Below are 57671 nucleotides of genomic sequence, written 5' to 3'. Positions count from 1 at the left end.
TATTTCGGCCCTTCCTTTTCCAATAAATCCAAACCCTCTTTCGAATAATTAGAATTGACAGACTGTACTTTCGTCGGATCAGAAGCCTGCAACTCCTTCCAACGAATATTTTGAATAAAATATTCACCGTCGTACAATTGATTTTCCATGTAGTCAATACTCTTATCTAGCAACTCTCTATATTCTGTCATATCTTTCTCCAAATGTTCACCCATAGCAACAAATGCTTGTAATGCGCCAGTATAGTAACTATTAATCATACCACTAGGCCCCCAAAATTCAATGTCATAAGTATTATGATGAGGTTCCTCTATAACACCTTTCCTTTTAGGATCCCACGTATTAATGCAATAATCAAGACTATTCTGTACGTATGAATAAATCAACTTCAACCATTCGTCATTACCATATATATGCCAATCACGGTATACTTTCATAATACCACCTAACTGCCCATCAGCTGCTGCATGAAAATTATGTCTGATGGGTCGGATAGGAAGTGCAGAGCGAAATGCTTGGTGCCCATTCTTAGCTTGACTAACAAAAAATTCCGTTTCCCTCAGTGTTCTTTCCATTTTAGGAAACAAATGAGGTATAGCTTGAGCATAATTCCAAACATGTGTACAAGAACCATAGCAAGAGCCATATTCATTACCGCAACCTTCCCAATTCCACATCCGACCATCGTATTGCCGAAAAATCGTAGGTGATTTTAATATAGTAAGATTAGCAGCAACAGCTTCAACAACTTCAGCAGGCAAAGTTGTAGCATAAAATGCATCAGTAAACAGCTCTGTTTTTTCTTTCAACGTATTATAATTTTTCATCCAATAGTCTGCGACTTCCTCTATATTTGCAAATCTACTGCTATACCAGGGACGGTATTTATCGGACAACTGAATGGAAGTATCAATATAGCCTGCGGGCTCTCCTCTTTCATTAACTACAGGTACGATAGGTACATCTACATCATCAATCGGTTCCAATCCCTCACGAACTAATGAGAAAGGAACGTACCATGCCATATATAAACGGATTGTCTTTGACTCTCCCGGTTGCAATCTAAACGGTACATACAAGGAAGCTCCGGGAGCATCCGCCATATTAGCAGGATTTTCTTTAATTACCCCACTGCTCATCTCATTCCAGCACATCGTGAATGAGTCAAAAGACCATCCTCTAAACCAACAATAATTAACCTTAGTTTCCGGTTCATCTGTAAAGATTGCAAAATCAGCCTGATGAAACGGCTGCGTTTCTGTTCCTTTCTGTGATATTATAAAACCATTTTCAATTGGCCTAATAGATGCTCCTCCATTACGAATATCTACAAAGTTCTTTGAATTATAAGAAAATATGGCTTCTACTTCTTTAGCATATTTATTTTTAAACGTATATTCAAAACCAGCAACTGGAAGCCCTGAGTTATTTTCATCTGTAGGAATAAATGGATTCCAAACCTTCATTGTCACGTCCATCTTCAGTTCATCGTCACTCATTCTCAATTTGGCAAAAGGGAATTTTACTTCAAAATCACAATCTTTAAATCGAGGTAATCCCCACGTGCCGCCGTATCCTTTTGTTGACTGTGGTTGGCCAAATTTTTTCCAATCCGGTACTTGTCCTTCCACAACAATACTACCATTATCTACCCCTTTCAAATATAATCCGGCAAACATTGTCGGTTCATTCAACATCTCAGTTTTATGCCTAATATTCATATTAGAAATTGCACCACTACCTTCTACACAAAACATTCCCGTCCCCAATCCCCCAATAGGGAAAGCAATCCTGCTCGTATACTCTCCCGTATATTTTTCATTATAATCACGTACTTCTTCCATACTGGAGCAAGAAGCCCATAAACACAAGCAGATACATAGACCTAAAAAATAAAATCCATTTTTCATATATCATTTTTTTAATGATTTATTCCTTCAACATTCTCTATTTTTTCTCCATTTCTGTTCAATCTCCTCCAATGATAACCCTTTTGTCTCCGGCAAGAATAAATACCCCCATACCAAACCCAACACGGCAATAAATCCATAAAGAAAAAATGCACCTGCCGGATTCTCAGAAGTCGTTTGTCCAACAACAATTTCGGTACCTGGTATAGAAAAAAAATCTATAATCTTAAAGAAAGTAAAGGAGACAATGCAATTAAATATCCATACAGCCAATGAACCTATCGAAGTCCCCAATCCCCGTACTTTCTGCGGAAATATCTCGGAAATGACCAACCATCCCAAAGGTCCAATACTAATTGCAAAAAATGCAACATATCCAAACATAAAAATGACCATTAACCACCTTCCGATTTCGCCCAACTGATTAGCATAAATAAAACAAGCACTAAGGCACAAAACAGAAAAGGCAATTCCTGACAGACCAATAAAATACAACTTTCGTCGTCCGATTCTATCCACTAAATAAAGAGAAATCACTGTAAATACAACATTTACAATTCCAATACCTACAGAAGCCCAAATAGCAGAGAGTGTACTTTCAAATCCTGCCATCAGGAAAATCTTCGGACTATAATAAATAACTGTGTTAATACCTACAAACTGTTGAAAAAACATAATACAAACAGCAATCATTAGAGGAGTTCTCAACCAAGGCTGCATCAAATATCGCCATCCTACCGCACTATTCCTATCTTTCTCTATTTCCACCTCCATTTGTCCAATTAAATCATTTACTGTATTTTCCGGTTCTATTTTCTGCAACACTTTCCTACATTCTTTCAACCGTCCTTTACTCAACAGCCACCGAGGTGTTTCAGGCACAAAACACATACCTACCAGTAATACCAAAGCCGGTACGACACCTGCCCAAAACATCCATCTCCAACAATCCAACTTGTTTTCATCAGCCCAAAAGGTATCTGACATGTATGAAAGTAAAATACCTATTGTAACCATTAACTGAAACATTGAAACCAGACGTCCCCTGGATTTAGCTGGAGCAATTTCTGCTATATACAATGGAACAGTAAATGATGCCACACCTATAGCTATACCAAGAAACAGACGAGAAAAAACCAAGCTCTTCAAATCCGTTGCCAGTCCTGACCATAACGCTCCCACTGCAAATATCACAGCAGAAACCAATATGATTTTTCTTCTTCCAAATATATCAGATAAACGCCCACAACATACAGCCCCCAACATAGCTCCCAACAAACCAGCTGCCGTAATCCATTCAACATCATTATTATCTATTCCCCAATCTGACTGAAGAAATGGAATCGCTCCTGAAATTACCCCAGTATCAAAGCCGAAAAGCAATCCTCCTGTTGCTACAACTGTAGCTATTAAAAATATTATATGTCTGTTTTTCATATTAAACTTATATTTTAGGGTTCAAAACTTATCCAAACTTCCTTTTTCACTGACGGATTCGGAACATATAAGAAAGTATCCGGAGCATCTTCAAAAATTTTATAAATGGATTTACCTTTCCCAATACCTAAATCATGATACTCTCTTGGAGCCTTTCTTACCAGTTCCGAAAAATGATAGTTTGTATTTCTGATCCACTTCAATCCATCACCCTCAAAAACAGGATACCATGCAATACCTTTATGACGACGAATCTCAGCATATTCAAAACCATATTCACGGTCACACCATGCACCAAACACAAGAGATTCATCTGCATTCGTACTAATGGTAGCATGTACCCAATATGGAGGGACCACCACCACATCGCCAGGCTGTGCATAAACAGCATAACACCTCCCCGGTTCATCTGTAGCCGACTCTTGCATGTAAATGACCGCCTCTCCATTCCATATCTCATAAACCTCTGGAGTGGACCATTGACTAAAAGGTGAGACCTTATGAATATGTCCCTGACTGCGAATGGGTTCCATTCCCAAACTTCCTTTGGCATAAGCCACTACTCCAAAAAGCAAATGCTGTTTTTGCAAAAGCGCTTTATGAACAGTCTTACCCACATCCATAGCTATAGAATAGACAATATCCGGTCCTTCACATTTCGGATCCAACAAACTAGACCGGATATCATCCAACCACCGGTTTTCTACTGTCGGGCCAAAAACGTCCTTACCATAAATAAAACCTAACGGATTTTCTGTTATCCCTATATCAATCCCCTTATCAAAATTATCTTTATGCATGATGTCTTACAAAAGCTTTAATTGTTCCACATTCCATTCCTTCAGACTCCCCATAAGGTTTTATTGTATATTCCTTTATGGCAGCAGGAATAATAAAAGTTTCCGCATAATGGACAACAAACGGAGAAAATTGTCCTATAGGACTTTCCACTATCACCGAACGTCCCTCAATCAGATTCAGAACATTAACACCCGACTCATTCTTATGCAAAACTTTGTCCGTGAACCAATGTCTTCTTGTTTCTATAAATTCCCATTCATGAAGTCCCGTCTTTTCTTCACGCCAAGAATCTCCTTCACCAATAACAGAGACCTTGTTTATCAGTTCTTCTTTCACCCAAGACTCCGTTCTATTCCATTGTATCACATTAGCCCCATGAGCTATATTAATCGGACGCGGTCTGCCATCCAGTCCCATCCGTCCCCAATCCCACAACTTAAATGTAAAGATGTATGGGGTTGCACTAATCTCAAGTACCATGCTATTCCTTCCCGAACAATGTACCGTACCAGCCGGAATTAAAAAATGATCATGCTTCTTTGCCGGATAAATACCTACATACTTCTCCACTTCAAATTCACCAGTCCTTTGCGATTTTTCCAATTCATCAAGCATCTCCTCCGGTTTAATATTATCCTTCAAACCCAAATATACAGTTGCCCCCTCCTTAGCATCCAAAATATAGTAGCTCTCATCCTGCGTATAATGCATCCCAAATTTCTGTTGTATATATTCAGTCAAAGGATGAACTTGTAAGCTTAGATTGCCGCCTTCTATCGTATCAAGAAAGTCAAACCGTATTGGAAACTCATCACCAAACCTGCCATACACAGCATCACCCAATAACTGTCGGGGATAAGCAAAAATCAAATCAATTGACGGTATTTCCACTTTCTCATCCCCAAAGGCCAACAACAGACTGTTTTCTTCAGGTACACAGTCAAAACACCAAGCATAATTAGGCATCGTCCGTTCTAAATCGCAAACATCTTTCATCCACTGTCCTCCCCAAGGCCCCGGATCAAAAAAGGGAACTACACGAAACGGACCATTTACCGCTTTCTCCAATCCCTCAAACATCGCTTTGCCTGTAATCATCTTAGGATGATTGCGCCGGTTCGTATCCAAAACATAATCCACCTTTGCCATCAGCATCTTTTTGTGCCTATCGCATATTCTCCAATCTACGAAAAAAGCTCTTTTATACTGCAAGGAGGTTCGTTCTTCTTTATTGTTGACACCTATATTTGATATTTCATTTTTACGGAATCTGGACTGTATCTCCCATCTTGCCATATCGGCATAAATCAACAAATCAGGATGTTCACAAAGATAGGCCGCACCAACCCCATAGACTATTACAATACCAGACTGCAAATCTTCTATCTGTTGCCGGATACCAGTAACTTTATCGAAATCAAAAAAACATTCCATTGTATACCGGGTCAGATAGCCGAATAATTCATCATCGGTAATATCAGGATAGAAAAAATCATTGATTTTCTCTTCCGGCAACATCGCACTATCTGTATGAACAAATAAAGCATTATTGAACCTACCGGCAAAAGCATTACGTATATCATTCTCAAACACTCCTTGATAGCACTCAATCGCAACCACTTTCAACGGCTTCTCCAGTACCTTCAAACGTTCACTGATACTATCGGTAATGGCAAACCAACCGGAAATACAGTCATCCGAATTATAGGACACCTGCACAAAAGGATATTTATCGTAATTAGCAGAATACTTCATCTTTTATCTTTTTTCTTAAACAATATTCCAAACCATACAAAGCTGCATAATCTCCCAAGCTAGAAACTACCACAGATACTTTTGCACTCGGAGTCCAGGCAAACTTTGACACCCGTTCCTCGATATAAGGCACTATCACTTTATGGCTATTCATGATTCCCCCTCCAAGTATCACCACTTCAGGATCATAAGCATGAATAAAATTTATAACAGCAGCTCCCCATATTTCAATGCATTCATTTCGTACCAATAACGCGTCTCTATTTCCTTGTTCCGCCAATTGGAAGATTTCTTTAAAATCATAATTCTGAGATGACATTTTAAACGAAGGAGACAGGCAAGCATGATCCTTTATAATTTTATGAAGGAAGAATGAAGAGGACAAAGCCTCCACACACCCCTTGTTTCCACAAGAGCATAACCTTCCTTTGTAATCTACTACAAAATGGCCACCCAACGAACCTGCTTGAAAGTGCTTTCCATACATTACCTCACCATTCATAATGACTCCCGATCCTATGCCCGTACCAATAGTCATCATAACAACGCTATCATATCCTCTGCCGCTCCCATATTGCCATTCTCCAATTGCTGCAAGCCGTGCGTCATTATCAATGTAAAAGGGGGCTCCCCAATGTTCATCCGCCCATCTATCCAAATCAAGCTCCACTCCATCATCATATTTTTCATTCGTAGATATAATAATGCTTTTTTTATTATTTACTAGCCCTGGAAAAGCTATACCCACTCCAAAGAGGCGCTTCACACCATTTGAATTTAACAGGAAATCAATTGCATTTTCAATCTCCGGCAAACTTGCTGTCATATCCAAATCTTGACGAGAAGGCATTTTTACATAGTCTACCAGTTCTCCATTGCGTAAGAGACCGACTTTTGTAATGGTTCCTCCCAAATCTACAGCTATGATATACTTCATATTCATATTTCTATCAATTGGGGATTGCCATTCACACACTGTAAAGATGCAGAAAACCCGTTCTCCAAAATCACTTGATAATCATGTCCTGCGTCCGAAGGCCAACAAGCAGCGAATGACAGAACAGAATATCCTATATTTGCCACACGATGGGCCACCCCTCCAGGTATATAATGAAGACTACCCGGAAACATCCGCTCACTCCAAACCCTTCGGTTCTGATCCATCATAATCAATCTGCCTTCACCTTCCACTCCCCAATAGTACTCCCCACGATTCATATTGGCATGAAAATGTCCTTTGGTCATGAAATACTCATCACCAACCTTACCTGGATAAATTCTCGTGATTCCGAAATAGAGTCCCCCTGGCGTTCCTTCTTCAACCGGCAGATGACAAGTCACCTCATACAATAAAGTATCAGGAGACATCTGTTCATAAGCCTCACAATTATGAAAAACACCTCGTAAATCAGCCAAAGTCTTCAAACTCCTCTTCACATTTTCACCGATCAAAGAATCCTTTATAAAGAGCAAAGGCGACTCATTTGTTCTCTTATCATTCATCAGCATCATACTTTTAAAATCTTATATTGCAAAAGTACGCTGATATGGAACTCGCTCTTTCCTCTATATTTTCCGATAATTATGGTATTTTACCATTATTCGCAGCAAATGGATAAAACCTTGCAAAAAAAGTAGAAAACCAAGGCTCTAACCACCAAATATTCAATGATAAAATAGTAGAATCAAATGGCTTGTTTAGCCTTTACTCCAAACTGCTTTTGGAACTGCGACGGGGACATTCCTGTCACTTTTTTAAATTGGGATATAAAATTAGATAAGTTAGGGAATCCGACTTCCCCACTGATAGTAGAAATCTTCATTTTGTTTTCCAGTAATAGTTTTTTCGAATAACCGATACGCATTTCGTTCAGATATTCTACAAAGGTTTTCTTGGTCCTCTCCTTGAAATAACGGCAAAAAGCTGTCGGGGTCAATCCAACCAAAGTCGAAACTTCTTCCAACCTAATGGAAGTCGCAAAGTTCTTGACGAGAAACTTGTATACCTTATTAAATCTCTCAAAATCTTCTGAATTTACAGAATTCGTAAATCCCACTGAGGCCAGTAACTCATACTCAGTCGATGTGGCCATCAGCTCAAGAAGTGTTAAAAGATTCGTTACCTTCCGAACCCCTACATCATTCACCGAACTCCTTATAAACCGGGTTATCTCTAATTTCGATTTTCCGGTAAACTTCAGTCCACGCCGTGATCTCTCTATCAAATCACGAATATTATTCATTTCTGGTAATCTGATAAAATTCGGATCAAATATCTCACGTTTAAAGAACAGACAGATACACGTAGCACGCAAACCAGACTCCTTATCAAAATAAGCATCATCATTACGCCATTCATGAGGGAGATTAGGGCCAATCATACATACATCCCCCTCCTCATACTGTTCTATGCAATCCCCAACAAAACGGGTTCCTATACCTCTAGTTATATACATTATCTCTATGGCCGGATGATAATGCCAAGGTACAATGAAGTGCGGCAAGTCTTCTATATAATAATGTATATGACTGTCTATTGGGAATGGCAGATCTTGGTAAAGTGGTTTCATAGTCATCTAAGTCAATAATCACCGTTAATTATAAAAGCGAATATAGATAATTATTTTATCAAAGCAAGCTATTGTATGTTAAAACTCATAGTAACATCAAAATATAAATATCAATCTTATACTCAAACAAACAAATGATATCTTTTGTATCTTTGTCCCCGCATTTTCACAACCACATAAAATTATAATGAAAACAATAGTAAATGTTCCCTCCCGACAGAACACCATGCGCGAACTGCGGGATTATCTGATGATTGCCCTGGGTATGGTCTTATATGGTATCGGCTGGACAGTCTTCCTGCTTCCCAACGATATTACTACCGGTGGCGTACCGGGCATTGCATCCATCGTATATTTTGCCACTGGATTTCCCGTCCAATATACGTACTTCGCCATCAATTTTCTGCTTCTATTGCTTGCCCTACGTGTGTTGGGATGGAAGTTCAGCGTAAAGACAATCTTTGCCGTATTCACCCTGACCTTTTTCCTTTCCATTATCCAGAAACTGACCGAGGGTGTTGTCCTCCTGCACGACCAGCCTTTCATGGCTTGTGTCATCGGTGCCTCCTTCTGCGGTAGCGGCATCGGCATCGCCTTTTCCAACAACGGCAGTACTGGCGGCACGGACATCATTGCCGCCGTAATCAACAAGTACCGCGACATCACGCTGGGCAGAGTCATGTTGATATGTGACCTTATCATCATCTCGTCCAGTTACTTTGTTCTAAAAGATTGGGAAAAGGTGGTGTATGGCTACGTTACTCTATACATATGCAGCTTCGTGCTCGACCAAGTGGTGAACAGTGCCCGCCAGTCCGTACAATTCTTTATTATCAGCGATAAATATGAGGAGATAGCCAAGCACATCCAGGTATATCCTCACAGAGGTGCAACGGTCATCAACGCCTCGGGCTTCTATACGGGAAAAGAGATAAAAATGCTGTTCGTGCTGGCCAAGAAGCGGGAGTCCACCATCATTTTCCGGCTCATAAAAGACATAGACCCCAATGCCTTTGTATCACAAAGTGCAGTCATCGGAGTCTATGGAGAGGGATTCGACAGAATCAAAGTGAAGTAGAGGATTTCTCGAACTTCCCTTGATTCCAAGTATAAACAATAGGACGGCGGACAAACGGTTTCAGTTTCTCCGCCGCTTCTTTACCCATGTAATCGGTCGTGGTAAAAGTGAATGCCAACGTGGCATCCTTCGCAGAAAGGTCCGCTTTCATCAGCAGCATGTCGGCCTGGCGACGGGCATCCTGATACTCATAGACATCCACCGTATCCGCGGCCTCAGCGATAAAATCATCCAGAACGGGCAATGCCGGCAGGTAGGACGAAGCAACCAGCTCCTTCCAGTCTGTCGTATAGAACTTGACATGGCTGTCGCAAGCCGGAGCACAAACCGTAGATACCACACAAACCACTTTCGTGCTGTCGTTGACAGGCAAGAGCTTCATCTGCCACGAGCTCTGGGGAGTCATCTTCACATGTATATAATCCGGGGCAAGTTCCGTCATTTCCGATTTACCACCAAAGCTGTTGGTCACCTCAGCTTTCATCTTACTTTCCAGAAAGTCTATAAAATCCGCACGGTTCACGGCGCTAAGCAACGGACATATAGAATCCGGCATATTCTTAAAACACGTCTTGGCTTCCTGGGCCTGCAAATACCCCCATCCGATGAAAGCCAAAATCAAAAAAGCACTCAGTTTTCTTATCATAACATTTTAATCATTTCTTCAAGGAAACGGGCATCTGTTTCATCAAAACCGCCCAAATCGTCACTGTCAATATCCAATACTCCCCACACTTCACCGTCCTCACGCTTCAGCGGAACCACGATCTCCGAACGCGACAGCGAGCTGCAGGCTATATGTCCGGGAAATGCATCCACATCGGGCACAACCAACGTCTCGGCTCTATCCCATGCCGTGCCGCAAACACCGCGGCCTTTCCTGATGCGCGTACAAGCTATCGGTCCCTGGAAAGGTCCTAACACCAATTCTTCACCCTTCACCAAATAGAAGCCTACCCAAAAGAAATGGAAAGTCTCTTTCAGCGCCGCCGAAACATTCGCCAGATTGGCTATCAAGTCATCTTCACCTGCCAGCAGATTTTTCAGTTGAGGAAGCAAAGCGCGATATTTCTCTGTCTTGCCACCAGCATTTATATACAGGTCTTCTGCCATATATCTCTTGTTTATTTACTCCCCAAATATAGGAAGAACATTCCAATCAACACCAAAATGAGGTCGACAGCCTTGCTTTTTAAATTCTTTTCACGGAAGAAAAGCGCACCGAAAAGGAAGGAAACTACAACGCTGCCACGACGCACCATCGAAACGATGGAAATCATGGAGTCCTCATAGCTCAGGGCATAAAAATAGACAAAGTCTGCCGCACAAAGGAAAATGGAGATACAGATAATGGTCCAGTCCCAACGAAACGGGGTACTTTCTTTTCGCTTGGGATACCACAACAGCAGGATAATGGGGCACATGATAAAGACTTGGTAGACATTATACCACGACTGCACCAGCATCGGGTTGAGCTGCTTCATCAGATATTTGTCATACAGCCCGCTGACAGCTCCGGCAACGGCAGCCAGCACGATGAAAAGAATCCATTTGTTATGCTTGAAGTCGATTCCCTCTTTCTTGCCCGAACGGCTCAGCATGAAGAAGGACACTATGGCAAGCAGCACGCCAATCCATTGATAAAGGTTCAAGCGTTCGCCAAACACAAGCATGGCACCTACAAGCACCATTACGGGACGCGTCGCATTAATCGGTCCCACGATGGTCAGCGGCAGATGCTTCATCCCGAAATAACCGAATATCCAGGAAGAAAGCACGATAAACGACTTGACAACAATAAACTTATGCACCTCCCACCCCACCACGGGAACATCAAACATCGTACCTCCCAACACCGACGGCGCAAAGACAGATACCAGAATGAAAGGAAGAAATATCAGGCTCGAGAACAACGTGTTCAGGAAAAGCACCGGCAGTACGGCATTGTCACGAAGCGACTTCTTCTTGAAGACATCGTAAAATCCCAATAAGGCAGCAGAGAGGAAAGCAAGTAATAACCACATAGGATTAATTAAAAAATTAAGAATTAAGAATTAAAAATTAAAGGGGGGGACACTACGTTTTCGCAGTATCCTTCTGTCTTATTCTAAAAAAATTGTTTCCGGATAGGCTACATCCACCAGGAACAAAGCATTGCCGGGAACGGAAGTGCCTGCCCGACATCTATCCTTTTGTTCGATGACACGCCGGAAGCCTTCAACGGAAAGTTTTCCACGCCCCACTTCGAGCAGAGTGCCGACAATGGCACGTACCATGTTCCGCAGGAACCGGTCGGCCTGGATGGTGAACACCCAGGTCACATCGTCCACTTGCGTCCAGGCGGCATGCATAATCTTGCAATTATTGGTCTTGACATCGGTATGGAGCTTGCTGAAGCTGGTAAAGTCCGTATAGTCAAACAAGGTTTGGGCAGCCTCATTCATCCGCTCAAAGTCCGGTGTTTGGAACAGACGACAACGGTATTGACGATTGAAAGGCATCTTGGCAGTAGTGACGTAATACTTATACATCCGCGCCGTAGCATCAAAGCGGGCATGTGCATCGGGCTTCACGGCACACAGACGGCATACGGAAATATCGGGAGGAAGCAGGCGATTCAGCTTATCCGTCATAAAAACAGTGTCCAAAGGAGAATCACTGTCAAAGTGAGCTACCATCAGTGAGGCATGAACCCCAGCATCGGTACGCCCCGCTCCCACGACTTCCACCTCGCGACGCAGCAGGGTACTCAGCGCCTTCATCAAACACTCCTGCACACTCGCTCCATTCGGCTGGATTTGCCAGCCGTGATAAGCGGTGCCATCATAAGCCAGGTATATAAAATATCGTTGCACGGTCTTTTTTGTGTGCAAAGATAGTGCAAACCGAATACAGAACTTTCATGCTCGCATGAAAAAGTTATGTTGAGGTGCAGCCTATATTCGCTTTTTCAGCAAAGACAGTGCTAATTTAAGAAGGTTTGCATTATCTTTGCAAGGTTTTCACCACAGATTAACGCAGATTTTTCACAGACATAGTACATTTATAAGATGAGATATTCTTCCAGAATCCTACCTATACTGATAATTGTCGCAGCTGCCGCAACATTCACCTTTGCCGGCTGCAAGAAGAAAGACATGTCGCTCAAGTTGAACGAACCGCGCAACATTCGGGGCGTTGTCAGCTACAAACGCTCGTTCGGAGACTTGAATGAGAAACATCTCAATGTAGCCCAAGCCATCGGCATACGTGTACTTTCATCCCGCGAGGAAGCAGAAAAGATGAGAGAGCAACTGCAACCTATCACGACGAACGAGCTCTATGCCGTGGATTCACTGACGCATTCCATCCCTTTTCTCATTCCGGGCGCCGCCAGCCTACTGGATACCATCGGACACAACTTCCTTGATTCACTGACCGCCAAAGGACTGAATCCAAACAAGATAATTGTGACTTCCGTACTCCGCACCCAAGACGACGTAAAACGCCTGCGCCGCCGTAACGGCAATGCTTCTCCAAACTCGGCACATTTTTACGGAACGACATTCGATGTCAGTTGGAAGCGCTTTCAGAAAATAGAAGACGAGGATGGACGTCCTTTGCAGGATGTCAGCGCAGATACCTTAAAACTGGTTCTTTCGGAAGTGCTCCGTGACCTGCGGAAAGCCGATAAATGCTACATCAAGTACGAGTTGAAGCAAGGATGCTTCCACATTACGACAAGAGAGAAATAAGCGGAAAAGAATTAGCGTTAATAGTATTTTTCAATCCCGCCAAACCCTATTATTATTTTGTTCTCTTTCGTTTTACAGATAAAGTTATTTAATCGCCTTTCAAATTCTTCCGGTCGTTTCCTCGCCGCTTCAATGTATGCGATTCGGATACGTTTATAGGGGTCAGAGAAACTCTGATAATTCTTCCATATTCTTTCATCCTCTTTCAATCTGTCGATTATATCATTTGGAAAAACAAAAGGAACCGACAAGACAGTTCGTATTTTATCCTCAAATTCAAGATGTATCATTTTATGCTCCAGCAACCATTTCAACCTTTCTTTGTTGGCTTGCGAATAGGTACTTTTAGGATTCCTGGGCGTGAAACGCTGAATTTTATGTTCTTTGTCAAGTGACTTTATCGTGCTGTCAATCCACCCGAAACAAAGGGCCTCTTCAACAGCGTCATTATATACAATACTTTTCTCGCTTGAAGATTTAGTAGGAAACACAAACCAGACTCCATCGGCAGTATCAAAATTGTCAGCCAGCCACTTTCGCCAATCTTTTCTGTTTTCAAAATATCTTATTTCTGTTGACATGACAAGCCATCCAAATTACACTTCTCTCCTTATTCTTCCAGCATCTTCCACGCTAGCGGCAGGCAGGCAACTATATCCCCCACCGTCATCCCCACTGCCCCCTGCTTCTTGCAGGCAACATCTCCCGCCAGTCCGTGCACATACGTGGCCAGGCAGGCAGCCTTCTCCGGCTCATAGCCTTGGGCAAGCAAGGCAAGCACCACTCCCGTCAGCACATCACCGCTGCCTCCCGTTGCCATACCCGGATTGCCGGTAGGGTTGAAAAAACATTTCCCGGCAGGAGTGACAATGGCAGAATAAGCGCCTTTCAAGATGATATGCACTCCGGCGCTCTTCGCCAGCTCGCGAGCCTTCATCAGGCGTTCGTACGAATTCTGGCATTTGCCTACAAGACGCTCCAGTTCCTTGGGGTGCGGAGTCAGAATACTCCCTTTGGGCAGACGCCCTATATAGTTACGCTTCTCGCCCAGCAAGTTCAGGGCATCAGCATCCACCACCATCGGAGTCTGGCATATCTCTATCTGCTCCAGCAGAGCCGCCTCGGTCTCTGCCGCCTTTCCCAGTCCCGGACCTATCGCCACGGCCTGGTAATCGTCCGTATCAGTAGCGGCGGCAAAGCAGGTGTCGCTGATGTCCAGCTCCGTCATGGCTTCGGGCACGGAAGTCTGCACAATGAAGTTGTTGCAGAACGGCACATGCACCGTCAGCAGCCCCACCCCCGAACGCAGACAAGCACGCGCAGCCAGCACCGAAGCTCCCGCCATTCCCTGCGAACCGGCTATCAGCAGTGCACGGCCGAAGTTCCCCTTATGGGCAAACCGGCTGCGCGGCTTCAGCAGGGCAGACACGTCTTCATGCTCCAGCAAGCGGAAGTCCGTTTCCATGTCATGGATGACATCCTCGCTGAGTCCGATGTCCAGCAACTGCCATTCGCCCACATACGGCTCGTTCTCGGCAAAGAGAAATGCCAGTTTCGGCAATTGCAGGCTCAGCGTCAGATGGGCACGGACGATATTCGTATGTACGTTGTAGGTATTGTCCTCACCCATCAGTCCCGATGGGATATCGATGGACACCACCGTGGCGGGCGAAGCGTTGATGTACTTCACTACGGCTGCAAAACCGCCGCTCAGAGCCTTGTTCAAACCGCTGCCGAAGAGACCGTCTATCACCACATGGTCTGCCGTCAGCACGGGAGGTACAAACTGGGTGGTCACTTCGTGGAAATCCACACCCGGCACGTCGGCCAGCCGCTCCTTGTTCGTCTCGCAGTCCGGCGAAAGCGTCCCTTTCGTATTGAAGAGATACACCTCGAGCCGGTAGCCCTTCCCGGCCAGCAGTCGCGCCAGGGCAAGCGCATCGCCACCGTTGTTCCCCGGTCCGGCAAAAACGGTGAGCGGCGTGTCCGGCTCCCAACGCTCGGCAATGGCACGGGCCAATGCGCGTGAGGCACGTTCCATCAGGTCGATGGAGGCAATCGGTTCATTCTTTATGGTATCTGCATCCAGTTGCTTGATGCTTGTAGTAGGAAATATCTTCATAATAGGATTATCTTAAAATCGTAGAGCAAAGATAGGGCTTTGATTTCAACTGTACAAAGAGAAGACGTTTTTTATCAAGTTGCTTTGCCCCCCGGGAAAAAATATCTGCTCCGTAAGGAAAAGTTGTCTTCAATGCAAAGGATTCTTAGAACAAAGCCTTTATTCTTAGAAACAAAAGCTCTATTTCTATAAACAAAAGCTTTATTTACAGAAACAGAAATTCTGTTTTAAGTTTGCGTAGGCTTACGGACAAGTTTGCACAAGCTTGTCGGCAAGTTCCCGCAGGCTTGTCGGCAAGTTTCTAATTATACCCATTAACTTACGCAAAATAATGACTAATTTTGTACCCTCGACATCTAATAAAAGCCAAAACAATAAAAGCATATTCAATGAGTACATCACGACACCCGAAAGGTCTTTACCTTATCTTCGCTACCAGCACGGCAGAGCGTTTCAGCTACTACGGCATGCGTGCCATCTTCATTCTGTTCCTCACCCAGGCACTCCTTTTCGACAAGGAGCACGCCGCCTCCATCTACGGCAGCTACACCGGACTGGTGTACCTGACACCCTTAATCGGCGGCTACATCGCCGACAAATACTGGGGCATCCGCCGTTCCGTCTTCTGGGGGGCCATGATGATGGCAGTCGGCCAGTTCCTGATGTTTGCCAGTGCCTCGATGCTGGAGGCGCGTGAGCTTTCGCATTGGCTGATGTACGGCGGACTGACTTTCCTGATATTGGGCAACGGCTGCTTCAAGCCCACCGTCTCCTCCCTGGTGGGGCAGCTCTACGAGCCGGGTGACAAACGGCTGGATTCCGCCTACACCATCTTCTATATGGGTGTCAACGTGGGTTCCTTCCTCGCCCCGCTGGTCTGCGGCTATTTTGGCGAGACGGGCAACCCTCACGACTTCCGATGGGGCTTCCTCATTGCCGCCATCGTCACCGTGCTGACGGTCGTCCTCTTCGAAACCCAGAAGAACAAGTACCTCATCGGCCCCGACGGCAAGCCCCTCGGCATCATCCCCGACGCCCGCAAGGAACGGCCCCAGGCAGACAACACCGCCCGGAAGAGTGCCCATGCCAACGGACGGACCATGCGCAACTACCTGCTGCTCGCCCTGCTCGCCATCGCGCTTGCCGGTTTCTTCTACTGGTGCTTCGGGGACGATTGGATAAGCATCGGCATCTTCACCGCCTGCATCGTGTTTCCCGTCAGCATCCTGCTGGAAGGCTCGCTCACCAAGACGGAGCGCGACCGCATCTTCGTCATCTACATCATCGCCTTCTTCGTCATTTTCTTCTGGGCGGCCTACGAGCAGGCAGGCGCCTCGCTCACGCTTTTCGCCTCCGAGCAGACCGACCGCGTCATCCTGGGGTGGGAAATGCCTGCCTCCTGGATTCAGTCCTTCAACCCCTTCTTTGTGGTGATACTTGCCGCCATCATGCCGGGCGTATGGGGCGCCCTGGGCAAGCGGGGCATGGAGCCCGCCTCGCCCACCAAGCAAGCCATCGGCCTGCTACTGCTTTCACTGGGCTATCTCGTCATCTGCCTTGGGGTGAAAGATGTTCAGCCGGGCATCAAGGTGAGTCTCATTTGGCTGACGGGGCTCTACTTCATCCATACCATGGGCGAAATCTGCCTCTCGCCCATCGGACTCTCCATGGTGAACAAGCTCACGCCCATCCGCTTCGCCTCGCTGATGATGGGGATATGGTACCTCTCCACCGCCACTGCCAATAAGTTTGCAGGCACGCTGAGCGGGCTCTACCCCGAAGCCGGAAAGGTAAAGACGCTACTGGGCTATCGCATTGAGACGATGTACGATTTCTTCATGGTGTTCGTCGTCATGTCTGCCACGGCATCGCTTATCCTCTTCCTGCTTTCAAAGAAATTACAGAAGATGATGCATGGAGTGGAATAAAAATCGTATTTTTGCGGCAACTTTCTAAAAACATCCCATCTATGGATACCATACAAATAAAAGACAAGATGTTCACAGTCTCCATCAAGGAGCAGGACATACTGAAAGAAGTAACCCGTGTAGCGAACGAAATCAACCGCGACCTGGCAGGAAAGAATCCTCTATTCCTCAGCGTACTGAACGGTTCGTTCATGTTTACCGCCGATTTGCTGAAACGAATCACGATTCCCTGCGAAATTTCGTTTGTCAAATTGGCATCTTATCAAGGAGTATCCTCTACCGGGGTAATTAAGGAAGTAATAGGCATCAATGAAGACCTCACAGACCGTACAGTGGTCATTGTAGAGGACATAGTAGATACGGGACTCACCATGCAACGCTTACTGGACACCCTCGGCACTCGCGGTCCCAGGGAGATTCATATTGCCTCCCTACTGGTGAAACCTGATAAGCTGAAAGTTGATTTAAACATAGAATATGTGGCCATGAATATTCCGAACGACTTCATCGTGGGCTACGGGTTGGATTATGACGGCTTCGGGCGCAACTATCCCGACATTTATACTGTAGTAGACTGATACAGACATAATATAGTAAATCATTAAATAATAACTAAGCAAATGTTGAACATTGTAATTTTTGGTGCTCCCGGTTCAGGTAAGGGAACACAAAGTGAAAAGATTGTAGAAAAGTATGGCATCAACCACATCTCTACCGGAGACGTGCTCCGTGCTGAAATGAAAAACGGTACAGAACTGGGCAAGACTGCTAAAGGTTATATCGACCAGGGCCAGTTGATCCCCGATGAGTTGATGATTGATATTCTGGCAAGCGTATTCGACAGCTTCAAGGATAGCAAAGGCGTGATTTTCGACGGCTTCCCCAGAACAATCGCCCAGGCTGAAGCATTAAAGAAGATGCTCGCCGAACGCGGACAGGAAGTCAGCGTGATGCTCGACCTCGACGTGCCCGAAGAAGAACTGATGAAGCGCCTCATCAAGCGCGGACAAGAATCAGGACGTGCAGACGACAATGAAGAGACAATCAAGAAGCGTCTGGTGGTTTACCACTCACAGACAGCTCCGCTGATTGACTGGTACAAGCAGGACGGCAAATACCAACACATCCAGGGCTTCGGCGTATTGGAAGAAATCTTTGCCGATGTTTGCAAGGCTATTGACGCAGTGAAATAACAATAAAACAGAATATGGCTGAATCGAATTTTGTTGACTACGTAAAAATATATTGCCGCTCCGGAAAGGGCGGACGAGGTTCTACGCATATGCGGCGTGAGAAATACATACCCAACGGAGGCCCCGACGGAGGTGACGGAGGACGAGGAGGCCATGTCATCCTGCGGGGTAACCGCAACTACTGGACGCTACTCCATCTGAAGTACGATCGCCACATCCTGGCAGGTCACGGAGAATCCGGTTCCAAAAACCGCAGTTTCGGAAAAGACGGAGCGGACAAGGTGATTGAAGTGCCCTGCGGCACAGTGGTGTACAACGCCGAAACGGGTGAATATATCTGCGACGTCACTGAGCACGAACAAGAAGTCATCTTGCTGAAAGGCGGACGCGGAGGTCTGGGCAACTGGCACTTCAAAACCGCCACACGCCAGGCTCCCCGCTTTGCACAACCGGGCGAACCGATGCAGGAGTTGACGGTAATCATGGAACTGAAGCTGCTGGCAGACGTCGGTCTGGTAGGTTTCCCCAATGCAGGAAAATCCACTTTACTGGCATCCGTTTCTGCGGCGAAGCCCAAAATCGCCAATTATCCGTTTACAACGCTGGAACCCAATCTGGGCATCGTGTCCTATCGCGACAGCAAATCGTTTGTGATGGCGGACATTCCCGGCATCATCGAAGGAGCCAGTGCCGGCAAAGGCTTAGGATTGCGTTTCCTGCGCCACATCGAGCGCAACTCATTGTTGCTGTTCATGGTGCCTGCCGACAGTGACGACATCCGTAAGGAATACGAAATCCTGTTGAACGAGCTTCGCACTTTCAACCCCGAAATGCTGGACAAACAGAGAGTGCTTGCCGTCACCAAATGCGACATGCTCGACCAGGAACTGATGGACGAGATAGAGCCGACACTGCCCGAAGGGATTCCGCATATATTCATCTCTGCTGTCTCCGGCATGGGCATCTCTACGCTGAAAGACATCCTTTGGGAAGAGCTGAACAAGGAAAGTAATAAGATAGAAGGCAAAGTGGACAGCATTGCCCATCGCGCCAAAGACCTCAGCCACCTGCAGGAAGAATTGAAAGAAGAGGGTGAGGACGAGGACCTCAGCTATAAATACGTCAATGACAACGAGGACATAGAGGACCTCGAGGACTTTGAATACGAAGAAGATTGGGAGGAAGATAAAAAATGATTCCTCTTACAGAAGATAGGAAAATGTTGGGATATGAGCTGCTTGCCTCATATCCCGGCATTTCTTGTTTTGTAACCACCCGCCACGGTGGATGCAGCCAAGGTAACTATGCCTCCCTCAACTGTACACCTTACACGGGAGACGAAGCCGAAGCTGTACGCCGCAACCAGGAAATAGTATGTTCTTCCCTGCCCCAACGCCCCCAAGAACTGGTCATCCCGTTTCAGACCCACGGGACAAAGGCACTTGTCATTGACGGAACTTATCTGCATGCAACAGCAGAAGAACGCCACTCCATGTTGCAGGGCATTGATGCACTGATAACCCGTGAACCGGGCTGCTGCATCTGCATCTCTACGGCAGACTGCATTCCCATCCTGCTCTACGACCGGAAGAATGCCGTGATAGCCGCTGTTCATGCCGGATGGCGCGGCACTGTGAATTACATCCTCGGCCACACACTCGACAAGATGCGTGCCCGCTATGGCACAGAGGGCAAAGAAGTGATAGCCTGCATCGGCCCCGGCATCTCCCTTTCCGCCTTCGAGGTAGGCGACGAAGTCTATGAAGCATTCCGCAAGAACGGTTTCCAGATGGATTACATCTCCGAATGGAAACCCGCCACCCACAAATACCATATCGACCTATGGGCTGCCAACCGACTGCAACTACTGGACTTCGGAGTACCTTCCGCACAAGTGGAGACAGCCAATATATGTACTTTTACCCAATATGAAGAGTTTTTCTCGGCACGCCGGATGGGTATCAAATCCGGAAGGATATTGTCGGGAATCATGTTAACCCATTCAAACGGATTGCATTAATGTATCATATCACACTTTCTAAAGAAATCAAGCAGAATTGCCCCGAATTCCGCGGTGCAGCCGTATTTGCCGAAGTGACAAATACCCCATATTGCGAAGGGTTGTGGCAAGAAATCGCAACTTTCACCCAAGAGCTAAGAGCCCGTGAAACCACGGACAGCATCAAGTACCAACCCGTCATTGCCGCCACCCGCGAAGCCTATAAACGTTGCGGCAAGGACCCCAGCCGCTACCGTCCCTCGGCCGAAGCACTGAGACGGCGACTGCTGCGCGGATTGGAACTCTATCAGATAGATACGTTGGTAGACCTTATCAACCTTGTCTCCCTACGTACGGGCCACTCTATCGGCGGATTTGATGCCGACGAGATACAAGGGACCGACCTTGAGCTGGGCATAGGACGTGCCGAGGAATTGTTCGAGGGTATAGGCCGCGGCATGCTGAACATAGAAGGGCTGCCCGTCTACCGCGACCGTATAGGCGGTATCGGTACCCCGACCAGCGACCACGAACGCACCAAGATGAAACTTGAAACCCGCCATATCCTTGCCATTGTCAACGGCTACAACGGGCAGGAAGGTCTGAAAGAAGCAGCCGAAATGATATTGGAACTGTTGGAGAAATATGCTTCCTCTACCAGTGGGACTATACAATATTTTGAATAAATGAGAATCCGTATTCTTGTCCCTCTCCTGCTCATAGCCCTTGGTGCCACGGCACAAGGGAAGAAAACGGTCTTTTCCACCATGGAAACCAACCATATCCGCGTTGCCACTCCGGGACTGTTTTCGCAAAGAGAACTGATAGAGCTACCTTTGGAGGACATTCCGGACACGGAATACTCCTTTCCCCTGCCTGGAGGAAAAGTCATCTCCCCTTACGGACGGGGGCGGGGACGCCACAGTGGCATAGACATCAAGACCTACGCCAAAGACACCATACGGAGTGCCTTCAACGGCGTAGTACGGATGTCCAAGCCTTATAGCGCCTACGGCAATGTCGTCGTCGTACGCCATGACTTCGGACTGGAAACGATATACAGCCACAACTTCAAAAACCTTGTACATTGTGGCGACACAGTCAAAGCCGGACAGCCCATCGCACTGACCGGACGCACCGGACGCGCCTCTACTGAGCATCTGCACTTCGAGACACGCGTCAACGGGCAGCACTTCGACCCCAATATTATCTTCAACATGAAGGAACAGACGCTGAACCGACAACGTATCGGATGCTCAAAAAAAGGAAACGGCATCGTCGTGCAACAATTACCGACAATCTACCCGAAGCCACTGCAAAAAAAATACCCAATGGAACTGTTTAAGTATCCAAACGTTTCACTACATTTGCAGAACGTTTCACTAAAAGAACGAATTGAACTTTAAAACATATCAATGATAGAAAAACTGATTGTTCTTGAAGATATTGACCCGGTAATATTTTATGGCGTAAACAACGCCAACATGCAGCTGATAAAGGCCTTGTATCCCAAGCTTCGCATCGTTGCCCGCGGCAATGTCATCAAAGTATTGGGTGATGAGGAGGAAATGTGTGCATTCGAGGAGAACATTACCAAGCTGGAGAAATACTGTGCCGAATACAACTCTTTGAAAGAAGAGGTCATTATAGACATCATCAAAGGCAATGCCCCGCAAGCGGAAAAATCGGGCAATGTCATTGTATTCAGCGTAACCGGAAAGCCGATTATCCCGCGCAGCGAGAACCAGCTGAAGCTGGTAGAGGCATTTGCCAAGAATGACATGCTGTTTGCCATCGGTCCCGCCGGTTCAGGAAAGACCTATACAGCCATCGCGCTTGCCGTGCGGGCACTAAAGAATAAGGAGATAAAGAAAATCATCCTCAGCCGCCCTGCCGTAGAAGCCGGAGAAAAGCTCGGTTTCCTGCCCGGCGACATGAAGGACAAGATAGACCCGTATCTGCAACCACTCTATGACGCCCTGCAGGACATGATACCTGCCGCCAAGCTGAAAGAGTATATGGAGCTGAACATCATCCAGATTGCCCCCCTCGCCTTTATGCGCGGACGCACACTGAACGATGCCGTCGTCATTCTGGATGAAGCGCAGAACACGACCACCCAGCAAATCAAGATGTTCCTCACCCGCATGGGAATGAACACCAAGATGATTGTCACGGGAGACATGACGCAGATTGACTTGCCTTCTTCCCAGACTTCCGGTCTGGTGCAGGCACTGAAGATTCTGAAAGGCGTAAAAGGCATCAGTTTCGTGGAGCTGAACAAGAAAGACATCGTACGCCATAAGTTGGTAACTCAGATTGTGGAGGCCTACGAGAAGTTCGACAAGGAAGCGAAAGCGGAACGTGAACGACGCAAAGCCGAACAAGCCGATAGTAAGATTGAACAGAAACAGTAAATTCTCAAAATCGTAAATATTACAAAGATGAAAGCATTAACAGCAACTGAATTTAACTTTCCCGGACAGAAAAGCGTGTACCACGGAAAAGTTCGTGATGTGTACAACATCAATGGTGAAAAGTTGGTCATGGTAGCTACCGACCGCATCTCAGCCTTTGACGTAGTATTGCCGAAAGGTATTCCCTTCAAAGGACAAATGTTGAACCAGATTGCAGCAAAATTCCTGGATGCCACAACCGACATCTGCCCCAACTGGAAAATGGCTACACCCGATCCGATGGTGACGGTAGGTGTGATGTGTGAAGGATTCCCCGTAGAAATGATTGTACGCGGTTACCTCTGTGGCAGCGCATGGCGTGCCTACAAGAGCGGTGTACGTGAAATCTGCGGCGTGAAGTTGCCCGAAGGGATGAAGGAAAACCAGAAATTCCCTGAACCCATCATCACCCCGACCACTAAAGCCGAGATTGGCGAACACGATGCCGACATCTCCAAAGAAGAAATCCTGGCACAAGGTCTTGCCACACCCGAAGAATATGCCGTATTGGAGCAATACACCATGGCCCTCTTCAAACGCGGTACCGAGATTGCAGCGGAACGCGGATTGATTCTGGTAGACACCAAATACGAATTCGGCAAGCACGACGGCAAGATTTACCTGATGGACGAAATCCATACGCCCGACTCCAGCCGCTACTTCTACTCCGAAGGCTACGAAGAACGTTTTGCCAACGGCGAACCGCAAAAGCAACTCTCCAAGGAGTTTGTACGAGAATGGCTGATGGACAACGGCTTCCAAGGCAAGGAAGGACAGCAAGTACCGGAAATGACCGACGAAATCGTTACTTCAATCAGCGAACGTTACATCGAACTGTACGAACACATCACCGGCGAGAAGTTTGTAAAGGAAGATACCAGCAACATTGCCGAACGCATTGAAAAGAATGTAACCGAATATTTAAAGTAAATGGACTATCCCCAAGAACACATCAAGCCCTACGGTAATGACGGCAAGAAGAGCGAACAAGTGGAAGAAATGTTCGACAACATCGCTCCTGCCTACGACAAGCTGAATCACACCCTATCCATGGGCATCGACCGCAGCTGGCGTAGGAAAGCAATCAAGTACCTACGTCCTTTCCGCCCCCGGCGTATTATGGACGTAGCTACCGGCACCGGCGATTTCGCCATCCTTGCATGCCGCGAACTGCAACCCGATAGCCTGATTGGCACCGACATCTCGGAAGGCATGATGAACGTGGGACGTGAAAAAGTAAAGCAGGCGCACCTCTCGAACAAGATTTCATTTGTCCGGGAGGACTGCACCTCCCTCTCGTTTGCCGACGAAAGCTTCGACGCCGTGACCGTAGCGTTCGGCATCCGCAACTTCGAAGGGCTGGACAAGGGACTGTCCGAGATGTGCCGCGTACTAAAGACCGGCGGACATCTCGTCATACTAGAGCTCTCCACACCAGACCGCTTCCCGATGAAACAGTTGTTCACCATCTACTCCAAAGTTGTCATCCCCCTGCTCGGTAAATGTATTTCGAAAGACAACAGCGCCTACACCTATCTACCGGAAAGTATTCGCGCCTTCCCGCAGGGAGAAGTGATGCAGGAGGTAATCCGCAAGGCAGGCTTCAGCGAAGTGCACTTCAAGCGGCTGACTTTCGGGATATGTACACTTTATGTGGCAACTAAATAAAAAGAAGAAACTTATATAAAAAAGAGACCTTATGAAAGCTACACACACCCTCTATTTATTATTTATTACCCTCCTTTGCGTTGCCGGTTTCACAGCTTGCGATGATTCGGGAAGTGATGATATGATATGGGATTTTGCTCCTATCAAACTGCATATCGCAGTACAAGATGCTCAAGGTAATGATTTGTTGAATCCTGAAACTCCCGGCAACATTGCCAAGCAAGGAATCAAGGCAATCTATAATGGAAAAATATATGAAAAGGACGTTCCAATAAGCCAAACCAAAGCTTACCTTGCACACTTCAACGGTCTGCAAACAATGAAATTTGAAACTGGCAAATACTTTCTCACTTTTGGAGAATTCAATGGCGACGATACATTCGATAACGAAAAAGTGATAATAGACTGGAACGATGGTACTCAAGACGTCATCACCTTCTCTAGCAAACTGATCTGGAAATCAAAAAATAAACCCGTATTCGACAGAAAGTTCTGTTTGAACGGAAAAGATAACGGATTGCAATTCGGAGGTTTTGTTATCATCAAAGAACCGGTAATCACCTCCTCAACTACTTCCGACCAATAATGTACTCCATAAACAAACGAATATAGTTCAATCAATAACTAAAATATTATGCAGAAATACGGTTTAATAGGTTACCCGTTGAAACATTCCTTTTCTATCGGATATTTCAATGAGAAATTCAAGGCAGAAAATATTGATGCAGAATATGTAAATTTCGAAATTCCACGTATCGAGGATTTCATGGAAGTTATCGAGGAAAATCCCAACCTCTGTGGACTGAATGTGACTATCCCTTACAAGGAGCAAGTCATCCCCTACCTGGACGAACTGGACAAAGACACAGCCAAGATAGGCGCCGTCAATGTCATTAAGATTATCCGCCTTTCCAAAGGCAAAGTGAAACTGGTTGGCTACAACTCCGACATCATAGGATTTACACAATCCATAGAACCACTTTTGCAACCACAACACAAGAAAGCCCTGATTTTGGGTACCGGCGGTGCATCGAAAGCCGTATATCGCGGGCTGGAGAACCTGGGTATAAAAAGTTCCTTCGTATCACGCGCCAAGAAAGAGGATAAATACCTCACATACGAAGAACTGACACCGGAAATCATGCAAGAGTACACAGTGATTGTCAACTGTACCCCAGTAGGCATGTATCCCAAAGTGGATTTCTGTCCCAATATTCCTTACGAACTACTGACTCCCAACCATTTGCTCTATGATTTGTTATATAATCCAAACGAAACCCTTTTCATGAAGAAAGGCCAGGCACAAGGAGCCGTCACTAAGAACGGTCTGGAAATGTTACTGCTGCAAGCCTTTGCTGCATGGGAAATTTGGAATAAATAATGAAGAAAACCATAAAATATTCGATTCTCGGTCTGGCTGCCCTCTGCACCGTAGTACTGTGCGGAGGGTACTATATGCTGGGGCATGCTCTGAAACCCGAAGGCCTTATCACACGCAGTCGCAACATTGCCGAATCCTACAACTTCATGTTCGAGCAATATCCCGAACTGCAACCGTGGGTAGACAGTTTGGTGACCGTAGGAGCATTGAAGGACTTCTACATTGAGAACGACCATGGAGAGACGCTACACGCACTCTACGTTGCCGCCACCCACCCCACCCCAAAAACAGCAGTCATCGTACACGGATATACAGATAATGCCGTGCGCATGCTGATGATAGGCTATCTGTACAACAAGGAGATGGACTTCAACATCTTGCTGCCCGACCTCTACGGGCACGGGATGAGCGAGGGAAACCATGCACAGATGGGCTGGAAAGACCGGCTTGACGTACTGCAATGGACCGAAACCGCCGACGAACTCTTCGGGCGCCGCCATACAGACAGCGTAGCATCCCGCAGCACAGAGATGGTAGTGCACGGTATCTCCATGGGAGCCGCCACCACCATGATGGTATCCGGCGAAGTGGAGCATGGTCAATACCAACAGCCTTTCATCAAGTGTTTCGTAGAAGACTGCGGCTACACAAGCGTATGGGACGAGTTTCGCGGAGAACTGAAAGCACAGTTCAACCTGCCCGCCTTCCCTCTTCTGCATACAGCAAACTGGCTCTGCCGGCAAGAGTACGGATGGGACTTCCTGGAAGCCTCTGCTTTGGAGCAAGTAAAGAAATGTACTTTGCCGATGCTCTTCATCCACGGCGATGCCGACACCTTTGTGCCGACGTGGATGGTCTATCCCCTCTACGAAGCCAAGCCCGAACCCAAAGAATTATGGATTGTGCCCGGTGCCACGCATGCTATGTCTTACAAGGATTATCCGCAGGAATACACCGAACATGTAAAGAAATTCGTAGGAAAATACATACATTGATGTGATTTTACCTATCTTCGCCGCAACAAATATTGGTAGTATGAGACGATTTATTTCCATAACATTCTTCTTATGCCTGCTCTTATCCTTGCAGGCACAAGAAGTCTACACCACTAAGAATATTCCTAAAGTACACCTTCAGGACAAGACACGCTATGTGTGCAACCCAGCCGGAATCCTATCCACGGAGGCATGTGACAATATAGACCGTATGCTCTATGCATTGGAGCAGCAAACTGGCATTGAAACGGTAGTTGCCGTTGTCCCGTCCATCGGACAAGAAGACTGTTTTGATTTCTCACACCAGCTGCTCAATGAATGGGGAGTAGGGAAAAAAGAAAAAAACAACGGTTTGGTCATTCTGCTGGTAACCGACCAACGCTGCATCCAGTTTTATACGGGATACGGTTTAGAAGGGGACCTTCCTGATGCCATCTGCAAACGTATACAGACCAAATACATGATTCCCTATCTGAAAGACGGTAATTGGGATGCTGGAATGGTAGCGGGTGTAAAGGCAGTCTGTTCACGTCTTGACGGCACTATGGTGAATGACACGGAAGAGGAGGATGACCTCTCCGTAGGAGGTATCCTACTGGGGCTTATCGGTTTCCTCGCAGTGGCATCTATTATAGGCATCCTTGCCCAACGCGCTGCCAACAAATGCCCCAACTGCGGACAACATAAATTGCAACGTAGCAGCAGCATACTCATCTCACGCCGCAATGGAGTGAAAACGGAAGATGTGACCTACACCTGCCGCAATTGCGGACATAAAGTAGTGCGCCGCCAGCAGTCATACGATGAAAATTACCGGGGAGGAGGCGGAGGTGGTCCGGTCATCTTCGGTGGTGGAGGTCTCTTCGGCGGAAGTGGCGGAGGAGGCTTCAGCGGTGGTAGCTTCGGAGGCGGTATGGGAGGTGGCGGTGGAGCCGGTTCCCGGTTCTAACGCCGAGGATGTGTCATCTGTGTGCCATCAACCGTTTTGACACACCTTCGAGGATACTGGAAGAAAATAAAACGTTTACATAGAATATAATTAAATGATTAATAACTGCCTTCCCCTCCTCCCCTCTCTCTATCGGAGAGGAATCGGAGGTGAGGCCTAAAAATGAAAAGTATGAAGAAATCAACCATTATCATTATCGTTGTTATAGCTCTTCTCGCCATTTGGGGTGTAACCGGCTATAACGGACTCGTAACCATGGACGAAAATGTCAGCGGACAATGGTCGAACGTAGAAACCCAATACCAACGCCGTGCCGACCTGATTCCGAACTTGGTGAATACCGTGAAAGGATATGCCACGCACGAGAAGGAAACACTGGAAGGTGTAGTAGAAGCCCGCAGCAAAGCCACTCAAATCAAAGTGGATGCGGCAGACCTTACTCCGGAAAAGCTGGCTGAATATCAGAAAGCACAAGGTGCGGTGACTTCCGCCCTCGGTAAATTGCTTGCCATCACAGAAAACTATCCGGACTTGAAAGCAAATCAGAATTTCCTGGAACTGCAGGCACAGCTGGAAGGTACGGAAAACCGTATCAACGTAGCACGTACCAACTTCAACAATGCAGCCAAGAACTTCAATACAGCCATTCGCCGTTTCCCCAAGAATATCCTTGCCGGTCTCTTCGGTTTTGAGAAACGAGCTTATTTCGAAGCGGCAGAAGGAGCGGAACAAGCTCCCCAGGTACAATTCTGATAAATACACAACTCTATAGCGAGGCACAAAGGCGAGAAACTTTGTGCCTCGCTTTGTGTTGTAGAAGATTAGATGTATCTTTGCACATTCAATTGAACAAACCTATTATCTCATGAGTAATCAACGATACATGATGCGAGGCGTCAGCGCATCAAAGGAAGATGTGCACAACGCCATCAAGAATATCGACAAAGGTATTTTCCCGCAGGCTTTCTGCAAAATTATCCCCGACATTTTGGGCGGTGACCCGGAGTATTGCAACATTATGCATGCCGATGGAGCAGGCACCAAGTCCAGTCTTGCCTATATGTACTGGAAGGAAACCGGCGACCTGGGTGTGTGGAAAGGCATTGCACAAGATGCACTGATTATGAACATCGACGACCTGCTTTGTGTGGGTGCGGTAGACAACATTCTGGTATCCTCTACCATCGGACGTAATAAACTGCTCATCCCCGGCGAAGTAATCTCAGCCATCATCAACGGTACGGATGAACTGCTTGCCGAACTCCGCGAAATGGGAGTAGGCGTTTATGCCACCGGTGGCGAAACAGCCGATGTGGGCGACCTTGTACGTACCATTATCGTAGACTCGACAGTGACCTGCCGCATGAAGCGCTCAGATGTTATAGACAATGCCAATATCCGTCCGGGCGATGTGATTGTAGGTCTGGCATCTTACGGAAAGGCTACTTATGAGAAAGAATACAATGGCGGTATGGGCAGTAACGGACTGACCAGCGCACGCCACGATGTATTCTCCAAATACCTGGCAGAGAAATACCCTGAAAGCTATGACAAGGCTGTACCCGAAGAACTGGTATACAGTGGCAAGCTAAAACTGACAGACAGTGTCGAAGACAGTCCGCTGGATGCAGGAAAGCTGGTACTTTCCCCCACCCGCACCTACGCACCGGTAGTTAAGAAACTGCTCGATGCGCTCCGTCCCCAAATCCACGGTATGGTACACTGCTCGGGCGGCGCACAAACCAAGGTACTGCACTTTGTGGGAGACAACTGCCGTGTCATCAAAGACAATCTCTTCCCCGTTCCACCGTTGTTCAAGACCATCAAGGAGCAGAGCGATACGGACTGGAGCGAAATGTACAAGGTGTTCAATATGGGGCATCGCCTGGAAGTGTACCTCTCTCCCGAACATGCAGAAGAGGTGATTGCTATTTCGAAGAGTTTCAACATCGATGCACAGATTGTAGGCCGCGTGGAAGAAAGCGACAAGAAAGAACTGATTATCAAGAGCGAATTCGGAGAGTTCAAGTATTAAATATATGGCAGACAACAATACCATACTCGAAAAGCTGGAAGGGCTTGTCGCCCGCTTCGAAGAAGTGTCGACCTTGATTACAGACCCGGCAGTGATTGCGGACCAGAAGCGTTACGTCAAGCTCACCAAAGAATATAAAGAACTGGGCGACCTGATGAATGCCCGCAAAGAGTACATGCAAGTACTGGGCGGCATAGAAGAAGCCAAAGAAATTATCGCCAACGAAACAGACCAGGAAATGCGGGAAATGGCACGCGAAGAGCTGGATGCCTGCCAAACCCGCCAACCGGAACTGGAAGAGCAGATAAAGCTGCTGCTCGTCCCCGCCGACCCGCAGGATGGCCGTAATGCCATCCTCGAAATTCGTGGCGGCACGGGTGGTGACGAAGCGGCAATCTTTGCCGGCGACCTCTTCCGCATGTACACCAAGTACTGCGAATCCAAGGGATGGAGAATGGAGATATCCAGCGCCAACGAAGGTGCAGCCGGCGGTTTCAAGGAAATTGTCTGCTCCGTGACGGGCGACAATGTATACGGCACACTGAAATATGAATCGGGCGTGCACCGCGTGCAGCGCGTACCGGCCACAGAAACGCAAGGACGGGTACACACCTCAGCTGCCAGCGTAGCCGTGCTTCCCGAAGCCGAAGAGTTCGACGTAGTTATCAACGAAGGTGAAATCAAGTGGGACACCTTCCGAAGCGGTGGTGCCGGCGGTCAGAACGTGAACAAGGTGGAATCCGGCGTGCGCCTGCGCTACAACTGGAAGAATCCCAACACAGGCATAGTCGAAGAAATCCTCATCGAATGTACCGAGACGCGCGACCAGCCCAAGAACAAGGAACGCGCCCTCTCGCGCTTGCGTACCTTCATCTACGACAAGGAACACCAGAAGTACATCGACGACATCGCCTCCAAGCGTAAGACGATGGTCAGCACTGGCGACCGCTCCGCCAAGATACGCACCTACAACTATCCGCAAGGACGCATCACGGACCACCGCATCAACTACACCATCTACAATCTCGCCGCCTTCATGGACGGAGACATCCAAGACTGCATCGACCACCTGATTGTGGCGGAAAATGCAGAAAGACTGAAAGAGAGCGAACTGTAAGGCAGTGATAAGTAACCCGTAACTAAAAAATAATATGAACAAACAGCAATTATTCGAGAACATCAAGCGCAAGAAGTCATTCCTTTGCGTAGGTCTTGACACCGACATCAAGAAAATACCCGAACATCTTCTGAAAGAGGAAGACCCTATATTCGCTTTCAACAAAGCCATCATCGACGCTACTGCCGACCTCTGCATCGCCTACAAGCCCAATCTGGCATTTTATGAGAGCATGGGCGTGAAAGGCTGGATAGCTTTCGAGAAAACCGTAAACTACATCAAGCAGAACTATCCCGACCAATTCATCATCGCCGACGCCAAACGCGGTGACATCGGGAACACCTCTGCCATGTATGCCCGTACCTTCTTCGAAGAGCTGGATATAGATTCCGTAACCGTAGCTCCCTACATGGGCGAAGACAGTGTGACCCCGTTCCTTACGTACGAAGGCAAATGGGTAATCCTGCTTGCGTTGACCAGCAACAAAGGCTCGCACGACTTCCAGCTGACGGAAGACACCAACGGCGAACGCCTCTTCGAAAAAGTGCTCCGCAAATCCCAGGAGTGGGCCAGTGACGAACAGATGATGTACGTAGTAGGCGCCACACAAGGCCGCGCCTTCGAAGATATCCGCAAGATTGTTCCCGAACACTTCCTATTGGTTCCCGGCGTAGGCGCACAAGGCGGCTCCCTGGAAGAAGTCTGCAAGTATGGCATGAACAAGACTTGCGGCCTGATTGTCAACTCCAGCCGTGGCATCATCTACGTGGACAAGACAGAGAACTTCGCCGCCGCCAGCCGAAAAGCAGCCCAAAAAGTGCAGGCACAGATGGCGGAAGAGTTGAAAAAAGTGATTAACGACTAACGCTTAATGTTCGAAAGAAAGATTATCAACGACCCTGTCTTCGGGTTCATCAACATACCAAAGGGGTTGTTGTACGATGTTGTACGACATCCTCTTTTGCAACGTCTAAACCGTATCAAGCAACTGGGGTTGTCCTCTGTCGTATATCCCGGTGCGCAGCATACACGGTTCCAACACTCTTTGGGAGCCTTCTACCTGATGAGTGAGGCCATCCAGCAACTTGCCACCAAAGGAAACTTTATCTTCGACAGCGAAGCCGAAGCTGTGGAAGCCGCTATCCTGATGCACGACATCGGCCACGGCCCCTTCTCCCACGTACTGGAAAATACCATCGTGCAGGGCGTCTCCCACGAAGACATCTCCTTGATGCTGATGGAACGTATCAACAAGGAAATGAACGGACAGTTGACACTCGCCATTCAAATTTTCAAGGATGAATACCCCAAGCGCTTCCTGCACCAACTGGTAAGCGGGCAACTGGATATGGACCGCCTGGACTACCTGCGCCGCGACAGCTTCTATACCGGAGTGACCGAAGGCAACATTGGCTCCGCCCGCATTATCAAGATGCTGGATGTAAAGGATGACCACCTGGTAGTAGAGTCCAAAGGCATCTATTCTATTGAGAACTTCCTCACCGCCCGCCGCCTGATGTACTGGCAAGTCTATCTGCACAAAACCTCCGTTGCCTACGAGAAAATGCTGATTAGCACCCTGCTCCGCGCCAAGGAACTGGCAAGCCGCGGCATAGACCTCTTTGCCTCACCCGCCTTGAAATTCTTTCTATACAACGACATCAGCCGGGAGGCATTCTACAACAATCCCGAATGTTTGGAGAATTTCATTCAGTTGGACGATAATGACATCTGGACTGCCCTCAAGGTATGGAGCCGCCATTCGGACAAGGTTTTGTCCACCCTGAGCGCCGGCATGATTAACCGAAACATCTTCAAAGTCGAGATTTCTACCGAACCTATTAGTGAGGAACGGAAAAAAGAACTAACTTTGCAAATCAGTGAACAACTGAACATCCCTCTCTCCGAAGCGAGATATTTCATCTCTACCCCCAGCATCGAGAAGAATATGTACGACGAGGCAGATGACAGTATTGACATCCTCTACAACGACGGCAGCATCAAGAATATTGCCGAAGCATCGGATATGCTCAATATCTCTCTTCTGTCCAAGAAAGTAAAAAAGTACTACTTATGCTACCAACGTTTGCATAGATAAGTATAAAATATTCACCTCAGGACAAGGAAATATAAAAAAAAAGTCCGTTATTTGCGTTTTGAAACCATCTAACAAGAATAAGACATGGAGTTCTCTGCTAAACAAATTGCAACATTTATCCAAGGAGAAATTGTTGGAGACGAGAATGCTACCGTTCACACCTTTGCGAAAATCGAAGAGGGAATACCGGGAGCCATCTCCTTTCTATCCAACCCCAAATATACCCCCTACATATACGAAACCCAATCAAGCATTGTTCTGGTAAACAAGGACTTTGTTCCGGAACAAGAAGTGAAAGCCACCCTGATTAAAGTGGACAATGCGTATGAAAGTCTTGCTAAATTGCTAAATCTTTATGAGCAAAGCAAGCCAAAGCGGGTGGGAATTGACTCTCTGGCCTTTGTTGCCGAGACAGCTAAAATTGGCAAGGATGTTTACATTGCGCCTTTTGCCTGCATTGGCGAATACGCAGAGGTGGGAGACAATACGGTCATTCATCCGCACGTCACGATTGGCAGCGGTGCCAAAGTGGGCAATGACTGTATTATTTACGCTAACTCCACCATCTACCACGATTGCCGGGTAGGAAACCACTGCATCCTGCACTCCGGTTGCGTTATCGGTGCAGACGGTTTCGGCTTCGCCCCCACTTCCGAGGGCTATGAAAAAATACCGCAAATAGGTATCACTATCCTGGAAGACCATGTGGAAATCGGTGCCAACACGTGTGTGGACCGTGCTACTATGGGAGCCACCATCGTACATAGCGGTGTGAAACTGGATAATTTGATTCAGGTGGCACACAATGATGAAATAGGCTCCCACACCGTAATGGCGGCGCAAGTAGGTGTAGCAGGTTCTACCAAGATAGGAGAATGGTGCATGTTCGGCGGGCAGGTAGGCATTGCAGGTCATATTCATATTGGCAACAAAGTGAACCTTGGCGCACAGTCTGGTGTTCCCAGTAGCATAAAGGACGGTAGCCAACTTATCGGTACCCCTCCTATGGAGCTGAAACAATATTTCAAGGCATCCATCGCACAAAGAAGTTTGCCGGAAATGCAAGTGGAACTGCGCCAGCTCCGCAAAGAATTGAATGAACTTAAACAACTATTAAATAAGTAACCAATGTTAAAACAAAAGACTCTAAAAGATAGCTTTTCGCTTAGTGGAAAAGGTCTTCATACGGGACTTGACCTAACCGTTACTTTCAATCCTGCTCCGGATAACCATGGATACAAAATCCAACGTATCGACTTGGAAGGACAGCCTACCTTCGATGCCGTTGCAGACAACGTATCCGAAACTACCCGTGGAACTGTAATCTCCAAAAACGGAGTAAAGGTGAGCACAGTGGAGCATGGTATGGCAGCCCTCTATGCATTGGGTATCGATAACTGCTTGATACAGGTAAACGGACCGGAATTTCCCATTCTGGACGGAAGCGCCCAATATTATGTCAACGAAATAGAGCGCGTAGGCACTGTAGAACAAAATGCCGTAAAAGATTTCTATATCATCAAGTCCAAAATTGAATTCCGTGACGAAACAACCGGCTCTTCCATCATCGTGTTGCCGGACGAGAACTTCAGCTTGAATGTATTGGTATCATACGATTCCAACATCCTCCCCAACCAGTTTGCAACGCTGGAGGACATGACGAAGTTCAAGGATGAAATCGCCGCAAGCCGTACTTTCGTGTTTGTACGCGAAATTGAGCCGTTGCTGCAAGCCGGTCTTATCAAGGGCGGCGACCTTGACAATGCGATTGTTATTTACGAACGCGAAATGTCCCAGGAGAACTATGACAAGCTGGCCGACGTGATGGGTGTTCCTCATATGGACGCCAAACAATTGGGATATATCAACCACAAACCTTTGGTGTGGCCCAATGAATGCGCCCGCCACAAGTTACTTGATGTCATCGGTGACCTGGCCTTGATAGGCAAGCCCATCAAGGGCCGTATCATCGCTACCCGCCCGGGACACACTATCAACAATAAGTTCGCCCGCCAGATGCGCAAGGAAATCCGTTTGCACGAAATACAAGCCCCTACCTACGACTGCAACCGCGAACCGATTATGGATGTAAACCGCATCCGCGAACTTCTGCCTCACCGTTACCCGATGCAATTGGTGGACAAAGTCATAGAAATAGGTGCCAACTACATTGTAGGTGTCAAGAACGTAACTTCCAACGAACCTTTCTTTCAAGGACACTTCCCGCAGGAACCCGTAATGCCCGGTGTGTTGCAGATAGAGGCAATGGCACAGACGGGAGGTTTGCTTGTACTGAATTCAGTGGATGAACCGGAACGTTACTCCACCTACTTCATGAAGATTGACGGTGTGAAATTCCGCCAAAAAGTGGTACCTGGAGATACCCTCATCTTCCGTGTAGAGCTGATGGCCCCCATACGCCGCGGCATCTCTACCATGAAAGGCTATGTGTTTGTAGGCGAAAAAGTTGTCTGCGAAGCAGAGTTTATGGCGCAAATAGTTAAGAACAAATAATAAAATTTACGATTAGACTATTTACGATTTACGATTCAAATTACTCGTGAGAATTATCACATTCGGATAAAATCGTATATACAGTAAATCGCAAGTATTCTCAATCGTAAATCGTAAATAGCTAAATCGTAAATAATATGATAAGTCCCTTAGCGTATATTCATCCCGAAGCCAAAATCGGGGAAAACGTAGAGATTGCTCCTTTTGTTTTCATTGACAAGAATGTGGTAATCGGTGATAACAACAAGATTATGGCAAATGTCAACATTCTGTACGGTGCACGCATCGGCAATGGAAACACCATTTTCCCGGGAGCCGTTATCGGTGCCATTCCCCAGGATTTAAAGTTCAGAGGGGAGGAAAGCACTGCTGAAATCGGAGACAACAATATCATACGTGAAAACGTAACTGTCAACCGCGGTACAGCTGCCAAAGGCAGAACCATCGTCGGCAACAACAATCTCCTGATGGAAAGTGTACACGTGGCCCACGATGCTCTGATAGGCAACAGCTGTATCATTGGCAACTCTACAAAAATGGCGGGTGAAATTGTCATCGACGATTATTCCATCATCAGTGCCAATGTACTGATGCACCAATTCTGCCATGTGGGCGGTTATGGAATGATACAAGGCGGCTGCCGTTTCAGCAAGGACATCCCGCCGTACATCATTGCCGGACGCGAGCCTATCTGCTATGCGGGAATCAATGTGGTAGGGTTACGCCGCCGTGGCTTCTCCAACGAGACCATTGAGAAAATCCATGATGCCTATCGTATTATCTATCAAGGCGGTCTGAACAATACGGATGCCTTGAAGAAAATCGAGGATGAAATGGAAATGACACCGGAAATAAGCTATATCGTAAACTTTATACGTGAATCAGCCCGCGGCATTATCCCCGCAGGAAAATGAAAAACGTATGATTTACACAAAGTCAGAAATCATAAATTATAAATCATCATGATCTACAGATTTACAATCATCTCTGATGAGGTGGACGATTTTGTCAGAGAAATACAGATAGACCCGGAAGCTACCTTTTATGACTTCCATGAAGCGATTCTAAAGTCGGCAGGCTACACTAACGACCAGATGACTTCTTTCTTCATTTGCGATGATGACTGGGAGAAAGAGAAAGAAATTACGCTGGAAGAAATGGATGACAATCCGGAAATGGACAGTTGGGTGATGAAAGAGACCCAGTTGAGCGAACTGGTTGAAGACGAGAAGCAGAAACTTCTCTATGTATTCGATTATATGACTGAGCGCTGCTTCTTCATCGAGCTTTCTGAAATCATTACCGGAAAGGAAATGAAAGGAGCCAAATGCACCAAGAAAGCAGGTGAAGCTCCCAAGCAGACCATTGATTTTGAAGAGATGGCAGCTGCTGGCGGTTCCCTTGATTTGGACGAAAACTTTTACGGCGACCAGGACTTCGATATGGAAGATTTCGACAAAGAGGGTTTCGGCGGTTTGGACGAAGCCGGAAACTCCTTTGAAGAAGAGAAATATTAAACAGACATACCATACAGATTTCTTTTAGGCACGGATTACACGGAAACACACGGTTGTTATTGAATATTCCGTGTAATCCGCGTAATCCGTGCCTATTTTTTTACCCGCATGCACACCCTAATCGTACTTATCGGTCCCACCGGAGTAGGCAAAACAGAGCTCAGCCTCCGATTGGCAGAACATTTCCATACTTGTATCGTCTCGGCCGATTCGAGACAACTCTATGCAGATTTAAAGATAGGCACGGCTGCCCCTACACCGGAGCAACTGCAACGGGTACAGCATCACTTCGTCGGTACCCTGAAGCTGACAGACTATTACAGTGCCGCCCAATACGAAGCGGAAGTGATGAAGCTGCTGGAAGACCTGTTTACAAAGCATAACACCGTACTGCTGACCGGAGGCTCAATGATGTATGTAGATGCAGTCTGTAAAGGAATTGACGACATTCCGACCGTAGATGCCGATACACGCCAGCTCATGCTGCACAAATACGAAACAGAAGGTCTGGAAAGACTTTGTGCGGAACTTAAGCTGTTGGATCCGGAATATTACAAAATAGTAGATTTGAAGAATCCCAAACGCGTAGTCCATGCTTTGGAAATCTGCTACATGACGGGAAAGGCCTACACTTCCTTCCGCACTCAACAAAAGAAAGAACGCCCCTTCCGTATCATCAAAATAGGATTAACACGTAACCGGGAAGAGCTTTATGAACGCATCAACTGCCGGGTGGACCAAATGGTGGAAGAGGGTTTAGTGGAAGAAGCGCGCATGGTCTACCCGCATAAAAGTCTAAATTCCCTAAATACAGTAGGCTACAAAGAAATATTCAAGTACCTGGATGGTGAATGGACATTACCCTTTGCCATCGAAAAGATAAAGCAGAACTCACGCATCTATTCCCGTAAGCAAATGACCTGGTTCAAACGGGACGAGGAAATCCACTGGTTCCACCCGGAGCAGGAAGGGGAAATACTGGAATACTGTCATTGTTCCATCAAAGGCGTATAAGCCTTTCGGACAAGTGCTTCCACATCTTGATAAAGCTTCTGCATTTCTTGAGAATCAATGCTTCCTTGCTGTCTCCAGCTGTCCAACAATAGGCATGTACGGCGAAACACCTCTGCCTCTACCGTAACAAGCTGCTGCATATAGCCATTATTCTCCATATTGTACAGTTTTTCCCAATTCAGATAACGATTGGTTCCCATCCCCTGATTATAACAAAAGACATTGTTGGAAAGCCGGAGTGACCAATCACTGAGCGGAGCGGCGGCACACGCCTTGTCCCAACATACCATCGGAGGCAGAAGTCTATCCGCATCCTTCACCCAAAGCGGCACGGCAATACCCGTAGGAGGATATCCCAGCATTGTCCACATCGTAGTAAGTTCCGCCTTCTCACCCGGTTTTACGCCCTGCACCACAATGGAACAAGAAGTGCTGTTACGGGGAATAAAATCCTGGTCGACAAACCAACCGGAACCTTGCGGGCGATTAAATTTCCCGTTCTTCAAATCAATATCAAGCATGCCGTTGCGAAACGAACGTGAAAGATCATTAAATATACCCTGCGGTGTGATCCCTCCCGTTGCAGAAGCCCTCATCAGTACCCTGTCTGCCTCCATATAGCGTACATAACCTGCCCCCCGATTTGCTTCACCGGCAAAAGAGAAGTTGGTACGGGCAATGTAGCCGTAAGGAGCATCTTTGGGATTATTGGCATCATACATCGTATATTTATAATAATCCACCTCAAACATGGCGGCAGCGCCTTGAGCGTCGATTACGCCAAAATTGGCCTCTATCAAGCTGGGCTTGGAAATGGTATCGAGGAAATGGCAGAAATCCTCCACCGTGGCACAAACCTCCAAGGCACGGTAGATAATCCTCCCGTTGGCTGCCCCCCGTTCTTCCCCATCTTTCACTTCCACCAGATTGTAGGATTGGGTGTTCATCAAGGCAAAACCAACGGAGTTTGTACCCATCCATGCCTCTTTCAAGGCAGGAAAGTTAGCACTATTCACATCGGCAATGAAGTTATACTTCTCCCCTTTTATATAAGCAACATGATTTCGCAGATAGTCCGTATCACGGTTTTTCCATAGCAACGGACGGCCGTCAGGAGTAACCTTTCCAGAAACGACGGCAGATGTACAAGCCAGAACCGGCTCAGCAGTGAGTGCCGCAAGCAGTCCCCATATTAAAAAAAGATGTTTTATCATAACCTTGCCTTCCTTAGATTTATATTCGCAAAGGTATGATAATCTGTGAAAGGGCAAAAGAAATCCTCTGAAATCCTTATCCCCTATTCATCAGGAAAGAATTATTCGCTGACAAGTTTCTGCAACTTATCCTGCATATACCGAAGTTTCGCAGTTCCAGTACCTTGTTCTATATGACGGATAATGCCTTTCTTATCCACCAGTATAGTGACCGGCATACCACTCACATGAAAGGTCTCGAAGAAAAACAAGTCATCGGCTATCTGGGTAAAGAGGAAAGGACGGCTCTCTACAATTTTCTTTATTTGTACAGCACTGTCAAAAGTCGTAGCAAGATAGGTTACATCAGGATAGACTTCTATCCATTTGTTCAGCTCCGACATTTCACGGATACAAGGACCACAGCCGGTATACCAGAAGTTCAAGACCATAGGACGTCCCGTCACATCGGCCTTGCTCCATTCCTGTCCTTCTGTGTCTTTCACTTTGAATTCCGGAAAAGCCTTTCCTATCCATTCTTCCTTCTTCAAAGTCTGTACGGCACCGCCTATCGGCAACTTCTTCCCCGTTCCTCCACGGTAACTCATCAAGAAAGCTTCCGCACCAGGCACCTCGTCGGCAGGAGTAGCATATTCTCTCACCTCCTCAGACAGCACAATGCCCTTGCGCAAGCGGAGTTCCGTAACCTCGTGTCTCGCGCCGTCCTCATGTATTATGAAAGCCGCCACGTTGTCCGAACCCACACCAGGCGGCATGCCTTCGAAGAAAAGCCCGCCCACCAAATAATATTTCTTACCGGCTGTCTGGGCAGAGCAAAGCCCTGCCCCCACAGCTACCAGAATCAGAAACAAAGAGAGAATTTTCCTTATCATAGTTGTTAGAGACTATTCACTTTTCAGCGTAATCGTAAGCTTGGGCTGCACCTTCACTTTGCCGGTAGCCATGCCTATATACGAAACAACCAATACAGCATCCTTAGAAGGTACAGAAAGGACAAAATTGCCATTGACATCGGTAACGCTTCCCGTAGTGGTACCTTCTATCAGAACAGCCGCACCGATAACAGGCTCACCCTGCTCATCCACCACTTTGCCTTCCACTTTCATATTGCCTTTGGCAATGGTCTTTTCTACAGCTTTAGTTTTTTTAGTAGTGATGTAAATCTCACCTTTTCCACCTGCCTCTTTCTTCACCTCAATACCCTCAATATTCTCGGCAGGTATTAAATCATCGATAGTTTTAGTACCCAAGTCAACCTTTTCTCCATCAATATAGACAGTCTTTATTAAATCAAGACTACTCTTATGCTGTACTTTAGCATTCTCTGCCACCTCATTACCCCGGCGGATAACCATACCCGGAGTTCCTTGTTTCAGGGTTATCAGAACAACGCCATTCTGTCCCTCTTCTCCATATAAATCCGTGGCAGATTTATCTTTCAAAACCGTTACACGTTCTATCTTATCAGGATTCAATGCACTCATGACAGATGGCGTCACCTCTTTTCCATCCACAATATACAATGGCTCTTTCCCATTACCCGCATATCCTTCAACTGTAATACCATTGGCAGAAGAAGTTTTTTCAAGTTTGTCGTCGTCCAGCCTGAACATCACCGGCACCGTAAATTTCACAGCCACCGGCTGCCCCTTCTGTCTCCCCGGCTTCCACTTCGGCATAGTGTTTATCAATCGCAGCGCCTCGGCATCCATATCCTTATCCACAGAACGGAGCACCTTGGAGTCCTTGATGCTTCCATCTTCATCCACCACAAACTGGACAGTGACCCGTCCCTGCGTACCGTTCTCTTTGGCAGATGCCGGATAACGCATATTCGTCTTGATATAATCCATGAAAGCACTCATTCCGCCGCCGGGAAATTCCGGCATCTCCTCTGCCACCTCGAAGACCGGAGTTCCCTTCAACTGCTTGCGGACTTCCGCCGGTACATACTTCACATCGGCAGGCTTCGTAGTGTCACCTGCACTTTCCACCACTTTTGTTTCTACAATTGCAGCCAAATCGTTAACTTTGACGCTTGAAATCTTCTCCACTTTATCGGAGACTTCGGGACGGGCAAAAGCTGTCACTGCAATGGCAGCTACCGGAAGTACATAAAGATACTTCAAACGTGCCCACGGGCTTGATTTTTCTTTTAACATCATAGTGATACGTTTTTTAAGTTTACTGTGATTAAAGCTGTTGGCCATAGAGTAGAGCCTTGTGCCGACAGCTTTTTTTATTAATAATAGTTGATACAGTTTTGCATCCACACCCTCCTTTATCACCATTTCATCCGCTTCAAACTCATGGATATTCTGCAATTCCTGCTTCAGGAGCCATGATGCCGGATTGAACCACTGAAAGAAAATGCAGACATCAGCCACCAGCAAGTCCCAGGAATGGCGGTTATGGATATGGGCAAGCTCGTGGATAAGGATTTCCCGTCCGTTCTCCTCCAAGTCTTTCCGTGAAATGACAATATATCCCATCCAACTGAACGGAGCGATGTCACAGTTGTGTACAATCAAAGTAACGCGCTCTTTCCTGCCCGGTAAGTAGCTGCCAATATCCTCTTTTTTACCCGATTTCAGCAACATCAGTAACCGTACCAACGAATATACGTTGCGGAAGGCAAAGAAAACGATTCCTGCCAGATAGACAAGCAGCGCCACTTGTATCCAGGTGACTGTTGCCGTTTCAGCCCTTGCTCCGGCCTCAGTGGCATTCACTGCATCTGCCATCATCAGCAACTGCTCCAATGTCAGCATCGTCTGGTGCACTTCCGTCTCCTGCTTCACACTTACCTCTACCAAAGGCAATAGGCAGGACAACAGCAAAATGCCCAACAATGAAAAACGGTTGAAACGATGAAACGTCTCGCGCGCCAGCAACAAGCGATAAAACAAATAGAATATCGCCAGGCAAACAGAAGATTTGAGTATATAAACAAAAAACAGACCCATGGAATTATTTACTATTTAGGGATTTACGATTTACTATTTACAGTTACTTGGTCAGTTCATTCCGTAGCATCTCCACTCCGGGAAATCCGGTTGCTTTGTAGGAAATATCTCCTTCACGGTTCACGACGAAATAGGTCGGGATACCCGGATATTCGTACAGCTTTGCCAATGCCGTACTTTGCTCATTGCTAATGCGACAGTGAATACCGGGTATATCCGGTATCATTACTTTCCATTTTCCTTCAGGAGATGTTTCGTCGACAATATATAGATAAACCACCTCTTTCAGCTCCTCTTTCAACGGTTTCAGGCTTTTCATGGCCCGCATACAAGGACCACACCAGGTGTTCCACATATCCACCAGTACCATCTTGCCACGATAAGGACGAGTAATGACCTGCAACAAACTGTCTGCCGCTACCTCCTTTTCCACCTCAACAATCTTATATCCGGTCTTTCCCTTAGTAGCTTCCAACTCTGATTTCAGTTCGGCTTCAATCCTCCCGTTTCTCATCAGGAACAATTGCCTGAGGTCGGGAGAAGCGATGCTGTCCACCGTCCGACGCTCTTCCTCAGTCAAAGGCATGTACTTGCTCAGATTACGGGAAGCACGCCCGGCAAGAAGCATGTCCGGCCAAAGAGGGTCTTGCACAAACTTATCCCGGAAATTTCCGGTAGCGGTCTTCACAAAGTCCGTATAATAATTGTAATATTTCTGTTCGGGGGTATGCAGAATATCCAGTTGCAGTATTTCCTTGAAGTATGAGGTACTGTCCACCGTCATGTCCGCCCTTTTCACCCCCTTCCTGCCCGAAAGCATCGGGGCATAACTAAGGTTACTCTTGTAATTATAGATAAGGCTGAACAGATTCATATCCAGATTTGCCCGGATATAAGTACGGCAAGCCTGGCTCATATCCTTGTTTTTTACAAGTTTCTTTTGCATATCTTCATAATGCCTGAACAGATACTTTTTATATGCCTGCGGAGTCATCCCACAAATATCTGCATAAAAATCATCAGCTCCCGATAAGCTTTTCATTTCACCGAACCGCAGCAACTCGGTATTCAGACCGGCATAGTCTCCTTCAAACCAAACACAGTTGTCCGTTACACCATCCCTTTTCCGGCTTAAAAGACGGCTTTGCGAATAGAATATTTCAGGCAGATTGATTGTGACATCCAGTTCTCCACCCGGAACGAGAAACAATTCTATTTTCGAACGGGATATCCACAGCGTAGCACCGCTCGGCAACAGCACCTCTGTCTCATAACGGAACGTGCCATCCTCCGCTATCTTCAAGTCCTTACCGGTGAAATACATGAAGAACCAAGGCGAGTCATAGTAGCGTAACGTCACTCCATACTCCGGTTTATACCCCAATATCTGCCCCTTTATGACAGTCTTTCCCATATTCAATTCCGGTCCGGGCAATGGCAAAACCTCATCCGGTTTCTTATTCCGCAAACGTTCGGAAATATCCACCCGAGGTTTCTCTCCGTTGAGCTGTATACCATAAATTACCCATCCTTCATCACTGTCCGGTGTCTCTACAAAATCAAAGCTCTCAGTATCCATCGGAAGCGGACTAAACTTCAAAACAGCAGTCATTTCACCGGAAGCGGGAATATGCGTCCATTCATCCCTGGCAAAACCGGTATTTCCCAAATATCCGTAATCCTTTCCGGATGCCCGCAACACAGCTGTCGAATCAATCCTGACCCTATCGCCCTGCATGCCATAAAGCCTCACCGCCAGCCAGGTCGTATCTTTTCCAAGCGTCACTTGCTCCACTTCAATGCTACGCGTATTGCATGCCATGAAATAGGGTACCTTTACGATTTTCTTTGCCTGCAATCCGCAGCAAATACTTACCAGCAGCAAACAAACCAATCCGATGTTTTTCATAAGCCAGAGTTATTAGAGTCTCAACAATCTCAGTCCCTTCCCTTTTCCACGTCTTGTATCAACTGCTTCAGTTCTTCCAGGGATATATCCTCTTCCTTCACCAGAGACGACACTGCGCTGAGATAGGAATTATTGAAATATTTGCTGATAACGTTCTTCAGTGTCCGCTTGCGGAAATCCTCCTCGCTGACCACCGCATAATACTGATACGTGTTGCCGTACGTATGATGGCTCAAGAATCCCTTATCCTCCAATCCTCTCACAATGGTGGACAAAGTATTGAAATGTGGTTTCGGCTCTTCATAGAATGCCAGCATTTCCTTCACAAACAAGGGTCCCTTTTCCCAGAAAAAGCCCATGATTTCTTCTTCTTTTGCAGTCAATCCTTTCATAACATTCTTTGTTTTCCGCAAAGAACTAAATTATTTAGTTCAAAAACTAATTTCTCTCGTTAAATAAAACTAAAGCTTTTAGTTTATTCGGCAAACACCAGTCTCCAACCGTCTCCCGACAAGCAAAATACCTACTAATAGTGATTGCAGTTCTCGGATAAAAGCCGTTACTTTGCGCACGAATCAGAGAATTAAAAACAATAACATACAATGAATGAGCAACATAAGTACCGCTCCACGGACAAGATGAGTGACCTCATCTGTGACAATTACTCCTTATTAATGGTGATGAGCCGCTTCGGACTGTCATTAGGATTCGGAGACAAGAGCGTGAAGGACGTCTGCGAAGCACAAGGCGTCGATTGCCCTACATTCCTCGCCGTAGCCAACTTTATCAGCGAAGAACAATACTCTTACAGCGGTAATGAAAGTGATTTTTCCATTCCCGCCCTTATGGATTATCTGAAGCGTGCCCACACATATTTCCTCGACTTCAACCTGCCGGCCATCCGCCGCAAACTCATCGAAGCCATCGATTGTTCCAGTACAAACGATGTAGCCTACCTCATCCTGAAGTTCTTCGATGAATATGCCAAGGAAGTACGCCGCCACATGGAATATGAAAACCAGGCCGTATTCACCTATGTAGAGCAATTACTCCAAGGCAACCTATCGGATGAATACAACATCGCCACTTTTGCCAGCAAACATAATCAGATAGATACCAAACTGAAAGAGCTGAAGAACATCATCATCAAATACTACCCGGAAAAGGAGAACAACAATCTCCTGAATGCGGTCTTGTTCGATATATTCAACTGCGAACAAGACCTTGCCACCCACTGCCAGGTAGAAGATTATATGTTTGTTCCCGCCGTAGCGCAAATAGAAAGGAAACTGAAAAATGAACAATAATACTTCTTTGAAGATTGTCATTGCAGAAACTTCGGTCATCATCCGGAGTGGCCTGACGGCTGTTTTGAAGCGTATTCCCAACTTGAATGCACACCCTATTGAGGTTTCTTCTCCGGAATCGCTGCAGAACTACATTCACATGCATCCGGCAGACATTATCATCATCAACCCCACTTTCGGTGGCTGGTTCGACCTGCCCGCCTTCAAGGCAGAACACGGAAAATCCGGTATCAAGTACATTGCTATGGTATGCTCCGTCATCGACAACAACATATTGAAGGAATATGACGAGAACTTCGCCATGTGCGATGACGTAGATGTCATCGCCTCCAAAATCAACCACTTGCTACACACCGAGGAGGAAGAGGAAAAAGACAGCGAACAAGAAACCCTGAGCCAGCGCGAAAAGGAAATCATCACCTGCGTTGTGAAGGGCATGACCAACAAAGCCATCGCCGACAAACTCTACCTCTCCATCCATACCGTCATTACCCATCGCCGTAACATTGCACGCAAACTGCAGATACATTCTCCGGCAGGGCTCACCATCTACGCTATTGTCAACAAGCTGGTAGAATTGAGCGACATCAAGGACTCTCTATAAGATTCTTCCGGCAACCGTTTCCCTACCCGCTGCGGCCTATAGGGAAAAACCGGATGAATCCCTTGCAAAAGTATGCTCCTCCATACGGGAAAAGCCCTCTGCCTATTGATTAAGGTTTATCTTGTGCCTGAAGACAAAGCTCATCCCCTATGTCATCCCTCCCCATCCTATGACTCTTTATGCCCCACAAGTATCCTTATCCAACCTTACCCACAGTATCCGTCACGCCATACACAAATCCCCGCTTCACGATATCACATCGGGAAGCGGGGATCCTTTTATCTTCATAAAAGTGGTTACGTAATTATGACTAACTAATTCATTCAAATCTGATGTTGCAAAGATAGGGCATCGGCAGACAGTACGCAATCACTTAAATTAGGTATAATAAAACAAGTCAGTCATCATAAATAGGTAGAACCACCCGTAAATCAGGCATTGGCATAGCTGTGCATTCCTCCAAGGATGTAGTTCACCCCGAAATAGGTCATCAGGACTGTCAGAAAGGCGGCAACCATATAGATATGGAAGAATAACGGACTGCGGAAAATGCGCAGGCTGCGCGCATGGAACGCCGCTCCATAAACCATAAAGGTAATCAGCGCCCATACTTCCTTCGGGTCCCAAGCCCAATAACGCCCCCAAGAAGCATTGGCCCAAACCGCACCCAGAAAAATGCCGGCTCCCAAAAAGAAAACGGCGGGATAAAGCAGCAATCGGCTGAGCAGCATCAACATCCGGGCTGAACGGCGAAGACACAATGCCAGTATGCCGTTCAGCATCATAAAGGCAAACAAAGCATAAGACATCATTATCAACGACACATGCGTACTGAGCCACGGAGAAACGAGCACGGGCATCAAGGGAGTGATTTGGGGATTCATCTGTCCCAAATAGGACACCAGTAAGGCAAAACCGGACAGCAAAAAACCGAAAGGCACCATAAACGGGAAGCGCCGCCGAAACAGACAAGCCAGGAACAGCGCACACAATGCCATGAACTGCATCGTTTCGTATCCATTACCCAACGGGATACGCCCGCCGATGTACCACCTCAGACCATACCCGAAGAGCTGAAAGAGAAACGCCGCATAAAGAGAAAACGGGAAAAAAGTATCTGCCAAACGCGAAGAGAAAGAGAGCGCTACAATCCTACCGGAAGAGTCTGACAATGCCGACGAACGGCGCAGGCCGCGATACAGCAGACGGAAGAAAGCCAGCATCCCCACCGTAAGGTTGAACATGAACAGCAATTTGCTGAAAGGAATACGGTTATACAGCAATTCGGCTTGTATTTTAGTATCGGAAACAGGCTCCACACTCCCGTCTTCCGGCAAAGGACGAATCAATGTACCATTTTGGAGCATCAAAATCAGTCCCACCTTTTCATCCGCCTCTACAATGGCCTTTTCCAGAGAAGTCATTTTCTGATGATGGTCTTGCTTCCCCTTCCAGAACTTCTGCAAGCGATACTTCTCACCGTCGAACAAATCAGCCAGACATGCATAGGGTGTCTCCAAATGAAGCAGGCGACGGAGTGCCTCGTTTTTGATATAAATCATCGGCTCATTCTGCCAAACCTCCGGACGCAGAAGCCATCCGCCAATCACCTGCTCCGGCGTCATGCCTCCATAAGACGATTTTCCCGTCAGTTTCAGTACAAAATCGCGCGCAAGGGTATTGAAAGGAACCACACGGTCATTATAAATCACCTGCTTACGGGCAAGACTATCCGCCTGCTTGCGTGCCAGTGCCGGAAGGCTTCTCTTCTGCGCATGTACCCCACTTCCCAGACACAGCAACAATAGAACAAACATTCCTCCCTTCTTCAACAACGGATGCCTCAGCAGCCTGCGGAACTCTCCGCCCCGGCTGACCAGCATCCAGAGCATGGAGACACCTAACAAGAGGTATCCACTATAGGTAATCCCTATCCCCCACGGGTCATAATTCACTGTCAGCCAGCTCCCCTGCATATCCTCATCAAAGGAAGACTGATAAAAGCGAAACCCCTGCCGTGAAAGAATACGGTTCATGGAGACGGGCGTCTCACCGTGAATATAGCTGATATAATCTGCAGGAGCATCCGTACCCGGATAGTACTCAATCCGGAAACTGTCCAGACGTAAGGTGAACGGTAACTCTACAACCTGCCTGCCGTCTTGTTCCAAAAAGCAGTTCACCTCACTGCCGACAGTAAGATGCACATATCCTTTTCGGCCACAAAGAAACGTAGTCATGGCTCCCGCCAAAATCACGAGGAAGGAGCCATGCAACAACAACGTCGGGAGACGCCGCCACAACCGCTGTCTTACAAGCACAACAACAGTCATCGCAGCAAGGGCTCCCCACAAACAACAGAACCAAATCGTATGATAAACATGCTTTTCTACAAAATCCGTACTGTATGTCTGCTCTACAAACGTAGTTGCAGCAAGTAAGAGCAGCAAACAACCATAAACAGCTATGAGAAACTTTTTCAATTAAGAGCTATCAATTAAAAGTAAAAAATCAATATGGAGCAAACTCCTTGTTTTCTAAAGACTTGACTCCCATACATTCCATCTCTATCAGCCAACCCGGACGACATACGGGAGCATATACAAACACTCTCGGAGTATCCGGAAAACGCTCGTCATACATTCCTTTGACCACGGTATAGTCAGCAACATCCCGCAGATAAACAATCATCTGTCCTAAATCATCAAACGTACAGCCAGCCTCTTTCAACAAAGCCTCCACATTCTCCCACATACGTTCCGTCTGCTTGCGAATGTCCCCGGGATATACCACCTCACCTTTATTATTGATGCTCGCAGTACCCGAAATAAACACCTGGCGACGGTCGCCATAATCCACATACGTACCTCGCTCGAAACTCACACCGTATTCGTATGTGGGATTCAGATGTGTCGGTGCGTAAAGGTAGTGAATTTGTTCAGATTTCAAACCATCTACAGCATAAGTATCCATCTGAACCGTCACTTTTGGGTCGGCATGACGGCCACCGATACCGGTACTGGAAATATAATGAGTCTTCTCCGTCAAGTCCTGGGTAACAAACACCTCATTACGCGCCTTCACCACTCCGGTATAATTCACATCCACGTTCTGTACAAAGAACCAGGTACGTATGCAATTATCAGCCAGCTTGCAGCCCTGTTCCATCAGCTGCATCACATAGTCATTCAACAGCAGACGGGTCTGGTATTCCGAATTGGCGGCACGATTGAAAGAGCCGCCTCCCCAAAGGTGACGGTAGGCGCCATGTCTCACTTCGAACAATCCGTTATGAAGTACCTGTGTTTCCACACCTTTCTGCAGATAGACCCACAGTGCAATCTTTGTACCGTTCAACGGCGGCTGCTCTACCACGGAGAGTGCACAATCCGAACATTCTGCCGAAAGCGCCAGTAGCATATCTGCCTGATTGGCGGCGTCACTTAGAAAGTAGCGTTTAAAGATGGCAACAGCACCTTGTAGCTCACTTTCACGTAGTTGGCAGTAAGTGTCGACCACCGCATTCAGCTGTTCTTCATAAGTCGCTTCCGGTCTGGTGGCATGAATCATTACATGATATTCCGAAACACCCGCTTCTACCTCATATTTAAAGATTTCGGTTAAGGTATTCTCCAATTGATTAGTTTGTTGTTGTTTATTTTTCATATTAAATATCAATTAGTCGTTGTTGTTCAAAAAAGTACCGGTATTACCAGTAAGGCCCATCATTATTACGGCTGTGCACCATCGTCAATCCAGTTGCCAATCAAAGACTGCATATCAGATGAGGTTATCATCTGAGAATGGTCTATACGCCAATCCGAGCTGATGTCCGTACCCAATATGAGATGCAAGACACTTTCTGACGCATTGCCGGGCATAACCCTCATTTTACCGTCCACCGTCGTTGAAGCCCGGTTGACCAGATCAGCATGGCTATGTCCTTCCAGCAGATTCAAGCCACCACCCGGAGTGGTGCTAAGACCATGGCAAGCCGTACAAGTGGCATTGAATATTTTTTGTTGAATGGCATTGTACATACTTGCATCAACTGTTCCTGCATCCATAAGTATAGTATCAGCGATTTCAGTACATTCCATTGCCACCAAACTGACAATGCGCTTCCTCAACTTATTGATTACACATAGCTCGACAGTTGTCACCTCATCCGTTATGCCGGACATTGTCAACTGGATTTCATCATTATCCGATTCGGATGCCGGAACAACCTTTGAAACAATGGCATAATCGCTTTCATCATCAAATCCTGCCACTACCACACTATAGTCGCCCGACCACTTATCCACACCACTAATCCGGCCTGTCATCTTCACTGTGCGTCCTTCACCCGTGGCCACTACGGCATTCTCATAAATTCTCCCCTCATCGCATGCATGCAGACCTATAAGAAGCACGGGCAGAAAAAAGAAAAGAATGTATTTTTTCATAGACGAATCCTTTCCTGACTTCATTTAGAATGTATATTGAAGCATCACCGTGGCAGAGTGAGTGGCCAGACCTAAATTATCATTATCACGGTCGAGCTGCGTGTCGTGTCCCCAACGGGCTACATACTGATACATTGCCTGCAATTTCAGGTTGCATCCTCTGAAAAAGTAATTCATACCTACAGCAGGCATATTCAGGAAACCGTCGTCATCCGTACCGTTACGATTGAAGATATCGTAGCGTGCGGCAAGCTGTAGGCGGGGAGCGACAAAGTAACCACCTTGCACATAACCGCCTAAAAAGCTATACGATTCATTTATCTTTTGCCGTTTGGTGAAACCTACATTCATATAATAAGCTTCAGCCGCCAGATAGAGCTTGTTCTTCAACATGGCAAATTCCAACCCCACACGGGTATCATTGGTACTCTCATTTTCACTCTCCACATTGATAGAACCCGAAAGACCGAATAATATCTTATCCTCGTTCAAACGGTTAGGATTACCTTGTGTGGAAGGCATCACCCCCTTGGGCATATAAGTCAGACGTCCGGCATACAGCAATGAAGGGATATGCCAGTCATCACTCATCGTCTTTGAAGCTGTATTCACGGAAGCTCCGGTTCCATTGAACAAGCCGACTTCATAACCGAACTTATCTGCCACCAGACCGTGAATTTCAACACCCAGGTCAAATCCCGTACCGATATTAGGCGTCACGGCATTCAACGAATAAGGCAAAATTACAGAAGACGTCAGAGAAACCGGCAACTGGGGAAGCAGTGTTTCGCCAAGAGTTGTCAGATAGGCATGCGAAAATGGAGTCTTGAACTTTCCGACACGAATCGCAAATTGTTTTTTCAGCTGTACATCAAACCACGCCTGCTGTAACAGCGCTCCTCCACTTGCAGCAGCATTGATGGACAGATTGAAAGCTACTTTTCCAAAAGCCTTGCCAGTAAAGCCAAGTACGGCATAAGGAATGGAAAAACCCGAATTGGCAATATTATCTTGGTTATAAGCCTTATCCAAGCCTTCATCATCATACCAATTGAAATTAGCACTCGTTTGTACCAACAGATAAGGCTTGAAAACAAAATCACCTTTCTTTGTTTCAATGGTAAAACCTTCTCTTCCGGCCAATGACACTACACCATTCTCCGTATCTTCCTCATGTTGCGCCATAGCGGTCAAAGGCAAAACAGCCAGCATGGCGACATATAAAAATTTCTTCATAATTACTTTTTATATAAAGCTTATTAGTTCTAAAGTGAATTTAAAAATACAATCAGGGCATCACGGTCATCCTTACTCATGTTCTTAAAGAGATTTTTCGATGCTTCTCCCTCTCCCCCATGCCACATTATGGCTTCAACAAGATTGCGAGCACGACCATCGTGCAAGAAGTAGGTATGTCCGTTTACCTTTTCCTGAAGCCCGATACCCCAAAGCGGAGTAGTGCGCCATTCATTGCCACGCGCCAACCCACTTACATAGTTGTCATTCAGACCGACTCCCATAATTTCGGAGCCCATATCATGCAGCAAAAAATCCGAATAGGGGTGAATTGTCTGACTTCCCAACCATGGCAAACGGGTACCGTTCAACAGCACGGAGCCCCGAGGCTTGGTATGCAACGTGGTGACATGGCAAAGATGGCACTTGGCTTTATAGAAATTCTGTTCTCCCCTTATCACCTGCGGGTCATTCACATTACGCCGTGCAGGAACACCAAGACTCTGCATATACAAGTCAACATCTTCCATATCTTCTGTAGAAACATCCAACTGGGCATAAGAAAGCCCCATCATGCTGCCTTGATTCACCTGGGACTGCCCCTCGCATATCTCTTCCGGATAGCGGCTATTGGTAACACCCATATCACTTGAAAAACCAAGTTCAACAGTCAAATCCGCATGTTGAGCCTTATTTCCCGACAGCCCCAAGCTTCTCACACCACGTTCGGTAATGTAATTGCAACGGCCACTTATACCATACTCCGGATAATTACTTTTTGCAGCAAGCGCTTCAATCTCCGTAGGTTCCAAAGCCATCATTTGCCCCATACCGACATGTCTCAACGGGATACGCACCGTACAGAACATATCTTCAGGCTTTATACTGTCAGCATACCATTCGGATATGGAATAAGCCGGTCTGCAAAGTTCATACTTCTCTCCGTCGGGAAAGGTAAAAGTCTCATAAGTATACTCCACAGAAAGCTTCCCCTCCGGTTTCACTCCATAAATTGCCTGGTCATGGAGGACACGACCATAATCCTGAAAAAACGCACCATTCTTGCGGCTTATATAAACCAGCATCGAGGAAAACCCGTAACTACCCGATCCACCTTCACTCCACAGCGTCGGTTTGGTACGGCCGGCATTACGATGACAACTGCCACAAGAATACCCCGCATAGACCGGGCCAAGACCACCTCCCATGCCATTGCTACTCGTACGCACATCATCGTAAAGCCCGTCACCATCATTAAAGCGACTGTTGTAAACACCCGACACCCAGTCTGCCGGTGAATCATAGGCCTTAGATGAATTCATGAAGATTGTGGACGTTCCGGCAGACAGAGCGTATCCTTCAGGAATCTCTATATCCAACACGTCAATCCCATCATCATCACAAGCAGTCAAACCTGCCGACAAACAAAGGAGAAGACATGAATATCTCATTAAACGATTCATCATCTTTATCTACTTTTTAATAATGGCATATCCAAACATGCCAAAGAAGTAAAGGCAGGATTCTCCAAATCCTCCCCTTTACTTCTTGAGTATTGTTTATAAATAATTCTTATTTAACTGTACGAGGCTTGCCATCCTTGAAAAGCAGGAATTCCAAAGTATGGAATCCGCGTACATTTTGGGCAGATTCAACTTTTGCATCATCATCACCCTCGCTCCATTCCAAATCGCCCCATTTCTGGGAATTCAGAATCTGGACAATGGCGTTCTGGTCCAAAGGCCAACTATCCATATTCGGGTCAAGTCCCAGCTCATCCACCGGCCCAAATAGGAACGCCTCACTTTCCTCCCAAGGTTCACGGGCTGTTATCCAAGCATTGCATGCCGTCTCAAAAGCACTGTTAGAGGGATTGTTGGCAAGAGCCACCACAGCGTCATACAGCGTACTATTCTTCTCCTTCAAATCCTTATAGGTAGGCAAAACCACAACATTGACATAATTTTCAACAATCGGGTCAAGTGCTTCATTGCTGTTAATGGTGCTATTGTCCCTGATATAAGGTTTCAACTCCTTATCCAATACACTTTCCAGTTCTTCACAAGCCTTGATAGCCGCTACCGTTTCCTGACTGTTGATATTATTACGGAAAGGTTGGGGAATAGCCTGAATAGCCGATGCTGCCGTAGTGATAGCTGCCGACACTTTCATATCCAACTCCGCATTGACTCCAGCCACCAATTTTGAAATTGACTTGTCGCTCACCTTACCGTCCAAAGAGCCGTAATAGGCATTGCGGATTGAGTAAATATTATTGGTATAATCATCACGGGAATGCCAGCTATACCATGACTCAACAGCATAGAGGGCCTCTGTAACATTGTTTGCCATATATTTATTATATGGATCACCAATCTTCGTCTCACCTACCTCATTGGAGATTTCAACACAACCGTCGATAACCTGCTCTATACAGTTCCAGGCACTTGAAAAGTTATAGGCACCATTATGAGCTTTGAAGGAAGTTGCAAAACTTGCCCCACCCTTATAACTCGTATTCCAAGAATCATAAAGATTGGTGGCATCTGCCTTCAACAAAGCCGCCACATTTCTCATGTAGTTGTGCCAACTTGCCGCATTCTCCGAGTTATACTCAATGTCAGCAGGATTAACTGTACTGTTGTCATCATCATCGCTACAAGCAGTAGCCGTAAATGCCAGCCCTAATACCAAAGCTGCCGCATAAAAGAAATTTTTCCTCATCTGTATAAAATTAATTGATTACTATTCATCTACTTCTTGACAAACCAACCGATATAGGCAATACCAATCGAAAACTCATTTTCACTATTATACTTGCCAGTTCCAAAAACCTTGTTTGTTCCGATTTGGCGGGTAGTGTAGTCAGCCTTTACCACCAGATTAGGCAAGGCATACCAATTCAATCCAGCAGTCCACATGCTTACCTGACAACGTTTCTCCATTATCTGGCTGGCCTCTCCCTTTTCTTGCGGATTATAATATTCATAACGTGCAAAGGGGTAGATAACCGGAACTTTCCTGTTTCCTTTGAAGAAAGCGCTGATATTCAAACCGGCCTCGGCTGCATAACTGACTACATTCTTTGCAATGGGGGTTATACGGCTGTAAGGAGATTTATTCGACAATTTGGTATTTGCCTCACTAAGCTTCGCTGAATTACCCAAATTTCCGTATACCATATTGGCACGGGCAACCACATATTTATTACGGTATTGGGCATCTGCCGTATAAATTCTTACCGGAATCTTACCGGTAGACGAATAAGTATCCGCTTTGTCAGAATTGGAACCGGCATCAGCGCAGTAATAGAACGAAGCACCTATACGCAACCCCGGAACCCCCTTATAGTCCAGACGAGCCACATAGCCCGGTGAAGTAAAGTTGTCTTCTTCAAAGATGCCTTGTTTGCCACTTGCTATCCAGGTGTTACGGTCAAAGCCATTGGCATTCAGACCGGCCACTATCATGGCCTGATAATCAAAGCTGGCATATCCTTTTCCAAAAGAACCAAAAAACTCGAGTCCGTTTTCATGCCACGTAGAAGGAAGGATGGTTGTCTCTCCTTCCGGCCGATAAGTTCCAAAGAAATTGATTGGTTCATGATGGGCGTTGGTCAATCCTACCGGGACAATGATGTGACCGGCACGTATGTTGAATTGTGGAACAATTAAACGGGTAATGTGGAATTGCTCGATAGCCACTTCGCCACCCTTTTCCACCTCCGTTTCATACTCACCGTTTTCCGTATTCTCAAGTTCATAAGCAGTACCCGTACCACCGGATTCAAACTCGATTTCAGCACCGAGTATCCATTTGGAATTGAACTTGTAATCCAGAGCCAACACGAAACGGGGTATAGAAATTGTATTCCTATGTTTGTCTGGATTGCCTTCAGGCGCACCATAGAAACGGTTAATACCATAATCCTTAAAACTTGCAACCATTTCTCCGTATCCACCGAAACGGAATTTCTTGTAGTTGTCGCCATCATTCGCTACTTTTTCCTTTTTCTCTTTGTCTGTTGAAATCTCCGTACTCTCTGCTGCAGAAGTAACTTTTTCAGGTTCAGCAGCCTGCAAAGCATTGGCAGAAAGCAAAAAACATAAAACGAATAAGCCAGTTAATTTTCTCATCTTTTATCTTAATTTTTGTTGGGAGCAAAGGTAGAGGTAGTTAAAAAGGAGAACAATACCTAAAAATTGCGAAAAGAAGAGAAAGAGTAACCATTAGTAGGTAATGGCAGATTTATAACAACAAATAAAGATGAAAAAGGAGGATAAATGGTAAAAGAACTATTAAAATGCTAATTCACGTAACGAGCACGATAAGCAGGGCCGTACCTTCCAGAATACGGTCAAGCACAGTGGGTTGGAAACGGACATTAGGGCAATTCTTGCCGGAATAAGGACCAAGATTAATCATATTATCTACGATTTAGAATCTGTTATTACTAATCCTCCTTTGCTTTCTCTTCAGACGGAGGAGGATTCTTGGACTTCTTCATCCGCCCACTCTTCCGCAATGCTTCAGCGATAATCCACTGAAGCTGTCCATTGGTACTACGGAACTCGTCGGCTGCCCATTTTTCAATGGCATCCATCGTTGCAGCATCCACACGGAGGACAAAGCTTTTGGTTGAAGTTTCTTTTTTAGCCACTATTTATTTACTATTTAACAATTTACGATTTATGATTGAAGTTACTTTGATATAACCAAGTACCAATCAAAGAGTATTCTGCTTGCCCCGCACGAAGGAGGCAATGTCATCCATAACATATGCCGGGACGGGCGAAGCATGGCTATACTCAAACGGAGTCGCCTTGCCGCTGCCTTCCTGCAACAAGTGATTCAATTTCGGATAAGATTTGAAGTACGCATTCTTACAATGCAACAGACCGGAACGCCATAAACCGAAGTCTTCCATAGTCACTTGATAATCTCTCTCCCCTTGAAGAACAAATATGGGCAGCTTTAGTTTAGCGGCAACCTCCACTGGTTTGTAAGCGTTGGCAAACAGCCAATAGGAGCGGGGCTGCCCCAACGGTAAGGGAATTGCCTCATCGAACTCTTCGGTACCAAGCTTTTTGACATTCACCAACTGTTGTTTCAGTTCATCAAGTTGAGCCTTTACATTGACTGAAGAATCCGTCAAAGAAGAGGTATAATAAAACTGTTCCTCAAGAGCATCTTCAAGCGGTCTTGCCAGTCCGGCAAGGATAATGATACCTGCCAAACCTTTCGAACGCCCGGCAATACGGGGAGCCAATGTACCTCCCAGGCTGTGCCCCAACACATACACACTGTCAGGAGCCAGCTCGGGCAAAGCTCTTACCTGCTCCACTATGGCAACGGCATCGTCCACGGCCTCAGTATCATAATCGAGTTCGCGACCGGCAGGAACGCAAGCCGCACCATATGCTTTTGTCCGTTTTTCATAGCGGACGACGGCAATGCCGCGTTCCGCCAATCCCCAGGCCAGGTCACGGAAAGGCTTGTTGGGACCTATCGTCTCGTCACGGTCGTGAGGACCGGAACCATGTACCAGAATAACACAAGGAACCCTGCATACATCCGAACCGACTGCCCTCTTGGGCAAAGTCAACGTTCCGGGAAGCTTGTAGCCGTCGGCTCCCAGCGTAATATCCCTTTCATCCATTTTTGTCTTATCATAGGCTACCGGTTGGGCAGTGCTAACAGCAGGTGCAGGGACTAG

The 57671-nt window shown here is 46.5% G+C and carries 55 protein-coding genes (2 of these 55 running past the window's edge); 28 read left to right on the top strand and 27 right to left on the bottom strand.

The window, feature by feature from the left end; translation table 11 throughout:
• From DWY55_RS06255 to DWY55_RS06225, 7 genes are all read right to left on the bottom strand, one after another.
• On the bottom strand, window positions 1-1910 hold the 5' portion of the coding sequence (locus DWY55_RS06255; protein ID WP_008665498.1) for a GH116 family glycosyl hydrolase. It extends 652 nt beyond the left edge of the window; 1910 of the gene's 2562 nt are visible here — the first part of the coding sequence; its start codon is at window positions 1908-1910; the stop codon falls past the left edge of the window.
• Window positions 1911-1937: 27 nt separating this feature from the next.
• Entirely contained in the window at window positions 1938-3347 is a 1410-nt protein-coding gene (locus tag DWY55_RS06250) for a sugar porter family MFS transporter (protein WP_008665500.1), read from the bottom strand.
• 14 nt (window positions 3348-3361) lie between these two features.
• Window positions 3362-4147 (bottom strand): glucose-6-phosphate isomerase family protein, encoded by a 786-nt coding sequence (locus DWY55_RS06245; protein WP_005823648.1) that lies wholly within the window; start codon window positions 4145-4147, stop codon window positions 3362-3364.
• Entirely contained in the window at window positions 4140-5903 is a 1764-nt protein-coding gene (locus DWY55_RS06240; RefSeq protein WP_016272607.1) for a class I mannose-6-phosphate isomerase, read from the bottom strand. Before DWY55_RS06240 ends, DWY55_RS06245 begins: the two co-directional genes overlap by 8 nt.
• Window positions 5887-6846, bottom strand: coding sequence for an ROK family protein (locus DWY55_RS06235; RefSeq protein ID WP_005823650.1), 960 nt, complete (start codon window positions 6844-6846; stop codon window positions 5887-5889). The genes DWY55_RS06240 and DWY55_RS06235 overlap by 17 nt, the downstream gene beginning before the upstream one ends.
• Complete coding sequence (locus DWY55_RS06230; RefSeq protein WP_009037083.1) at window positions 6843-7406, bottom strand: glucose-6-phosphate isomerase family protein; 564 nt, start codon at window positions 7404-7406, stop codon at window positions 6843-6845. The genes DWY55_RS06235 and DWY55_RS06230 overlap by 4 nt, the downstream gene beginning before the upstream one ends.
• A gap of 182 nt (window positions 7407-7588) precedes the next feature.
• A complete protein-coding gene (locus tag DWY55_RS06225) occupies window positions 7589-8473 on the bottom strand; it encodes an AraC family transcriptional regulator (RefSeq protein WP_009037084.1) in 885 nt (294 codons plus the stop codon).
• Between the two features lie 187 nt (window positions 8474-8660).
• Here DWY55_RS06225 and DWY55_RS06220 point away from each other — a divergent pair, with 187 nt between their 5' ends.
• Complete coding sequence (locus tag DWY55_RS06220) at window positions 8661-9551, top strand: YitT family protein (RefSeq protein WP_005823655.1); 891 nt, start codon at window positions 8661-8663, stop codon at window positions 9549-9551.
• Here DWY55_RS06220 and DWY55_RS06215 read toward each other — a convergent pair.
• The 4 genes from DWY55_RS06215 to truA form a co-directional block, all read right to left on the bottom strand.
• Window positions 9538-10197 carry a DUF3256 family protein gene (locus DWY55_RS06215; RefSeq protein ID WP_035449988.1) on the bottom strand — a complete coding sequence of 220 codons (660 nt, stop codon included), beginning with the start codon at window positions 10195-10197 and terminating at the stop codon, window positions 9538-9540. The two genes, DWY55_RS06220 and DWY55_RS06215, sit on opposite strands and share 14 nt — an antisense overlap.
• Window positions 10194-10664: a GAF domain-containing protein gene (locus DWY55_RS06210; RefSeq protein ID WP_117877896.1), complete on the bottom strand. Its 471-nt coding sequence runs from the start codon at window positions 10662-10664 to the stop codon at window positions 10194-10196. The genes DWY55_RS06215 and DWY55_RS06210 overlap by 4 nt, the downstream gene beginning before the upstream one ends.
• An 11-nt stretch (window positions 10665-10675) precedes the next feature.
• Window positions 10676-11575, bottom strand: coding sequence for a DMT family transporter (locus DWY55_RS06205; RefSeq protein WP_117877894.1), 900 nt, complete (start codon window positions 11573-11575; stop codon window positions 10676-10678).
• Window positions 11576-11653: 78 nt separating this feature from the next.
• Window positions 11654-12406, bottom strand: coding sequence for a tRNA pseudouridine(38-40) synthase TruA (truA, locus tag DWY55_RS06200; protein ID WP_117877937.1), 753 nt, complete (start codon window positions 12404-12406; stop codon window positions 11654-11656).
• A gap of 195 nt (window positions 12407-12601) precedes the next feature.
• Between truA and DWY55_RS06195 the strand changes: the two genes are divergently transcribed.
• Window positions 12602-13285, top strand: coding sequence for a DUF5715 family protein (locus DWY55_RS06195; RefSeq protein ID WP_117877892.1), 684 nt, complete (start codon window positions 12602-12604; stop codon window positions 13283-13285).
• A gap of 17 nt (window positions 13286-13302) precedes the next feature.
• On the opposite strand, the gene DWY55_RS06190 is transcribed toward DWY55_RS06195, so the two are convergent.
• Entirely contained in the window at window positions 13303-13866 is a 564-nt protein-coding gene (locus DWY55_RS06190; RefSeq protein ID WP_005823665.1) for a YdeI/OmpD-associated family protein, read from the bottom strand.
• Between the two features lie 29 nt (window positions 13867-13895).
• A complete protein-coding gene (locus tag DWY55_RS06185) occupies window positions 13896-15407 on the bottom strand; it encodes an NAD(P)H-hydrate dehydratase (protein WP_117877890.1) in 1512 nt (503 codons plus the stop codon).
• A gap of 389 nt (window positions 15408-15796) precedes the next feature.
• Here DWY55_RS06185 and DWY55_RS06180 point away from each other — a divergent pair, with 389 nt between their 5' ends.
• The 24 genes from DWY55_RS06180 to miaA all read left to right on the top strand — a co-directional run bounded on the left by DWY55_RS06180 (window position 15797) and on the right by miaA (window position 38271).
• Window positions 15797-17335, top strand: a complete 1539-nt coding sequence (locus DWY55_RS06180) for a peptide MFS transporter (RefSeq protein ID WP_035449991.1) — start codon at window positions 15797-15799, stop codon at window positions 17333-17335.
• Window positions 17336-17376: 41 nt separating this feature from the next.
• Window positions 17377-17913: a hypoxanthine phosphoribosyltransferase gene (gene hpt, locus DWY55_RS06175; protein WP_005823670.1), complete on the top strand. Its 537-nt coding sequence runs from the start codon at window positions 17377-17379 to the stop codon at window positions 17911-17913.
• Between the two features lie 42 nt (window positions 17914-17955).
• On the top strand, window positions 17956-18528 hold the full coding sequence (locus DWY55_RS06170; protein ID WP_005823672.1) for an adenylate kinase: 573 nt from the start codon (window positions 17956-17958) through the stop codon (window positions 18526-18528).
• A gap of 14 nt (window positions 18529-18542) precedes the next feature.
• Window positions 18543-19724: a GTPase ObgE gene (obgE, locus tag DWY55_RS06165; protein WP_120178040.1), complete on the top strand. Its 1182-nt coding sequence runs from the start codon at window positions 18543-18545 to the stop codon at window positions 19722-19724.
• On the top strand, window positions 19721-20548 hold the full coding sequence (gene pgeF / locus DWY55_RS06160; protein ID WP_009037100.1) for a peptidoglycan editing factor PgeF: 828 nt from the start codon (window positions 19721-19723) through the stop codon (window positions 20546-20548). Before obgE ends, pgeF begins: the two co-directional genes overlap by 4 nt.
• Window positions 20548-21213 carry a B3/4 domain-containing protein gene (locus DWY55_RS06155; protein ID WP_005823677.1) on the top strand — a complete coding sequence of 222 codons (666 nt, stop codon included), beginning with the start codon at window positions 20548-20550 and terminating at the stop codon, window positions 21211-21213. The genes pgeF and DWY55_RS06155 overlap by 1 nt, the downstream gene beginning before the upstream one ends.
• Window positions 21214-21933, top strand: a complete 720-nt coding sequence (locus DWY55_RS06150; protein ID WP_005823679.1) for a M23 family metallopeptidase — start codon at window positions 21214-21216, stop codon at window positions 21931-21933.
• A 9-nt stretch (window positions 21934-21942) separates the two neighbouring features.
• The gene (locus tag DWY55_RS06145) at window positions 21943-22944 is read left to right on the top strand and encodes a PhoH family protein (protein ID WP_005823681.1); all 1002 of its coding nucleotides are present in this window, start codon (window positions 21943-21945) and stop codon (window positions 22942-22944) included.
• 27 nt (window positions 22945-22971) lie between these two features.
• Window positions 22972-23913, top strand: coding sequence for a phosphoribosylaminoimidazolesuccinocarboxamide synthase (locus DWY55_RS06140; protein WP_005823683.1), 942 nt, complete (start codon window positions 22972-22974; stop codon window positions 23911-23913).
• Window positions 23914-24651 carry a bifunctional demethylmenaquinone methyltransferase/2-methoxy-6-polyprenyl-1,4-benzoquinol methylase UbiE gene (ubiE, locus tag DWY55_RS06135; protein ID WP_005823685.1) on the top strand — a complete coding sequence of 246 codons (738 nt, stop codon included), beginning with the start codon at window positions 23914-23916 and terminating at the stop codon, window positions 24649-24651. It abuts the gene before it with no gap.
• Window positions 24652-24682: 31 nt separating this feature from the next.
• Entirely contained in the window at window positions 24683-25237 is a 555-nt protein-coding gene (locus tag DWY55_RS06130) for a hypothetical protein (protein WP_117719871.1), read from the top strand.
• 48 nt (window positions 25238-25285) lie between these two features.
• Window positions 25286-26032, top strand: coding sequence for a shikimate dehydrogenase family protein (locus tag DWY55_RS06125; protein ID WP_005823689.1), 747 nt, complete (start codon window positions 25286-25288; stop codon window positions 26030-26032).
• Complete coding sequence (locus DWY55_RS06120) at window positions 26032-27027, top strand: alpha/beta hydrolase (RefSeq protein WP_005823691.1); 996 nt, start codon at window positions 26032-26034, stop codon at window positions 27025-27027. Before DWY55_RS06125 ends, DWY55_RS06120 begins: the two co-directional genes overlap by 1 nt.
• A 40-nt stretch (window positions 27028-27067) precedes the next feature.
• Window positions 27068-27976, top strand: coding sequence for a TPM domain-containing protein (locus DWY55_RS06115; RefSeq protein WP_005823693.1), 909 nt, complete (start codon window positions 27068-27070; stop codon window positions 27974-27976).
• 171 nt (window positions 27977-28147) lie between these two features.
• Window positions 28148-28729 carry a LemA family protein gene (locus tag DWY55_RS06110; RefSeq protein WP_005835359.1) on the top strand — a complete coding sequence of 194 codons (582 nt, stop codon included), beginning with the start codon at window positions 28148-28150 and terminating at the stop codon, window positions 28727-28729.
• Window positions 28730-28841: 112 nt separating this feature from the next.
• On the top strand, window positions 28842-30011 hold the full coding sequence (locus DWY55_RS06105) for an AIR synthase-related protein (RefSeq protein ID WP_005835357.1): 1170 nt from the start codon (window positions 28842-28844) through the stop codon (window positions 30009-30011).
• Window positions 30012-30015: 4 nt separating this feature from the next.
• Complete coding sequence (gene prfA / locus DWY55_RS06100) at window positions 30016-31128, top strand: peptide chain release factor 1 (protein ID WP_005823698.1); 1113 nt, start codon at window positions 30016-30018, stop codon at window positions 31126-31128.
• A 34-nt stretch (window positions 31129-31162) separates the two neighbouring features.
• Window positions 31163-31993 carry an orotidine-5'-phosphate decarboxylase gene (gene pyrF, locus DWY55_RS06095; RefSeq protein ID WP_005823701.1) on the top strand — a complete coding sequence of 277 codons (831 nt, stop codon included), beginning with the start codon at window positions 31163-31165 and terminating at the stop codon, window positions 31991-31993.
• A 6-nt stretch (window positions 31994-31999) separates the two neighbouring features.
• The gene (locus DWY55_RS06090; RefSeq protein ID WP_005835351.1) at window positions 32000-33226 is read left to right on the top strand and encodes an HD domain-containing protein; all 1227 of its coding nucleotides are present in this window, start codon (window positions 32000-32002) and stop codon (window positions 33224-33226) included.
• Window positions 33227-33310: 84 nt separating this feature from the next.
• Window positions 33311-34351: a UDP-3-O-(3-hydroxymyristoyl)glucosamine N-acyltransferase gene (lpxD, locus tag DWY55_RS06085; protein ID WP_005823705.1), complete on the top strand. Its 1041-nt coding sequence runs from the start codon at window positions 33311-33313 to the stop codon at window positions 34349-34351.
• 3 nt (window positions 34352-34354) lie between these two features.
• Window positions 34355-35740, top strand: a complete 1386-nt coding sequence (locus DWY55_RS06080; protein ID WP_005823709.1) for a bifunctional UDP-3-O-[3-hydroxymyristoyl] N-acetylglucosamine deacetylase/3-hydroxyacyl-ACP dehydratase — start codon at window positions 34355-34357, stop codon at window positions 35738-35740.
• A 137-nt stretch (window positions 35741-35877) separates the two neighbouring features.
• Window positions 35878-36654 carry an acyl-ACP--UDP-N-acetylglucosamine O-acyltransferase gene (lpxA, locus tag DWY55_RS06075; protein ID WP_005823711.1) on the top strand — a complete coding sequence of 259 codons (777 nt, stop codon included), beginning with the start codon at window positions 35878-35880 and terminating at the stop codon, window positions 36652-36654.
• Window positions 36655-36702: 48 nt separating this feature from the next.
• Window positions 36703-37257, top strand: a complete 555-nt coding sequence (locus DWY55_RS06070; protein WP_005823714.1) for an IS1096 element passenger TnpR family protein — start codon at window positions 36703-36705, stop codon at window positions 37255-37257.
• Window positions 37258-37365: 108 nt separating this feature from the next.
• Window positions 37366-38271: a tRNA (adenosine(37)-N6)-dimethylallyltransferase MiaA gene (miaA, locus tag DWY55_RS06065; protein ID WP_005823716.1), complete on the top strand. Its 906-nt coding sequence runs from the start codon at window positions 37366-37368 to the stop codon at window positions 38269-38271.
• Here miaA and DWY55_RS06060 read toward each other — a convergent pair.
• From DWY55_RS06060 to DWY55_RS06040, 5 genes are all read right to left on the bottom strand, one after another.
• Window positions 38247-39485 (bottom strand): carcinine hydrolase/isopenicillin-N N-acyltransferase family protein, encoded by a 1239-nt coding sequence (locus DWY55_RS06060; protein WP_022401725.1) that lies wholly within the window; start codon window positions 39483-39485, stop codon window positions 38247-38249. The genes miaA and DWY55_RS06060 overlap by 25 nt on opposite strands.
• Window positions 39486-39586: 101 nt before the next feature.
• On the bottom strand, window positions 39587-40357 hold the full coding sequence (locus DWY55_RS06055; RefSeq protein WP_022401726.1) for a TlpA family protein disulfide reductase: 771 nt from the start codon (window positions 40355-40357) through the stop codon (window positions 39587-39589).
• A gap of 12 nt (window positions 40358-40369) precedes the next feature.
• Entirely contained in the window at window positions 40370-42451 is a 2082-nt protein-coding gene (locus DWY55_RS06050; RefSeq protein ID WP_022401727.1) for a M56 family metallopeptidase, read from the bottom strand.
• Between the two features lie 43 nt (window positions 42452-42494).
• The gene (locus tag DWY55_RS06045; RefSeq protein WP_022401728.1) at window positions 42495-44360 is read right to left on the bottom strand and encodes a TlpA family protein disulfide reductase; all 1866 of its coding nucleotides are present in this window, start codon (window positions 44358-44360) and stop codon (window positions 42495-42497) included.
• 29 nt (window positions 44361-44389) lie between these two features.
• Window positions 44390-44752 (bottom strand): BlaI/MecI/CopY family transcriptional regulator, encoded by a 363-nt coding sequence (locus DWY55_RS06040; RefSeq protein WP_005823785.1) that lies wholly within the window; start codon window positions 44750-44752, stop codon window positions 44390-44392.
• Window positions 44753-44962: 210 nt separating this feature from the next.
• Here DWY55_RS06040 and DWY55_RS06035 point away from each other — a divergent pair, with 210 nt between their 5' ends.
• Window positions 44963-45667, top strand: a complete 705-nt coding sequence (locus DWY55_RS06035) for a hemerythrin domain-containing protein (RefSeq protein WP_008665531.1) — start codon at window positions 44963-44965, stop codon at window positions 45665-45667.
• Window positions 45657-46271, top strand: a complete 615-nt coding sequence (locus DWY55_RS06030) for a response regulator transcription factor (RefSeq protein ID WP_005823789.1) — start codon at window positions 45657-45659, stop codon at window positions 46269-46271. Before DWY55_RS06035 ends, DWY55_RS06030 begins: the two co-directional genes overlap by 11 nt.
• Window positions 46272-46702: 431 nt before the next feature.
• Here DWY55_RS06030 and ccsA read toward each other — a convergent pair whose 3' ends face one another.
• The 9 genes from ccsA to DWY55_RS05985 all read right to left on the bottom strand — a co-directional run.
• Window positions 46703-48754, bottom strand: coding sequence for a cytochrome c biogenesis protein CcsA (gene ccsA / locus DWY55_RS06025; protein WP_117877886.1), 2052 nt, complete (start codon window positions 48752-48754; stop codon window positions 46703-46705).
• 28 nt (window positions 48755-48782) lie between these two features.
• Window positions 48783-49937, bottom strand: a complete 1155-nt coding sequence (locus tag DWY55_RS06020; protein ID WP_005823794.1) for a Rid family hydrolase — start codon at window positions 49935-49937, stop codon at window positions 48783-48785.
• A 65-nt stretch (window positions 49938-50002) separates the two neighbouring features.
• Window positions 50003-50719, bottom strand: a complete 717-nt coding sequence (locus DWY55_RS06015; RefSeq protein WP_008665536.1) for a hypothetical protein — start codon at window positions 50717-50719, stop codon at window positions 50003-50005.
• A 24-nt stretch (window positions 50720-50743) separates the two neighbouring features.
• Window positions 50744-51955, bottom strand: coding sequence for a porin (locus DWY55_RS06010; RefSeq protein WP_005823796.1), 1212 nt, complete (start codon window positions 51953-51955; stop codon window positions 50744-50746).
• 29 nt (window positions 51956-51984) lie between these two features.
• On the bottom strand, window positions 51985-53418 hold the full coding sequence (locus tag DWY55_RS06005; protein ID WP_085931069.1) for a di-heme oxidoredictase family protein: 1434 nt from the start codon (window positions 53416-53418) through the stop codon (window positions 51985-51987).
• 109 nt (window positions 53419-53527) lie between these two features.
• Window positions 53528-54679 (bottom strand): imelysin family protein, encoded by a 1152-nt coding sequence (locus tag DWY55_RS06000; RefSeq protein WP_005823798.1) that lies wholly within the window; start codon window positions 54677-54679, stop codon window positions 53528-53530.
• 29 nt (window positions 54680-54708) lie between these two features.
• Complete coding sequence (locus DWY55_RS05995) at window positions 54709-56091, bottom strand: hypothetical protein (RefSeq protein ID WP_005823799.1); 1383 nt, start codon at window positions 56089-56091, stop codon at window positions 54709-54711.
• A gap of 317 nt (window positions 56092-56408) precedes the next feature.
• Window positions 56409-56615 carry a hypothetical protein gene (locus DWY55_RS05990; RefSeq protein ID WP_005823802.1) on the bottom strand — a complete coding sequence of 69 codons (207 nt, stop codon included), beginning with the start codon at window positions 56613-56615 and terminating at the stop codon, window positions 56409-56411.
• Between the two features lie 66 nt (window positions 56616-56681).
• On the bottom strand, window positions 56682-57671 hold the 3' portion of the coding sequence (locus tag DWY55_RS05985) for an alpha/beta fold hydrolase (protein WP_005823804.1). Its footprint extends 369 nt past the window's final position; the window shows 990 of its 1359 coding nt (coding positions 370-1359); the start codon falls outside the window, past its right edge — the gene reads right to left on this strand; the stop codon is at window positions 56682-56684.

This window comes from Bacteroides sp. AF25-38AC (assembly GCF_003602995.1).
Lineage (GTDB): Bacteria > Bacteroidota > Bacteroidia > Bacteroidales > Bacteroidaceae > Bacteroides > Bacteroides uniformis.
The sequence above is the reverse complement of the archived record's forward strand: the minus strand, read 5'-3'. Positions and strand labels throughout refer to the sequence as shown.

What these genes read in the sequence shown, in the direction of transcription:
- DWY55_RS06250 (WP_008665500.1), bottom strand. Translation starts at nt 3,347, where the DNA reads ATGAAAAACAGACATATAATATTTTTAATAGCTACAGTTGTAGCAACA.
- DWY55_RS06245 (WP_005823648.1), bottom strand. Translation starts at nt 4,147, where the DNA reads ATGCATAAAGATAATTTTGATAAGGGGATTGATATAGGGATAACAGAA.
- DWY55_RS06240 (WP_016272607.1), bottom strand. Translation starts at nt 5,903, where the DNA reads ATGAAGTATTCTGCTAATTACGATAAATATCCTTTTGTGCAGGTGTCC.
- DWY55_RS06235 (WP_005823650.1), bottom strand. Translation starts at nt 6,846, where the DNA reads ATGAATATGAAGTATATCATAGCTGTAGATTTGGGAGGAACCATTACA.
- DWY55_RS06230 (WP_009037083.1), bottom strand. Translation starts at nt 7,406, where the DNA reads ATGAATGATAAGAGAACAAATGAGTCGCCTTTGCTCTTTATAAAGGAT.
- DWY55_RS06225 (WP_009037084.1), bottom strand. Translation starts at nt 8,473, where the DNA reads ATGAAACCACTTTACCAAGATCTGCCATTCCCAATAGACAGTCATATA.
- DWY55_RS06220 (WP_005823655.1), top strand. Translation starts at nt 8,661, where the DNA reads ATGAAAACAATAGTAAATGTTCCCTCCCGACAGAACACCATGCGCGAA.
- DWY55_RS06215 (WP_035449988.1), bottom strand. Translation starts at nt 10,197, where the DNA reads ATGATAAGAAAACTGAGTGCTTTTTTGATTTTGGCTTTCATCGGATGG.
- DWY55_RS06210 (WP_117877896.1), bottom strand. Translation starts at nt 10,664, where the DNA reads ATGGCAGAAGACCTGTATATAAATGCTGGTGGCAAGACAGAGAAATAT.
- DWY55_RS06205 (WP_117877894.1), bottom strand. Translation starts at nt 11,575, where the DNA reads ATGTGGTTATTACTTGCTTTCCTCTCTGCTGCCTTATTGGGATTTTAC.
- DWY55_RS06195 (WP_117877892.1), top strand. Translation starts at nt 12,602, where the DNA reads ATGAGATATTCTTCCAGAATCCTACCTATACTGATAATTGTCGCAGCT.
- DWY55_RS06190 (WP_005823665.1), bottom strand. Translation starts at nt 13,866, where the DNA reads ATGTCAACAGAAATAAGATATTTTGAAAACAGAAAAGATTGGCGAAAG.
- DWY55_RS06185 (WP_117877890.1), bottom strand. Translation starts at nt 15,407, where the DNA reads ATGAAGATATTTCCTACTACAAGCATCAAGCAACTGGATGCAGATACC.
- DWY55_RS06180 (WP_035449991.1), top strand. Translation starts at nt 15,797, where the DNA reads ATGAGTACATCACGACACCCGAAAGGTCTTTACCTTATCTTCGCTACC.
- hpt (WP_005823670.1), top strand. Translation starts at nt 17,377, where the DNA reads ATGGATACCATACAAATAAAAGACAAGATGTTCACAGTCTCCATCAAG.
- DWY55_RS06170 (WP_005823672.1), top strand. Translation starts at nt 17,956, where the DNA reads ATGTTGAACATTGTAATTTTTGGTGCTCCCGGTTCAGGTAAGGGAACA.
- obgE (WP_120178040.1), top strand. Translation starts at nt 18,543, where the DNA reads ATGGCTGAATCGAATTTTGTTGACTACGTAAAAATATATTGCCGCTCC.
- pgeF (WP_009037100.1), top strand. Translation starts at nt 19,721, where the DNA reads ATGATTCCTCTTACAGAAGATAGGAAAATGTTGGGATATGAGCTGCTT.
- DWY55_RS06155 (WP_005823677.1), top strand. Translation starts at nt 20,548, where the DNA reads ATGTATCATATCACACTTTCTAAAGAAATCAAGCAGAATTGCCCCGAA.
- DWY55_RS06150 (WP_005823679.1), top strand. Translation starts at nt 21,214, where the DNA reads ATGAGAATCCGTATTCTTGTCCCTCTCCTGCTCATAGCCCTTGGTGCC.
- DWY55_RS06145 (WP_005823681.1), top strand. Translation starts at nt 21,943, where the DNA reads ATGATAGAAAAACTGATTGTTCTTGAAGATATTGACCCGGTAATATTT.
- DWY55_RS06140 (WP_005823683.1), top strand. Translation starts at nt 22,972, where the DNA reads ATGAAAGCATTAACAGCAACTGAATTTAACTTTCCCGGACAGAAAAGC.
- ubiE (WP_005823685.1), top strand. Translation starts at nt 23,914, where the DNA reads ATGGACTATCCCCAAGAACACATCAAGCCCTACGGTAATGACGGCAAG.
- DWY55_RS06130 (WP_117719871.1), top strand. Translation starts at nt 24,683, where the DNA reads ATGAAAGCTACACACACCCTCTATTTATTATTTATTACCCTCCTTTGC.
- DWY55_RS06125 (WP_005823689.1), top strand. Translation starts at nt 25,286, where the DNA reads ATGCAGAAATACGGTTTAATAGGTTACCCGTTGAAACATTCCTTTTCT.
- DWY55_RS06120 (WP_005823691.1), top strand. Translation starts at nt 26,032, where the DNA reads ATGAAGAAAACCATAAAATATTCGATTCTCGGTCTGGCTGCCCTCTGC.
- DWY55_RS06115 (WP_005823693.1), top strand. Translation starts at nt 27,068, where the DNA reads ATGAGACGATTTATTTCCATAACATTCTTCTTATGCCTGCTCTTATCC.
- DWY55_RS06110 (WP_005835359.1), top strand. Translation starts at nt 28,148, where the DNA reads ATGAAGAAATCAACCATTATCATTATCGTTGTTATAGCTCTTCTCGCC.
- DWY55_RS06105 (WP_005835357.1), top strand. Translation starts at nt 28,842, where the DNA reads ATGAGTAATCAACGATACATGATGCGAGGCGTCAGCGCATCAAAGGAA.
- prfA (WP_005823698.1), top strand. Translation starts at nt 30,016, where the DNA reads ATGGCAGACAACAATACCATACTCGAAAAGCTGGAAGGGCTTGTCGCC.
- pyrF (WP_005823701.1), top strand. Translation starts at nt 31,163, where the DNA reads ATGAACAAACAGCAATTATTCGAGAACATCAAGCGCAAGAAGTCATTC.
- DWY55_RS06090 (WP_005835351.1), top strand. Translation starts at nt 32,000, where the DNA reads ATGTTCGAAAGAAAGATTATCAACGACCCTGTCTTCGGGTTCATCAAC.
- lpxD (WP_005823705.1), top strand. Translation starts at nt 33,311, where the DNA reads ATGGAGTTCTCTGCTAAACAAATTGCAACATTTATCCAAGGAGAAATT.
- DWY55_RS06080 (WP_005823709.1), top strand. Translation starts at nt 34,355, where the DNA reads ATGTTAAAACAAAAGACTCTAAAAGATAGCTTTTCGCTTAGTGGAAAA.
- lpxA (WP_005823711.1), top strand. Translation starts at nt 35,878, where the DNA reads ATGATAAGTCCCTTAGCGTATATTCATCCCGAAGCCAAAATCGGGGAA.
- DWY55_RS06070 (WP_005823714.1), top strand. Translation starts at nt 36,703, where the DNA reads ATGATCTACAGATTTACAATCATCTCTGATGAGGTGGACGATTTTGTC.
- miaA (WP_005823716.1), top strand. Translation starts at nt 37,366, where the DNA reads ATGCACACCCTAATCGTACTTATCGGTCCCACCGGAGTAGGCAAAACA.
- DWY55_RS06060 (WP_022401725.1), bottom strand. Translation starts at nt 39,485, where the DNA reads ATGATAAAACATCTTTTTTTAATATGGGGACTGCTTGCGGCACTCACT.
- DWY55_RS06055 (WP_022401726.1), bottom strand. Translation starts at nt 40,357, where the DNA reads ATGATAAGGAAAATTCTCTCTTTGTTTCTGATTCTGGTAGCTGTGGGG.
- DWY55_RS06050 (WP_022401727.1), bottom strand. Translation starts at nt 42,451, where the DNA reads ATGGGTCTGTTTTTTGTTTATATACTCAAATCTTCTGTTTGCCTGGCG.
- DWY55_RS06045 (WP_022401728.1), bottom strand. Translation starts at nt 44,360, where the DNA reads ATGAAAAACATCGGATTGGTTTGTTTGCTGCTGGTAAGTATTTGCTGC.
- DWY55_RS06040 (WP_005823785.1), bottom strand. Translation starts at nt 44,752, where the DNA reads ATGAAAGGATTGACTGCAAAAGAAGAAGAAATCATGGGCTTTTTCTGG.
- DWY55_RS06035 (WP_008665531.1), top strand. Translation starts at nt 44,963, where the DNA reads ATGAATGAGCAACATAAGTACCGCTCCACGGACAAGATGAGTGACCTC.
- DWY55_RS06030 (WP_005823789.1), top strand. Translation starts at nt 45,657, where the DNA reads ATGAACAATAATACTTCTTTGAAGATTGTCATTGCAGAAACTTCGGTC.
- DWY55_RS06020 (WP_005823794.1), bottom strand. Translation starts at nt 49,937, where the DNA reads ATGAAAAATAAACAACAACAAACTAATCAATTGGAGAATACCTTAACC.
- DWY55_RS06015 (WP_008665536.1), bottom strand. Translation starts at nt 50,719, where the DNA reads ATGAAAAAATACATTCTTTTCTTTTTTCTGCCCGTGCTTCTTATAGGT.
- DWY55_RS06010 (WP_005823796.1), bottom strand. Translation starts at nt 51,955, where the DNA reads ATGAAGAAATTTTTATATGTCGCCATGCTGGCTGTTTTGCCTTTGACC.
- DWY55_RS06005 (WP_085931069.1), bottom strand. Translation starts at nt 53,418, where the DNA reads ATGAATCGTTTAATGAGATATTCATGTCTTCTCCTTTGTTTGTCGGCA.
- DWY55_RS06000 (WP_005823798.1), bottom strand. Translation starts at nt 54,679, where the DNA reads ATGAGGAAAAATTTCTTTTATGCGGCAGCTTTGGTATTAGGGCTGGCA.
- DWY55_RS05995 (WP_005823799.1), bottom strand. Translation starts at nt 56,091, where the DNA reads ATGAGAAAATTAACTGGCTTATTCGTTTTATGTTTTTTGCTTTCTGCC.